Below are 57671 nucleotides of genomic sequence, written 5' to 3' on the forward strand. Positions count from 1 at the left end.
TTTTGTTGATATCATGGAAAAAGCCAGAGCTTTAGCTTTAGAATTACTTGGTTTAGAGGGTAAAGGCTACAAAGCTTTGTTTTTACAAGGCGGTGCGAGTACACAGTTTTTAATGGTTGCCCTAAATCTTTTAGAAAAAAGAGCTGGGTATTTAAATGCTGGTACTTGGGCGGCTAAAGCTATCAAAGAAGCAAAAATTTACGATGATATTTATGAAGTAGGCTCTTCAAAAGACGCCAACTATAATTATATTCCAAAAGGCTACGAAATCCCTTCAGAATATGATTATTTTCACTGTACATCAAATAATACGATTTTCGGAACACAAATGAAAGCATTTCCAAAATGTGACATTCCGTTAGTTTGTGATATGAGTAGCGATATTTTTTCTCGTTCACTGGATTTTACTCAATTCGATTTGATTTATGCGGGTGCTCAAAAAAATATGGGACCAGCAGGAACAACCCTGGTAGTTATCAAAGAGGATATCCTTGGAAAAGTATCTCGTAAAATTCCATCGATGATGGATTATAAAGTGCATATAAGCAAAGGCAGTATGTTTAATACACCTCCTGTTTTTGCAGTATATACTTCTATGTTGACCTTAGAGTGGTTAAAAGATCTTGGTGGTATTGCAGCCATTGAAAAAGAGAATGAGAAGAAAGCACGGTTAATGTATTCTGAGATTGATTTAAATCCATTATTTAAAGGGTTTGCAGTTAAAGAAGACCGTTCCGATATGAACGCTACGTTTACTCTGGAAAACGAAAACTTAAAAGAAACTTTTGAAACCATGCTTAAAGAAGCAGGAATTAATGGTTTAAATGGCCATAGAAGTGTTGGTGGGTATAGAGCATCTATGTACAACGCATTGCCTTTAGACAGTGTAAAAGCATTGGTTGAGGTTATGAGTGAATTAGAAAGTAAAGCTTAAAATATAGTTTGCAGTAATTAGTTGCAGTTTGCAGTTGCTTACTCGAACACATAAAAATAAATTTAATAAAAAAGTATAAAGTCTAAATTGTTAACTCTACTTTAAACTTTAAACTTTTCAACTTTAAACTTAAAGAATGAAAGTATTAGCAAACGATGGTATTTCTCAAAGCGGAATTGATGCCTTAGAAAAAGGTGGTTTTGAAGTTATCACTACAACAGTCGCACAAGAACAATTAATCAATTATATAAACGAAAAAGACATCACTGTTTTATTAGTACGTAGTGCTACTACGGTACGCAAAGACTTAATTGATGCTTGTCCAAACTTAAAAATCATTGGTCGTGGCGGTGTTGGTATGGATAATATCGATGTTGAATACGCCAGAGAACAAGGCCGTAGTGTTATCAACACACCTGCCGCATCTTCACACTCGGTTGCCGAGTTAGTATTTGGTCACTTATTTGGCTTAGCTCGTTTTTTACATAACTCAAATAGAGAGATGCCATTAGAAGGTGATTCTAACTTTAAAGGATTAAAGAAAGCTTATGCTAAGGGTACCGAGTTAAAAGGGAAAACTTTAGGTGTTTTAGGCTTTGGTCGTATTGGTCAAGCTACCGCAAAGGTTGCTATTGGAGCAGGTATGAAAGTGGTTGCTTTTGACCCTTTTATAGATGAAGCAAATTTGCAACTAGACTTTTTTGATGGTCAAAAATTGAATTTTAACATTAAAACTATTTCTAAAGAAGATGTTTTAAAGCAAGTGGATTTCTTAACACTTCATGTGCCTGCTCAAGACAAATACGTTATAGGTAAACCTGAATTGGATATCATGAAAGACGGTGCTATTCTTGTTAATGCTGCTCGTGGTGGTGTGGTTGATGAAGTGGCCCTTGTTGAAGCTATTTCTAGTGGAAAAATTGCTAGAGCAGCTTTAGATGTTTTTGAAAAAGAACCAAAACCAGAAATGCAATTGTTAATGAATCCTGCCTTATCATTAACGCCACATACTGGTGCGGCAACAAATGAAGCACAAGATAGAATTGGTACAGAATTAGCTGAACAAATTATCAGTATATTAAAATAATAATTTTAGGTTACACATGTGACCTAAACATAATAATGGAGTCCTAACTATATGTTAGGACTTTTTTTGTACATTGAACAATCAATTTCACTAACTAATTTTTTCAATTAAATAATAAAATAATATGGCAGGAATTTTAGACTTATTAAACAGCGACCTTGGCAAAACAATTATTAGTGGTGTAGCAGGTCAAACGGGGCAAGACGAGAATAAAACAGGAAGTGTACTTACTATGGCGCTGCCTGTATTAATGCAAGCTATGAAACGTAACTCAGCAACGCCTCAAGGAGCAGAGGGTTTACTTAGTGCATTAAACAACAATAAACACGATGGCAGCATTTTAGACAACTTAGGCGGTTTATTTGGAGGTGGCGTAGATTCTAATGTATTAGATGATGGTCAAAAAATATTAGGGCATGTTTTAGGTGGCAAGCAACAAAACGTTGAAAATGCTTTAAGTCAGAAATCTGGCATGGATGCTGGATCTGTGGCTCAAATATTAAAAGTTGCCGCCCCAATACTAATGGGTGTTTTGGGTAAACAAAGCAGACAACAAAATGTAAATAACTCAACTGGACTTGACGGACTATTAGGTGGGTTACTTGGAGGGAATTCTCAACAACAAGAACAAAGTTTTTTAGAATCTATTCTTGACGCAGATGGTGACGGAAGTGTTATTGATGACGTAGCAGGTATGGTACTAGGCGGTAACAAAAAGAAAAGTGGCTTAGGCGGGTTACTTGGTGGTCTTTTTGGAGGAAAATAAGTCTATAAAAAATATAAGTTACTAAGCGTCAAACAGTCATGTTTGGCGCTTTTTTGTTAAATTCATTAAAAAACACCTATTTTAAAGGATGATTTTTGTAAATTTAGTAGAACCAAAGCACTATTTAAAAAGCATACGTTGCTCAATGGGAACACGAGTTGACTCATTCTTGTTTTTATAACATGATGATGCCTCCTATTTTCGAAGAACAATTAAAAAATCCATCAACACTATGAAAAAAGTTATTTGTATATTATTATTCTCTGTATTTGTTTTCAATTGCAACACCTCAAAACCTATTGCGTCTGGTATCAACACATCCGAAAAGGAACTTGCACAAATAGACAATGATACGGTTATTATTGCTAATGAAGATTTGGAATACGAAATTATCATTATAGAACCTCGTTTTAATACCTGGCTACTGAGCATTGCTAAACCCGAAGGTTTCTATTCACAGAAATATCTTGAAAACAGAAACCTTATTTATGTAACAGAATGGAACCAGAGAGTGCTTCAACCGCAACGTTTCGACCCGAATTTATACGAATTGCAAATTGATTATCAGCCTGGCATAGATTATGGTTATGATGTTAATTATAAGCTCTTTAATTACTTTATCTTCTTTCAATTAACATATAACCAACGATTAGGCGGGTTTGTTCCTAGAATTTAAAGTCTTTTTATTTACTTTTGCACTTTAAATCGTATTTGTGGAAAAATTAAAAGCACGTTGGGGCATAGAACATAATTGGCAAATCATTATTATTTTGTGTGTATTTGCCATTACTGGGTCTACGGCTTCCTATATTGGCAAACCCATTTTAAACTATTTAAATATTACTACTGAAGTATTTGGGAGTTTTGGATACTGGACCATCCGAATTCTTTTATTATTTGTCATGTACCAATTTATGTTGGTTTTCTTTGGATGGCTTTTTGGACAGTACAAGTTTTTTTGGAATTTTGAAAAGAAAATGCTTCGTAGAATAGGATTAAAACGCTTTGTTGATTAGTGGAACAGATTAAACAGCATATCACATTTAAGATAACAACCCTATTACTGGTTGCTGTTTTACTTGTACCTACTGCTGTCAAATTTGCTCATATTTTATCGCATCATGAACACGAGCATGAAGTTTGTTTAGGAGAACAAACAACCCATCTGCATGAAATAGATTTAGATTGTGAATTTTATAAGTTCCAACTAAATAACCATTTTCTACTAGTTACAGATTATGATTCTTGCTTATATACGCTTCCTAATCATAAAGTATTACCTTTAACATACAAATTCCTTAATAATTATCGGCAATTATCTTTCTCTTTAAGGGGGCCACCTGTTTTAATTTAAAATTAAGTTACTCTCTTTTTATTAAAACTAAATTCAGAAATGAATGAAAGATTATCTGTTGCTATTATGCTATTGTGCAATAAATATCTCATTTGCACAAGAATGCGACCATAAATTTTTTGGTGAAGTTCATGATTTTCATGATGGATCACCTATTGTAAATGCTACTATTTATATAAAAAACATTAATAAATATGCCACTACAGATCTAAACGGTAAGTTTATTATGGAAAATATATGCCCTGGCGAAATTAACATTGTGGTTTCTCATGTAGGATGCAAAGACAAGGTTTTTAATGTTAAAATTAAGGGAGATACTTTCAAAATAATAAATTTAGAGCATCATTTTGAAGAACTGCATGTTGTTGAAGTAAAAGGCAATAACCCGAACAAGGTTACCCAAACCGCCCAAGAAACCATTTTAAAAACCAAAACGATTGAGCGTTACAATTCACTTAGCCTTGGAGATGCCTTAAAACAAGTAAGTGGAGTATCATCCATTAATACGGGTAATACCATAGTTAAGCCCATGATAAATGGTTTACACAGTAGCCGAATAGCTATTATAACAAATGGTGTCCGATTACAGGATCAAGAATGGGGAATTGAACATGCTCCAAACGTTGATTTGAGTTCGGTTGGAGACATTAGCGTGATAAAAGGTTCCAACGCTTTGGCACATGGAGGAGGCGCTATTGGAGGGGTTGTTGTTTTAAATCCATCAAGGGTTATCTTAAAGGATTCTCTTTATGGAAAATCTATAATAAGTGGACAAAGCAACGGTAGGGGTTTTAGTTTCAGCTCTACCTTAACAAAAACCTATACAAAAGGGTGGTATGTAAATGCAACAGCCTCTCTAAAAAACTTAGGAGATTTTGAGACACCCGATTATAATTTAACCAATACTGGATTGAACAGTAAGGGCTTCTCTGCAAGTACTGGATATAGAACTCTGGAAAAAGGATTTAATATTTTCTATAACTACCTGAATAATGAAATAGGTATTTTAAGAGCTTCTCATATAGGTAATATTGAAGATTTGGTAAACTCAATAAACGGATCTCAACCAGCTGTGATTGAACCGTTTGGCCGAAGCATCAATGCTCCCAAGCAAGAGATTACACATCAAGTGTTTATGGTTGATTTTTATAAGCGATTTAAAAAGCTGGGACGCTGGGAACTTCAATACGATTTTCAAAACAACCAGCGCTTTGAGTTTGACATACGCCTTGGAGATGATCGAGATAAGCCAGCTCTGGATTTAAACTTAAAGACGCATAATATCTCATCGAGCATTAAAGTTGATGCTTTTGAAAATGTTAAATATAACTTTGGTTTAAGCGGAACTTATCAAAATAATTTTGCGAATCCAGATACAGGTATTAGGCGATTAATACCTGATTACGACAAGTACGATTTTGGTATTTTTGCTATCTCTAATGTTAAGCTTGGAAGTAGTACAAATTTCGATCTGGGATTACGATATGATTTCACTCGTATTGATGCTCAGAAGTTTTATTTGAAAAGCAGATGGGAAGAACGAAATTATGACGTTATTTTTCCTAGTCTGGTTATTGAAGATTTTGGCACACAATTACTAACAAATCCCGTTTTCGATTATCATAATATCTCAGTTTCTGCTGGCGTATCTCATGATTTTAATGAAAAACATGCTGTTATATTTAATTACGGTTTGTCTCAAAGGCCTCCTAACCCTTCCGAACTGTTTAGCGATGGCTTACATCATTCTGCCGCAAGGATAGAATTAGGTGACTTACGGATTGGTAAAGAAACGTCAAATAGGGTTTCTGCGACTTATAAATATAAAGTAAATGATGTTTCATTAAACCTGGAAGGTTTTTATAATCACATTAATAATTTCATATATATAAGCCCTACAGGAACAGAACAAACCATAAGGGGAGCCTTTCCTGTTTGGAATTTTCAGCAAACCAATGCCAGGTTATTTGGATTGGATCTTTCTGCAAATTATTATTATAATGAACAATGGTCATTAATCAACAAATCTTCAATAATAAAGGCTAGAGATATAAGTGCCAAGCAAGCATTGATTGAAATACCTTCATTTAAAAGTGTTAACTCACTAAAATTTTCGAATAAGAAATGGTTGGATCTTAATACTGAATTACAAAGTGAATTGGTATTAAGACAAAACGAGTATCCAAATAACAATTTTGAAGCTTTTATTCCCACAACGGGAGACAATGTTTTAGTAGATATAAGTACCCCACCACCTGCTTATCATTTACTACACTTTCAAAGTGATATTACACTAGAAGTATTTAATAAAACCAAATTAAACATTAGTTTAAACATAAAAAATGTTTTTAACACCTCTTATAGAGAAAACCTTAACAGACTAAGATATTTTGCCGATGACTTAGGGAGGAATTTTATGTTACAATTAAAGTTGAATTATTAATCATTAAAAAATTTAAAATGAAAAATTTAAAAAGCATCTATGTTTTCCCATTATTAGCTCTATTATTTGTGGCTTGTTCTAACGACGACAATGCTCCAGTACCTGTTATTGAAGAAGAAGTAATCACAACTCTTACGGCTACTTTGGTACCGAATGGAAGTGGAACGACTATTACACTCCAATCTCGCGATTTAGATGGTAAGGATGGTCCAAATGCGCCCGTTATTGATGTTTCGGGTAATTTAGCAGCCAATACAACCTATACTGGTAGCTTTGAGATATTAAATGAAACGGAGTCTCCAGCAGAGGATATTACAGAAGAAATTAAGGAAAAAGATGAAGAACACCAGTTCTTTTTTCAAGCTACAAACACTATAGCTAGCTTTACATATTCTGATGCAGACGGCAATGGCAACCCAATAGGGTTAAGTTTTACACTTACAACAGGAAGTGCTGGTTCGGGTACAATTACCATTACCCTTAGGCATGAGCCAAACAAAACGGCTAATGGTGTAAAAGATGGAGATATCACCAATGCAGGAGGAGAAACCGATATCCAAGCGTCCTTCTCTGTAACAGTACAATAATTATATTTATACCATGTTAAAAAATCCCTTTCTCTCCAAAGGGATTTTTTATTAAAATCAAATTATATATTTAGCATAAAAAAACTATTAGTTTACGGATAATTTACTTTATATTGTAAAAAAAATCCTATATTTAGTCGCTATTTAATACACACATATTTTGAATAAATATTGTTTTTTTATAGCATGTCTTTTTATTTCCCTTGACTTAGGTGCACAAAACGATAGTTTTGATGTGATGTTGGATAGCATCCAAAAATTAAGAAAGCTGTCTAATAATAAAAACCTAGAGACTAGTAAGCATTTATCGTATGCTAAACAGATGAGTGAATTATCCTCTAAAGCAGAAGATAATAGCATTGCTGTCAAGTATTATATAAAACTCAAAGACAGCATTCAAAAAAATGAAAGAGCCTTACGAAACAAATATGCCAGAATACAATATGAAACAGATACTTATATTCAAGAAACCAAACGCCTAACAACCCAAAATGTATTGATTATTATCATTGGAGCCATCATGCTTTTAATTTTTGCGCTCATCCTTGTCATTAGAATCCAAATTACCAAAAACAAAATATTGCGTTTTGAAAGTGAACAACAAAAGGCTAATGAAGAAATTTATACGCTTATGCTTAGACAGCAAGCCAAAGTTGAAGAGGGGCGGCTTTTAGAGCGTCATCGCATTTCGGAAGAATTACATGATGGTATTTTAAACAGGCTTTTAGGTTCCCGATTGGGATTGGAGTTTTTATCTATGGATGAAAAAGAAGATCAAAGTAAAGACAATTACGGTTTCTATATTAATGAAATTAAATCTATTGAAAGAGAAATAAGAGACCTTTCCCATGAGTTAAAAAACACGCAATTAGATCCAGATAAGGACTTTATTACTATTCTGAAGGATTATGTTAATAAGCAAAGTAACCTTCATACATTTCAATATAGCATTAACCAAAAATGTAAAATATTCTGGGAAGATATCAATGATTATGTAAAGGTTAATCTATACAGAATTATTCAAGAAGCTATTCAAAACATCATTAAACATGCTAGAGCGAACAGCATTGCTATTAATTTCTCCTTAAATTCCAATACCTTGCATATAGACATTATAGATGATGGTATAGGCTTCAATTCAAACCAAAAAAATCATGGAATTGGTTTATCAAATATAGAATCCAGAGTATCCAAGCTTGAAGGTGAATTTAAAATTGCATCTAAAATTAAAAATGGGACGACTTTAGCTTTAAAAATACCCCTTTTTAAATCTCTATAACATCATCTTCTTTTTTAAACACGTAGGTATATAACCACATGAGTGTAAAGGTTGGAATCACATCTAAACCTGGTAAAGCCTCTTCTACAAAAGTTATTATCCCTGCAATTTTACCTGGTTTTCCTTTATATAGTCTAGTCATTAAATATCCTGCTAAAGGTGCCCAAATAACATCAGCAAACTCTCCGATGCCTGGAATTATAAAAGACACATAGCCAAGAGCATCAAATATAATGCTCAAAATTAGTTTTTTGTATTTATTCATTCAGTAATTTTATTACTATAAAATAAGCAAGAAACATACCAAAACTATTTCCCTATAAGCTTTAAAAACTCATTACGTGTTTCAATTTTCTCAAACTGTCCTCTAAACCCCGAAGTTGTGGTTATAGAATTTTGCTTTTGCACCCCACGCATCATCATACACATATGGGATGCCTCTATAACGACTGCCACGCCCTGCGGTTTTAAAGTGTCATTTATACAATCTAAAATTTGTTCTGTTAAGCGCTCCTGTACTTGTAAGCGTCTTGCAAAAACATCCACTATTCTTGGCAATTTGCTTAATCCGACAATATGCCCGTCAGGTATATAAGCAATATGTGCCTTTCCAAAAAAAGGTAAAATATGGTGTTCACAGAGCGAATACAACTCTATATCTTTTACAATAACCATTTCGTTGTAAGATTCCTTAAACATGGCTCCTTTAAGAATATCAACAGGGTCTTGGTGGTATCCCTGTGTTAAAAACTGCATAGCTTTAGCAGCACGTTCAGGAGTCTTTAACAAGCCGTCACGTCTTGTGTCCTCCCCTAAATCTTTAATAATATTTTCATATCTGTTTTTAACATCATCTGTTACTTGTATGTTATACTCTTCGAACTTCTTATATGGCATATCAGTTTTGTATATTTCTTATTTCAGCGAATATCTTTTTACTTAATTTCTAAAGTTAAGCAAATTTTAGCTTTTGTTTTTAATTAATAAAAATGCAAATAAATTTAAAGATATAATGGAATAACATCAGTGGAATTCATCATGAAAAACTTACATTTTCTCCTTATTTTGTTCATTTTATAGACTTCAATGACCTTAAAATACTCTAAAAGATAAAAAGTAATTACTAAATCGTTGCTAATAAATCTATAAAGTAGTATTTTCAGCGTTCCAATTATTCAAAATGATTCAAGCAAAAAATATTCATAAATATTACAATGATCTGCACGTATTAAAAGGTGTAGACATTAACATTAAAAAAAATGAAGTTGTTTCTATCGTTGGAGCTTCTGGAGCTGGCAAAACAACTTTATTACAAATTTTAGGTACTTTAGATTCCGCTTCTCCTAAAGACAAGTTTGAGCTAAGTATCAATAATACCAGTATCCACGCTCTTAATGATAAAAAACTAGCCAAGTTTAGAAATGAGCATATAGGTTTTATTTTTCAGTTTCATCAATTATTGCCAGAATTTACAGCTATAGAAAATGTATGCTTGCCCGCATTTATAAAAGGCACTAAAAAAGCAGATGCAGAAAAACGAGCCAAGGAACTTTTAGATTTTTTAGGTTTATCGCATCGCTATGACCATAAGCCAAATGAATTGTCTGGTGGCGAACAGCAACGCGTAGCCGTTGCCAGGGCTTTAATAAATAATCCTGATTTAATTTTTGCAGACGAACCCTCTGGTAATTTAGATAGTGAATCTGCAGAGATGTTACACAGCCTCTTTTTTAAATTACGTGATGAATACGGACAAACCTTTGTTATTGTTACACATAACAAAGAATTAGCCGATCTGGCTGATAGAAAATTAACGATGGTAGATGGAAGGATTGTTAGCTAGTCCTCTTACCTACTATTTAATGATTAGCTGCTATATTTTTTTGAATATATACCGACAGCCTTCAGTACATATTATAGTTTTGGGAACTAAAATCAATAAACCTGATTCAAAACTAGCACTATAGGAGATAACACCACCATAGTCTTGAACTTTATCACAATCATACATTAAATTTAATGTATTTGATTCAAATCTGAACTCGCCTTGTTTACAACCCAAAAAGTCGTTAGAAACAAAAGTTCCTTTATTGGAGAAAATGTATTCAGATCCATTCTCAACATCAACTTTATATTGAGGACCTCCAGAACTTATGTATTGTTCAACTAATTTCCATTTACCAAAAATAGAGTTATCCTCATATTGTTTTTGCTCATTATCGCTACATCCAAACAAGGAAATTAAAAGAATGAGCATCGCACCAAATTTAAAATAATTCATTTTTATAAGTTTTCTATTTAGATGATTATATGCGTGCATGGTTGCGTATAATATTTGATGAAATTTTAAATGCTAAACAAATCGGTACTTTAACAAGAATACTTATTTTTGAAAAAACTTATTTTTTGAACAAAAAAGACCTCAAAGATTTTCTAGATACTAAAGTCGTTCAATATAACAACCCCAAATTTATTGAAAGCGACCCTATTCAAGTGCCACATCAATTTAGCAAAAAGGAAGATATTGAAATTTCTGGTTTTTTAACGGCTACTATTGCCTGGGGAAACAGGAAAAGCATTATTAACAATGCAAAACGATTAATGGACCTACTCGACAACGCTCCTTTCGATTTTGTGTTAAACCACTCTGAAATTGATTTAGAAAAACTACTTCCGTTTGTTCATAGGACTTTTAATGGTAATGACAGCATCCAATTTATACGATCACTTAAACATATTTACAAAAATCATGATGGTTTAGAAGCTATTTTTTCAAAGTATCAAAATACTGAATCTCTACAAGTAGCTATCTCAAAATTTAAATCGGTATTCTTTGAAATCCAACATTTGCAAAGAACACAAAAACATATAAGTGATCCATTAAAAAACTCTGCAGCAAAACGTATCAATATGTTTTTACGTTGGATGGTTCGAAATGATCGTACTGGAGTTGATTTTGGTATATGGCAAAGCCTCTCTTCCAACCAATTATCTTGTCCTTTAGATGTACATTCTGGTAATGTGGCTAGAAAACTGGGACTACTACAACGCAAACAAAATGATGCCAAAGCATTGTTGGAATTGGATACTGCTTTAAGGGAACTAGATGTAAATGATCCCGTTAAATACGACTTTGCTTTATTTGGCTTGGGTGTTTTTGAGGGGTTTTAATATTTCCAAATTATTGGCTTCTCACATAAAGGTAAAAACCATAAAAAGTGCAATCATTAGGATTTCGGCATAAAAAAACGATTGATAAACTACTGTTTATCAATCGTTAGTATCATTTTAATAAATAGATTATCCTTTTAACCAAGCTTCACGCAATGCTTTCTGATCATCGGTAGCATTGGCTTTTTCTATAATAGCCTTACCTGTTGTATACGCTTGTGTTGTTGTCGTTTTTATCACAACCTCCTCACCGTTTCTATCTAATTTTACTTCAACATCTTTGCCTGGTTTCCACATAAAGACGTTTTGTAAAACCTGATTCGCGTTTTGCAATGTTAAAAGCTCGCCATCAACAGACTTAATGACATCATTTGCCTGAACGCCCTGTTCTACCCAAAAACTATTTTTTAATACCATATCCGTGAAAAATATGGTGCCTTTTTGTGGGTCACCGCTAACAATTGGTACACCATTCATTAATATATAATTAGCCTCTATTTTAGCCTCACCTATTTCTAAGCCAACCTTTTCGAAAAAGTCTCCATAATTTATAGGAATATCACCAATAACATGCGCATCGAAAAACGCACGTAGCGATGGGTAGGTCATAGCCACAATTTCATCAATTAGCTTGTCATCTTCAAATGGTTTGTTTTTTCCATATTTATTGGACAACTCTTTCATTAAAGATAAAATCCCTCTATGTCCCTTACTTTCTTCACGCATTAAAATGTCAATACACATGCCAATTAATGCGCCTTTTTGATACACGTTTAAGTATTGATCTTTATAAGGCGCCTTTAAAACATTTTCGCTCATTATAGTAAAACTCATGGCATCATTCATTTGCTTAGAGCGTTGAATTTTACTCATAACTTTATTATAAAACTCCGCTTCGTCAACAAGCCCCTGATCTACCTGAAACAATGTTGCAAAATATTCGGTTACCCCTTCATACATCCATAGGTGTTTAGAAAATGTAGGATTGTTATAATCAAAATAATGTACATCTTCAGAATGCACGCTTAAAGGTGTCACAATATGAAAAAACTCATGAGACACCACATCTATCATACTTTCAGCCAAGGCTTCCTTTTCCATCGATTCAGGTAACACAACTATGGTCGATGTATGGTGTTCTAGCGCTCCAAAACCTTTTGGTGATTCGTCCTTACCTTCAGACAGGTACAAATAAATATCATAGCGTGGGGTCGCATTGATGTCTCCTAAATACGTTTTTTGAGCCTGCATCATCTTAAATACGGTCTCTTTTAAAGATTTAGCAGAATGTACTTTATTAGGAGAATATACGCTTAATACAATTTTAATATCTCCAACCTCAAATTCTTCAACATCCAGATTGCCATACATCATTGGGTTATCGGTAATATCGAAATATCTGGCAGCAAAATAACTTGTCGTGATGTTTTTTCCATCTTCACTAGTCTTAGACCCTACATTTTGTAATGCTGAAGTGCGTACAAAATCTGCCGAAGCTGTAACATCTAGTTTATATTGATTGTTTTTTAAAGAGTCAAAGTACCCTATAAAACCATGTAAATTCAGCACATAATTATTCGCTTCAATATTGGTTCCAGAAGGTGAAAAAGGAGTATCTTTTCCTATCCCTCCATTAACTTCTATATCGTAAGTATCGTTAACCAAATAAGTAATTTTATCCAATTGCTTAGCATTGCTAATAGACCACGTGTTGGTATCTACCTTATTAACCTGCATTTCGTTACCTTGATAATCAATCGCTTTAAAATCATCGACATACTTTCCAAAGTCACTTACCGAATAAGTTCCTTGGATCACTTTAGGTAAGCGATATGTAACAGTTTCCACGGTAAAACGCCCAGGGTCAATGGTTACTGGAGCTTTATCATTATCAATATCTGTTAAGTTTATTGATGTTGCTATTGGTAAATTTGTTGCTAAATCATTTTTTGTATTCTTTGTAGAATTACAACCTGCCAGTAGAATGCCCGCAAATAATGCAGCCAATGTTTTAGTATTCATCTAATTGAGTTTAGTTTCTTAATTGACGTGCAAAATACCAATATGTTACGGGCTGTTTTCTTAAGGTTATGTTAAAAAGATAAATTATATTCGCTCAATGCAAACTCCCTTAGTAAGTATACTCATTCCTTTTAAAAATACTGAAGCTTATATAGAAGCTTGTCTGACTTCTGTATTACATCAAACATATATCCATTGGGAATTGATTATAATTGATGATTCCTCTACAGATTCCAGCTTTAGCATCGTTGAAGCATTTGCAAAAAATGATAGTAGAATAGTGCTTCTAAAAAATCAAGGAGCTGGTATTATTGATGCACTACGGTTAGCTTTTAAGCATAGTAAAGGTACCTATATCACTAGAATGGATAGTGATGATATCATGCATCCAACTAAATTAGGAGTACTCGTAAATAATTTATTGAAACATGGTAAACAGCATGTCGCTTTGGGATTAGTGAATTATTTTTCTGAAACGGGCATTAAAGAAGGTTATAAAAACTATGAAATTTGGTTGAATAACTTAACCAAAACGGGAAATAATTATTCCGAAATATATAAGGAATGTGTGATCCCTTCCCCTTGTTGGATGATTCATAGAGACGATTTAATAGCTTGCAATGCTTTTAACTCTGATAGATATCCTGAAGATTACGATTTAGCATTTCGATTTTATATGCACCATTATAAATGCATTCCTTGTAGTCATGTTATTCATGACTGGAGGGATTATAATTCACGAACATCCAGAACCCACGAGCATTATGCCGAAAATCATTTTATAGATATAAAACTGCACTATTTTTTAGAATTAGATTATAATCCTAAAAAGACACTTGTTGTCTGGGGAGCAGGAAACAAAGGGAAAACAGTTGCAAAAACTCTCATTAAAAAAGAAGTTCCTTTTGAATGGATTTGTGACAATCCCAACAAAATTGGAAGAGATATTTATGGTAACATTTTAAAACCTTTTAGTGCCTTAGAAACCATTAAGAATCCTCAAAGTATTATTACTGTCGCTAATAAAGAAGCGCAAATAGAGATTAAAAATTATATGAATAGTCTGGACATGAAGAATATTTATGATTACGTTTTCTTTTGTTAAGCCAAGTAAAACAAGGCGTCAGACAAAAAGTCGTTAAAATGTCGTAAATAAGCCGTTATAAAAACAAGGTTTCACAAGTAACTTTGGCAACAAATAAAACTGAATTAATGTATGAACGAATTAGGAGAAAAAATTAAAGCTTTAAGAAAAAGGAAAGGGTTATCTCAAGAAGAATTAGCAGATACTGCAAAAGTAAATTTAAGGACCATTCAACGTATTGAAAATAATCAAAACGAACCAAGAGGAAAAACACTTCACTTAATTTGTGAAGCTTTGAACTTGAATGCTGAGGATATCTTAGATTATGATAAACAAACAGACAAAAACTATTTAATTTATTTACACTTATCTGTTATATCATTTCTGGTTATTCCATTAGGCAACATCATTCTTCCTTTGATATTGTGGTTAACTAAAAAGAATAAAGTAATCGGTTTAAAGGAAGCTGGAATAAATCTTCTAAATTTTCAAATCTTTTGGACATTTATAACTTATGGACTCATAATTATTTTTGTCATTTTAAAATTTATGTATTTTAATTTAGGGGGACTGGGCTCTTTTAAGATACTCATTTTATTTTTATTAGCCTTTAATGCTGTAAATATTATTCTACCAATCCTTTTTTCTATAAAAATAAGTAGAGGCAAAACAAAAGGGTTTTATCCTAACATCATTAAACCAATCAAATAAGTAAATCTTTAGTATTTCATTTTAATCTTTTATCAAAAATATGTAGCTTTGACAAATCTAAAAATGAATGCAGTTTAAACACCCAGATCTTCTTTACGCTTTATTTTTACTACTTATCCCTATAATTGTTCACTTATTTCAATTACGAAAATTTCAAAAAGTTGCTTTTACTAATGTGGCATTCTTAAAAGAGGCGACATTACAAACCCGTAAAAGTTCACAAATAAAAAAGTGGTTAATTCTTTGTACAAGATTATTGCTTCTTGCTGCCATCGTTTTTGCATTTGCACAACCATTCACCTCTAAATCCCATCTGTTTAAAACTAAAAAGGAAACGGTTATTTATTTAGATAATTCGTTTAGCCTACAAGCAAAAGGAAATCAGGGAGCACTTTTAAAACGTGCCGTTCAGGATATTATTAGTAATGTACCCGAAAGTGAGAACATATCATTAATGACCAATGATAATATTTACAAGAATACAACCATAAAAGCCATTAAAAATGATTTATTGCAATTAGGTTATTCATCGAATAAACTAACTGCAGAAGCTGCTCTATTAAAAAGTAGCGCGGTATTTAATAAGCAAAAAAACACTTTAAGAAACTTAGTGTTCATTTCTGATTTTCAACAAGATGCATCTAGTTTCAATCCAAAAACAGATTCACTTACCAAGCTTCACTTAGTAAAGTTACAACCTATAAACACCAGCAACATAACTATTGACAGTGCATATATTTTTAAAAGAACGGCCTCAGCCATAGCGTTGAAAGTACTTATAAAAAATAGTGGAAGCCCTGTTGAAAACCTACCAGTTTCGTTACTAAGCGATAATAATTTAATTGCAAAAACATCTGTAGCTATTGAAGATTATGCCGAAACCACATTTTCGCTTCCCGTAAATGAAGTTATTAATGGCAAAATTTCTATTAACGATGTGAATTTGCACTTTGACAACAGTTTGTATTTCAATATCAATAACGGATCTAAGGCTCATGTGCTTTCCATAAATGCGACAAACGATTCTTTTTTAAAGCGTATTTATACCGATGACGAATTCAATTACACAGCTACTTCAGAAAATCAATTAGACTATAATATCATAGATCAACAACATCTTATCATTTTAAATGAGTTAGATGCCATTTCTGGCGCCCTGGCTGCATCATTAAAACAATTCACCAGACAAGGCGGAAAATTGATTGTAATCCCTTCAAAAAGTATAAACAGGCAATCTTATAATCAATTGCTAGCCAATCACGGTTCTAATTTTAACGGTTTATTTTCAACAGAAAAACGTATTACATCCATCAATTATGCACACCCATTGTATAACAATGGGGTATTTGAAAAACAAGTGAATAACTTTCAATACCCAAAAGTGAAAAGTTTTTATGGTGTTTCTTCAAACAGTGCTGCCATCTTGCAATTTGAAGATACCAAACCATTCTTATACGAAAACAAAAATGTATTCATATTTACAGCAGCTTTAAATAGTGAAAACTCAAATTTTATAAACTCTCCTTTAATCGTTCCAACACTTTATAACATAGGAAAACAAAGTCTTAAGGTACCTAGTCTGTACTATACGATTGGAGAAGAAAATACTTTTGATGTCGATGTGCAATTGCAGCAGGATGATATTTTATCATTAGTTAATAATGATGTCAACATCATTCCTAGGCAACAATACTTTAATAATAAGGTTGTAATAAACACCTCTAAAAATCCATCGGTAGCTAATACCTACACCATAAAGAATAAAAACAAAAGCGTTAAAAATGTAAGCTATAATTATAATAGAAATGAAAGTAATTTAATTTACAGAGACCTTTCTCCTTCAGAAAACATCACTGTTAGCAATTCTATTATCGAAATTTTTGACACTTTAAAAAGTGATACAAAAGTTAATGCCTTATGGAAATGGTTTGTTATTTTTGCACTAGCGCTATTGATTATTGAAATGGGCATCTTAAAATACTTTGAATGAACATACTTATAAAATCTGCCACTATAATAGATCCAAAAAGCGAGTTTCATAACACAACGCAAGATGTATTAATTGAAAATGGTACGATTTCAAAGATTGCTAACAGAATTAAAAATGAGAGCAATTATCGGGAAATCAGGTTAGAAAATCTACACGTTTCTCAAGGTTGGTTTGATAGCAGTGTTAGTTTTGGAGAACCTGGGTTTGAGGAGCGAGAAACTATAAAAAATGGACTTAAAACTGCTGCTTCTGCTGGTTTTACAGCTGTAGCCCTAAATGCCAATACGAATCCTATTATAGATTCTAATTCCGATATCACTTTTATTAACACAAAATCATATAATAATGCTGTTTCGCTAATACCAATTGGAGCCCTTACCATTGGTAGTAAAGGTTTAGATTTAGCAGAGCTTTACGATATGAATTCTGCGGGAGCAGTAGCATTCTACGATTATAAGAAACCCATTTCCAATCCTAATCTCATGAAAATAGCCTTGCAATATGCGAGTAGTTTCGACGGATTAGTCTGTTCATTTCCTCAGGAAAATAAAATCTCTGGACACGGTGTTATGAATGAAAACATAACAAGCACTACACTTGGTTTAAAAGGGAATCCATCTTTAGCCGAAGAACTGCAAGTAGCACGTGATTTATTCTTATTGGAGTATACAGGTGGAAAATTGCACATTCCAACGATCTCTACCGCGACTTCAGTAGCGCTCATAAGGGAAGCAAAAAAGAAAAAACTAGACGTTACTTGTAGTGTAACTATTCATAATTTATATTATACAGACGCTGCAATAACAGATTTTAATACAAACTTTAAAGTGTTACCACCGTTACGAACTCAAGAAGATGTTGATGCATTAATTCAAGGTGTAAAAGATGGCACTATAGATATGGTAACAAGCGACCATAACCCTATCGATATTGAACAAAAAAGGATAGAATTCGATCATGCTGCATATGGCTCTATAGGGTTAGAAACTGCCTTTGGAGCATTACAAACACTCTTTACAACCAAGAAAACTATAGATATTTTAACCAAAGGGAAAAACCGATTTAATTTGGTACAAACACCTATTAATATTGGTAACAAAGCAAATATCACTCTTTTTAATCCTGACACTAAATATATCGTTTCTAAAAATGATATTGTTTCAAAGTCAAAAAACACCATTTTTGAAGGTGAAGCTTTAAAAGGAAAAGTTTATGGAATTATCTCAAATAATAAAACTTTATTAAATCAATAATTATAATGACTGAGCAAGATGTTGAAAGAGGTCGTAAAAATGCCATAATAAGTTATATTACAATTTTTGGAGTCATAATTGCTTATTATTTAAACAATGAAAAGGATAAAAAAAGTCCTTTTGCAAGTTTTCATATTAGACAATCTTTAGGCTTATGGCTAACCTTAATTATTATAAATTTATCTATCGTATCTAAATTCGATATATTCACTTTAAGATTATCTGTTTATATTTTCTTTAGTGTTCTCTACATATATGGTCTTTCCAATGCTATTGCAGGAAAAGCTCAAAAAGTTCCCTTAGTTGGTAACTTATATCAAAAAATATTTGCAAACCTTGGTAAATAAATGATTAAAAATACACTCTCTTTACATCATATAATTCGTGAATCTTCATTAACAGATAACGCACCATTGCTAATTATGATGCATGGTTATGGAAGTGATGAAAATGACCTGTTTTCATTTGCCAGTGAATTACCCGAAGATCTTTTTATTATTTCTGTAAGAGCGCCTTATCCTATGCAACCTTACGGAAATGCATGGTATGCTATTAATTTTGATGCCGATAAAGGGAAATGGAATGATAGTGAACAAGCTAAAGAATCTCGCGATTTAATTTCAAAATTTATAGATGAAGCCGTAGAAGCTTACCCTGTTAATAAAGACAATGTATCCCTTTTAGGATTTAGCCAAGGAAGTATTTTAAGCTATGCCGTTGCTCTAACCTATCCAGAAAAAATTAAAAATGTCGTTGCTTTAAGCGGTTATGTATATGAAGATATTTTACCTCAGGATACAACCAAGGATTATTCTCATCTAAACTTTTATTGTTCCCATGGCAGTGTCGATCAAGTAATTCCTGTTGAATGGGCACGACAAACTGCTCCGTTTTTAAACAGCCTTAATATAAAACACCAATATTCGGAATTTCCTGTTGGACATGGCGTGGCTCCTCAAAACTTTTATGAGTTTAAAAATTGGCTGATAAACAATAATTAATATATTTCGTACCTTTTAGTCATTAAAAATGACAAAAATGAACCGATTATTAATTTGCTTTATATGCTTGATTATTTTGTCAGGCAATAAGACTATTGCTCAAAATATTGATGACCTAAAAGATATTAATGTCCAAATTTGGAGCAACTTCAAAAAATCTTTCGAAAGCCTAGACTATAAATTATTCGAAAGCCTGCATAGCAATGACTTAATCCGAGTCAATGGAGGTAACTACAAATCTATTAGAAATAAAGATGCTTATTTAGGAAACTATAAGGAACGTTGGAAAAATAATTCTTTAAAACAAACCATCTCTTTTAGGTTTTTAGAGCGCATTTCTAAAGATGGTATGGCATCTGAACGTGGATTTTACAAGTTTACCATAAACCCAGACAGTGAAAACCAAAAATCATATTATGGTAAATTCCATGTTATCTTAAGAAAAGAAGAAAGCCTTTGGAAAATACTAATTGATTACGATTCTACAGAAAATGAATCTATTGATGAGGTATCATACAATAATGCCTTTGCCATGAATGACTTTGAAAAATATTAAATAAAGTTACTTAATACTGGTTTAAAATCATCATAAATATATTTTAACAATATATTCTATTCTTAAAAATATTATTGAAGAAATGCTATATCTAAACACTTTTAACATATAGCATCAAAAAAACAGAAATGCTATCTTTAAGTTTCTGTTAAGAATTATAAATTAATTGAGAAATACATTAGATTTGTAAGAAAACACAATAGGCTATATGTATGCTAACGCATCTACTCATTAATCCATATTATTTAACAAAAAAATCATGAATGACAAAACCTACACTTCGTTAGAAAAAGCTTTAAAAGAAAAAGAAAAAGTATACCACTTAAAATTAGCAAACCAAAACTTGAATCAATTACCTGAATCTATTAGGCTCTTATCAAACATAGAATATCTTAACTTGAATGGCAATCAAATAGAAGTTCTTCCAGAATGGATAAGTGAATTAACCAATTTAGGCACGCTTTATGTAAGCAATAATAAGCTAAAAAAATTGCCAGCAAGTATAGGGACTTTAAAAGGGTTAGGCGTTTTGGATTTATCTAAAAACGAATTAGTTGAGCTACCAGAGTCCATAGGAAATCTTGAAGAGCTTTTCCACTTACACTTAAATAGAAATAAATTAACAGCCTTACCAGATAGTATGGGGCAACTTAGTAATCTGGAAAAAATGGATCTTTCAGAAAATCAAATAATGAGTATCCCTGAATCTTGGGAAAGTTTGGACCAACTATATGAATTAGATTTGTATAAGAATAATATTTCTGATGATGGTAAAGACAAAATTCAGAGTATACTTGAGTGTTGCGATGTTAATTTTGATGAAGTAAGAAACTTCCACGACTCAGATTTTAGTTTGTATGAAGAAGACCTGATCGATGAATGGGATTAGTATTTTAATTATCTACAGTAGATTATAAAAATAGATTCCAATAAAAAAATGATTAAGGTATTTTATGACGCATGCACTGAGGTTAACCATTATATTCTCTATTTTTATGCTTTTCTTTGGTGGAAAAAAACATCAAAAACAATCACCTATGTCCATAACCAGAGGACTCAAGCCTGCCATTGCAGCATTTACCAATCTAGAACAAAAACTTATTATAAAAGTTGCTAAAAAACTAGAAAATAATGGCTTCCCCATTGATCAATTAACAAGAATTCATCTTAAAAAAAGAATTATTAATGATAAAGATTATTATTCGTATAATGAAATTACATTCTTTATTAACCCTGCGATATACAAACAGAACGAATTTAACTGGGGCATTGAGAACATTGGTATCGCATGGGAAGATCCTTCTGTTATAAGAACACCAGATGGCGGTATTGAATTTGAAACTGGCTATAAAACAAAACCTGAAAATCTTGTCATGACTCTTTATCGTTTACAGGATTCTTATAACTACGCTCCCCTTTTAAAAAATCATAATCTAATATTAAACAAAATAAACGACGTACTAATAACAAATCCTTTAGAGGAAGCCAAAGATTTTACTTCTAAAGGACTATTTGAATTAATTAAAAATTATCTTGTTATATTAATCGCCGATAATGAAAATGCAGGTTTATATGAAATGACCATAAGAAGAATGGATCATGACTTAATAGATTTTAAGCATTACAATGGACTCATTGAACAATATTGTTTAAAAATAAACATAAACACTTCAAAGGTAGAAATATTAGATAAATTTGATCCAACATTTTTTCCAACACCCGTTGCCCCTATTCCATCCAAACCTTTTAATAAAAATTAGAAAACAAGCTAGTATAAATATGAGGTTAAACAAATCATATTAAAACCAACATCAGTTAATCAATGAAGACGTTTTTTTTAAAATTTTCTATACTTATTTTAATGAGTAGTATAAATAGCTATTCACAGCATTCAACATTAAAAGATTTACCAAGTAATAGGATTAAACCCCATGGTTGGGTCAAAGAGTTTTTAAAACGTCAGGAAAGTGGATTAACAGGAAACCCTGAGGAAAGTGGATTTCCTTTTAATACTGGGATGTGGACTGAAAATATGAATTATAAAGACAGAGAATTTAATGGAGGTAGCGGCTGGTGGCCTTACGAACAAACTGGATATTACCTTGATGGTGCCTTACGATGTGCTTACATGAACCAGTCACAAAAACTAAAACAAAAAGTACTAAATAACATTGATTATGTACTAGCAAATATAGATAAAGACGGTGTGCTACATGCTGGGAAAATTGACGATGACTGGTGGCCTTTAGTTGTCTTTATGCGTATGTTATTTGAACAATATGAAAATACTCAAGATTCTGAATTACTAAAGGCTTTAGAAAATCATTATCAAGCAACTTATAAGAAAGAAGAAAGTTATAATATCCCAAAAAGTGGAGGTTTTGAAGTTCGTTCTGTACTACACTTAGAGCATTTAATGTCTTTATACCAAGTAACTGGCAATGAATGGTATTTACAGGTAGCCAAAAGATTATACCATAAATTTGAAACGAATTTATTAGAATCTCCTAATGGTGCTGGCATGTTAACCGCAACGGGGATGGCAAAAGGCTTAAAACCGAGTGGTCATGCTGTTACATATCACGAATTCTTGAAGATTCCCGCTATTTTATACTATTACACTAAAGATGAGAAATACAAAGAAGCTTTGTACAAGGCATACAAACTACTTGAAAATCATCATGAACTTGCAGACGGGCTATCGAGTGGTATTGAGGAATTACATGGCAATAATACCGATATGGCGCACGAAGTTTGTAATGTAACCGATTATAACTGGACAAGTGGTTGGGCTTTGTTAGCTACTGGAGATGCCTACTTTGCGGACAAAATGGAAAAGGTAATCTATAATGCTGGTTTTAGCAGCATAACGAGCGATTTCAAAGCACATCAATATTATAGCACGCCAAACATGCCTATTTCTTCCGATGTCTCTAGTTTTTACAACGACAATACGAATTGGGGGTTTACTGGGAAAGGACGTTTATGCTATCGCCCAGGTCATGATACGGAATGCTGCACAGGAAACATCCACCGTATGTTTCCCACTTTTTTAAACAGGTCTTGTTTGGTTGGCAAAAAAGAGGCAAAAATTGTCTTTTACCTGCCTGGCACATTTACAATTCCCTTTGGTAAAGAATTCTTATCTATTACGCAAGACACCAACTACCCCTTCTCGCATTCGGTATCATTAAACATCAACACAGCACCAAAGAAAAATATAACCTTAGGGCTTAGAGTACCTGGATGGTGTGATAATTATACAATAATTTTAAATGGTAAGGAGATTAAAAATGGACATAGAAATAGTTTTTTCGAAACTGTTTCCAGAAAATTCAAAAAAGGAGATCAAATAGAAATTACATTTAGTACAAAGCCTAAAATTGAAAAGCGACATGGAATAGCTATAAATTATGGCCCATTGGTTTTTTCATATCCCATTGAGGCAAAAAAGAGAATTACTACAAATGATGAAGGGCAGAAATGCAGTCCTGAATTCCCTGCTTATCAGTTATTTCCTAAAGAACATCTTAATTGGGCCTATGCGATCCCTTCAGATATTACAAGCAACGATATAAAGGTTATAAAAGGCAACCAAGTCGGATACCCTTGGGGTATTAGAAATTCTCCCATAAAACTGCAAGTTAAAGCACGTGCTGTTTCCAATTGGAGTTTAAAATATCATACCTCAATATCGGAAATTCCTGATAAAGTCTTATTAAAAGATGAACCAGAACAAATATTAACACTTGAGCCCATAGGAACAACGTTGTTAAGAATCACAGAATTTCCTGTTTATTAAACAAAAAATCCAGCTAAAAGCTGGATTCAATATCACGATCACGATCAAAAGTATTTATCAAGTATTAACTACCAATCTAAAACCTTCTCCATGAATATTCAATATTTCTACTTTTTCATCCAGTTTTAAATATTTACGCAACTTAGCTATGTATACGTCCATACTACGGGATGTAAAATAATTATCATCACGCCATATTTTGGTAAGTGCCAATTCACGTGGCATTAAATCATTTTCGTGTAATGCCAATAAACGTAATAATTCATTTTCTTTAGGCGATAATTTTACTGGTTCGCCACCTTTAAAACGCAAGAAACGCAATTTAGAATTCAAATCGAAACTTCCTATTTTAAATTCAAATTGTTTGCTATCAGAAATTGTTTCTGTGGCTTTACGTTGAATAATGGCCTTAATTTTCATTAACAAGACTTCACTATCAAAAGGTTTGTTTAAATAATCGTCTGCTCCAACCTTATATCCTCTTAAAACATCTTCTTTCATGGTCTTAGCCGTCAAGAAAATAATTGGTACATCAGTATTCTTTTCTCTTATTTCTTTAGCTAAAGTAAATCCATCTTTATAAGGCATCATAACATCTAAAATGCATAAATCGAAATCATCTTTTTTGAATTTTTCAAATCCTTCCATTCCGTTTTTAGCATGCGTTACCTCATAATCATTCATCATTAAATAATCTTTAAGAACGGTTCCGAAATTAGGATCGTCTTCTACTAATAAAATTCTCTTTTTTTGATCTTCCATAATTTATGATATTAGCGGAAGCTTTATAGTGAATGTGCTTCCTTTGTCTTTTTCACTTTCTACAGAAACATGCCCTTGGTGATCATCTACAATACGTTTAACATAAGCCAAACCTAAGCCGTGACCTTTAACGTTATGAATATTTCCTGTATGTTCCCTATAAAATTTTTCGAACACTCTTTTAACAGCAGCTTTACTCATTCCACTGCCATGATCTTTTATCTTTAATAATATATTTGTGCCTACATTTTCAGTATACACTTCAATCTTTGGTGCATCTGGAGAATACTTTATGGCATTATCCAGAATATTAACAATAACATTGGTAAAATGAGTTTCATTCGCCAAAACAGAAGATTTTTCTGCCTCAAAAAACGTTTTAATATAGCCTTTTCTGTTTTCAACTATAAGTCTTACATGTGTAATGGCATCATGAACTAAATCATGTAACTTCACTCTGTCTTTACCAATATTAAGTTCGTTTTTTTCTAATTTAGATATTCTCAATACATTTTCAACCTGAGCGTGCATGCGTTTATTTTCTTCCTTTATCATAGTAAGGTAACGCACCACCCTATCTTTATCTTCTATTACTTTAGGGTTCTTGATAGCATCTAAAGCCAGATTTATGGTTGCTATAGGCGTTTTAAACTCATGCGTCATGTTGTTGATAAAATCTGTCTTTATTTCAGATATTTTACGCTGTTTTAAAAGTTGGTACAAGGCACTTGAATAGGCTATTATTATAATAGATGTAAAAACTATTGATAACAATATCATTCCTATGATCGATGATAAAATAAATTTTCTATCATCTGGAAAATTAATCAAAAGCCTATAAAGGCTTTGATTATTTTCATCATAAAAAATAGGCACACTAAAAGTAGATTTTTTGTCATACTCAAAACCATCACTACCTACTTTTGTTGCTAAATCATTATCATAAATAGCGAATTCAAAGCCTATATCAATGTCATCTTTTCTAAGTTTGTTTGATAATAACTCACGAATCTCTTCTTCGGAAACCCTTTGATGTACTGGTTTTCTTTTTGAAATTGCTTTGAAGCTTTTTTCAAAACTTAATCTTTGTGCATCGTCCAGACTTCCACTTCTTATAATTTTTGAAATTGGGCTTTGTAGAATATCTTTTTCAGACAAGTCAAAATTACTATAAACCTCAGTACTAGAATTGCCCATTATATTTTTAAGACCAATACTATCTATATTTAAACCAATGTCAAGGAGCGACGAAGATAATTTATAATTTTCTTCAAAAACATTACTTCTATAAATGAGCATTTCCTTCGTGTCGTCATTCTTTTGATAAATCAACAACTGAGAAACAGCTTCTTCATCTACTTTTTTATCTTTATCTAAACTTAAATATTGTGAAAAATATTTTTCCGATTCATTCTCCTCAATAGTTTTAGAAACATGACTAAGCGCACCTTTTACAGAAAACTTAAATCTTTCTTTTTCATTTTTTACAGAATCATTTATATAATAAGCTTGAATAGATATAATACCAATAAGCGATAAACTCATTAGTATTATTAATAGGATGAATATTCTTTTGCTCACCATTCAAAATTAATATTTTAACATTTATGACACTCTCCTTTTAACCTTACATTAACAAAAATGTTAAAATTGCTTCTTTTTCAGGCTCTTTTAAGAATATCTTTATGGATATCAACAACTTGATTTTTAACAACTTCCATATCTATATTATTAATAACGTAATGCGAGTGTTTTATTTTTTCTTCATCAGTCCATTGGTTCTTCATTATAGCCAAAATCTTATTTTCTGTTGTATTATCTCTCATTAAAAGACGTTTTATTCGTAAGTCCTTTGGAGCAGTGACAGTAATAATATAATTACATGCTGAATGTCCTCCATTTTCAAATAAAATAGCTACTTCTTTTATAATATAAGGCGCGTTTTGTTTTAATAACCATTTTTCAAAATGCCTAGCTACTCTAGGGTGAATAATGGCATTCATTTTTTGCAAAAAAGTTTTATCATTAAAGATAATATCTGCAATAAATTGTTTGTTTAATATATCGTTAACATATGCGTTTTCTCCAAATAACTGAATGAGTTTTCTTTTAATAATTTTGGATTTACACATAAGTTTTTTAGCCTCAACATCTGCGATATAAACAGGCACTCCCAATTTCTTAAACTGTTTAGCAACCGTTGTTTTTCCACTTCCAATACCTCCTGTAAGCCCTACGATAATCATTTTGTTATTATAAATTCTATGCGCTGTTGATTAATTTTAATGTTTTTAACTGTCTTTGGATATTTAACCAATTCTGGCACTAAAAGAGATTGATTTCCCATCGCTTTGGTATAATCGCAAACAACTTTAAAGTCTTTATTTGTGACTGAATTAAAATTACTCAAACTAATATAATAAGAGACGTTTATTTCTCTTGGAAAATATTTTAACTTCATTCCTTTTGGGACGTTAACAATATTAACTGGGATTTTTAATGTTCCTTCCGTAAATTTTTCCACATGAGCTTTTATAACCACACTATTTTCAGAAAATTTCAAATCGGAAGTGTTTTCAGGTAACTTAAGCTTAGCTGTTTCTTCCAGATTGGATTTCACGTCGTTAAAAACAGTTTCTTCTGTTTCTAAAAAGTCCATTTTAGAAACCAACAAATCGGGACCTATAACAACAATGGAATCGGGATCTGAAACTAGCTTATCAGAAACATCATATCCTGGTATAAAATTAACCGTAGCATTTAATTTAATCGGGATTTTTTTGACCAAATTAACACCATATTTAAACGTTAATCTATCTGGTGAGATATTAAGCAATTCTACTTGTTCGTCAAACTGCGTATTGTTTAAATATGCTTTAGACTTATTCCATAAAAAGACAGCTTGTTTTTTATCGACATCATTACTAAAATCTATCTTAATATTAGGTTTGGAAACATAATACTTAAGCCATTTAAATCCATGTGTTTTTAAAGTGATGTTTAGCATGATCGAATCATTTAAAATCACATATTCCTCAGGGACATTTATTTTTTCAATACCAAAAGTCATGGTATTAGTATATTCTTTTGACAGTTTGGTAAATATTAGAATTATAAATGCGAACAATAGAAACAAAATAAATACATTAATTCTTTTGTTCCTTATTGAAGTTAGTATTTCTGATTTTAATTTTTTTATCATTTCGATTTAAAAAATAATTCGGAAAAATACATTTCTGGATTTTTATTAAATATTGAAACAACTAATGTTGATTTTAAAAACCCATAACCATATCCAAAAAACTGGATGACTATAGCTAATAAAGAAAGCATAGAAACCACCACACTCTTTGTTGCTACTAAAGCCAATATAAATGCTATTACAAAATACAACATATACCCCACTAAACCCCAATTAAAATTTAAAAAAGTAAGTAGTATTGAAATGATTAGCCCAACGCAAAAGACGGCAGGAAACCAATATGTGATTTTTTTTGTAGTGGGATGCCACTTATTTAAAATAGGACGTACCAATCCAAATTTATGAACCTGCTTATAGAACTTGCTCCAAGAAATACGGCGCTTATGATAAACAAAAGCTTCTGGGATTAACTTTGTTTTATAGCCTAAATCCCAAAGTCTTATGGACAAATCGGGATCTTCTCCAGGATGAATCCTTCCAAACCCCTTTGAAGCGATAAAAGCTTCTTTTGAAAGTCCCATGTTAAAGCTTCGTGGCTGAAACGTATCTACACTTTTTTTATTGCCTCGAATACCTCCAGTAGTAATAAACGATGTCATTGAAAAGTTAATGGCCTTTTGTAAGCTTGTAAACGAATTATGCGCCGCATCAGGTCCGCCAAAGCAGTCTACATAGTTCTCTGCTAAACTCTTTTCAACTTCGATTAGGTAATTTTCTGGTAAAATACAATCGGAATCTAAAATGATAAAATAATTTCCTTTTGCATTTTGCATCCCAAAATTTCTTGAATCACCTGGTCCTGAGTTTTCCTTAAAAAAATAAGATATATCAAGTTTTTCCCTAAAGGCATCAACAATTTTTTCAGAGGATATTGTGGAGCCGTCTTCAACGATAACAATTTCAAAAGGTGTATTTCCCTGTAAAGTCTTAAAACTCTGTAAAAGCTCTTGTATTTCGTCAGGACGATTATAAACAGGAATGATAAAAGAGAACTGTAATTGCATAAAACAAATGTAACAAAAAAGCCACCGTTTCATAGGTGGCTCGTTTTCAATATTTAAAATATTTTTAGTCCTCTTTCATAAAAGTTTCCATAACAGCATCGCTAACTCCCATGTTACTAAAACCACCATCATTGTATAGGTTTTGAAGTGTTACACGTTTTGTTAAATCACTAAATAAGGAAACTGTATAATTCGCACAATCCAATGCTGTTGCATTACCTAAAGGCGACATTTTATCGGCATAAGCTATAAAACCATCAAAACCTTTAACCCCACTTCCTGCTGTTGTTGGTGTAGGTGATTGGGAAATGGTATTAACGCGTACATTTTTATCACGTCCGAAGAAATACCCAAAACTACGCGCAATACTCTCCAAATAGGCTTTATTATCGGCCATATCATTATAATCAGGAAAAACACGTTGTGCTGCCATGTAAGTTAAAGCCACAATACTTCCCCATTCATTCATAGCATCTGCTTTGTATAGTGTTTGCATGACTTTATGGAAAGACATCGCCGAAACATCTGTTCCCTTTTGTGTCCAAGCATAATTTTGGTCTGTATAATGCTTTCCTTTTCTAACATTTATAGACATGCCTATTGAATGCAGTACAAAATCTATTTTACCTCCCAGAATTTCCATAGATTTTTCAACCAAATTCTGCAAATCCTCTTCAGAAGTTGCATCGGCAGGAATAATTTGAGAGCCTGTTTTTTCTGCTAATTCATTTATTTGCCCCATACGCATGGCAACTGGTGCATTTGTCAGTACAAAGGTTCCGCCTTCTTCATGTACACGTTCTGCAGTTTTCCAAGCAATTGAATTAGAGTCTAATGCTCCAAAAATGATTCCTTTTTTTCCTTTTAATAAATTATATGACATACCTTTAGGTTTATATTTTTTTTAGTTATTCTATTTTTATTGGCGGACAAAGATACTAATTAATTAAGCAATTCTTTAGCATGAGCAATCGCAGAAGAAGACATTTCTACACCACCTAGCATTTGAGCTATTTCTACAATGCGCTCATCATGATTCAGTTTTACAAGATTGGTTTGGGTAATGTTATTGATATCTTCTTTATAGACTTTAAAATGTGCATGTCCTTTCGCTGCAATTTGTGGTAAATGTGTAATAGAAAACACCTGCATTGTTTTACTCATTTGCAACATTATATCTCCCATTTTGTTTGATATTTCTCCCGAAACTCCTGTATCTATCTCATCAAACATGATGGTAGGCAACTTTATGTATTTTGATAAAACCGATTTTATTGCCAGCATAATCCTGGACAACTCGCCTCCTGAAGCTGCTTTTTTAAGGGTATTAAAATGACCTCCTTTATTTGCTGAAAACAAAAAGGATAGTTCATCCTTCCCATTAGTGAAAAAAGTATCGCTATAAGTCGCCTCTATTTTAAATTGTGCATTCGGCATCCCTAAACTAGACAAAATACTTTCTAATTGTTCTTTTAGTTTCGGAATGACTTCTGTTCTCTTTTTATGGATGGTCTTAGAAATCGTATTTAATTCCGTGGTTTTAGATTCAATTTCCAATTGTTTTTTCTGAATAGTATCATCTAAATTTTCTGTTATCGATACTTTTTCTTCAAGAGTCTCCCTTATTTTGATTAGTTCTGAAACATCTGCAGCCACATGTTTTTGCATCAAATTATGGAGCATTTTTAATTTAGAATCTACCGCTTCCAACCTATTGGGGTCTATCTCTAAATGCTCTTGTAAAATGTTAACTTCACTAAACACATCATCCATGTCTATCAAACTACTGTTAATTCTACGGAAAAGATCTTCATATTTAGATGAAAACCCAGAGAGTTTTTGAAAGGTATTCTTTAATGTTGTTAATGTAGACAAAGCACCTACTTCTTCTTCGCTTAATAAATGATGCGCTTCATCTAAATTTTCTTTTATTCCTTCAATGTTATTAAGGGTCTCGTACTCCTCTTCTAAGGTCTCTAGTTCACCATCAACTAATTTAGCCTCAACTAATTCATTTAATAAAAACGAATTATAATCATGTTCTTTAATCGCTTCGGCTTGGAAAACCAAAAGTTCTTTTAATTCTTTTTGGAGTGTTTTATATTTTTTTAGTTCTTCTTTATAACTCTGTAAGACTTTGTCGTGGCTAGCAATGGCATCAATAACTTGAAATTGAAACTCATTACTAGTGAGTTCCAGTGTTTGATGTTGCGAATGAATATCTATTAAACGCTCACCTAACAATTGTAAACTACTAAGGTTAACTGGGGAATCATTTACAAAAGCCCTTGACTTTCCTGAAGGTAGGATCTCTCTTCGAATGATTGTTTGCGATTCGTAATCGAAGTCCTCGTCTTTAAAAAGCGATTTTAAATGATAATCCGAGATATCAAAAGCGGCTTCAACAATACACTTTTGGTCAGTATTCTTTAAGCTATTTAAATCGGCCCGTTTTCCTAGAATCAAAGATAGCCCTCCTAACAAAATTGATTTACCTGCTCCTGTTTCTCCTGTAATTATGGACAGGCCATCGTTAAAATCGACATGTAGCGTATCTATTAAAGCGTAATTTTTTATTGAAAGTGATGTTAACAATGCTATTTTCAGTATTTAATTTCTGGAAATAAATATAAGGAAAGCGTTTTAAATATTGAGCAACTTAAAACTTAATCTTTTGCCATTTTGTACTATGCATTGGCGCTATTTTTTGGAGTGTTTCTTTAACACTGGCTATATTTACATTAGGTCCATCACTAAAGATTTGCTCAATCTCATCGGCTTTAGCATCAAAAAAGGTACGTAGTATAAAAGAGTTGGGCCTACGTCTATTCATAGCTTGAAATAGCTTTAGAGAAGCTGCAACTTTTTCTTTACCTTCTTTTGTTTTTTCACTCATAACATCCAAACCTTCTCTATGGTATGTATACAAAACCTCTCTAAATTCTTTAAAAGTTGGGGACAGTACATTATCTATAAGGGCAAATCTACTTTGTAAACCGTCTTCTAATTTCCACCCTTTAAAATTGCCTTGTTGCGAATAATTTGTAATCACCTGTGCTTGCTTATAATATTCGTCACCTCCTTTTTTAGAAAAAGAATCGGCATCTAATGCTAAAATCATATAGACATGATATGCTAATACGGATATTAAATTAGATTCAAATTGGTTGGGGTTAAAGATTAGGTTTTGAAATTCTAAATATCTAAAATTAAAATCTTTATCATTAAAATTATAGATTGGTGTGCTAAACGAAGAACCAAAAACTGGGCGTGATGACTGCACTTGAATAGATGCCTGAAACGCTTCCCCACTATAATCTGTAACATTTATAATCATGCTACAATCTATACGCTCTTGTGCTTTAAATGTTTTACCTGTCCATTTAGTATTATTAACAAACTCGTTTAGTTGTTTTTCTAATGTTTTAAAAATGGGAAAATTTTCGTTACCTGTTTGTTGAGCATTAACAACAACATCACAATTTAGTTCTTGCGAAAACCCTTTAATTCCCAGACAAAATATTAAAACAACAAGAATATTACGCATGTGTTTGTTCTATAATTTTATTTAATAAATCTTTGGCTACTTCTGCTTTAGATTTTAACTGAAACTCCGTGATAATGTCTTTATCATCAATAAAAGTGACTTTATTGGTATCACCTTTAAAGCCAGCTCCTTTATCTTTTAACGAATTTAAAACAATTAAATTTAAATTCTTTCTTTTTAATTTTCCTTTTGCATTTTCAAGCTCATTATTAGTTTCTAATGCAAAGCCCACCAAATATTGATTTTTTTTAATTTCTCCTAAAGAGGCCAAAATATCTTTTGTTTTTTCTAACTCTAAAGTTAACGTTGGTTCTTTCTTTTTTATTTTTTGAGAAGCAACTTCTTTTGGTTTAAAATCTGCCACGGCTGCCGAAAGTATAGCAATATCTACATCTTTAAAATATGTATGCACAGATTCATACATTTCCTGTGCACTAGTAACGGAAACGACCTGTATTAATGCATGTGCTACTTTTTGATGCGTTGGTCCTGTAACCAAAATAACTTCAGCTCCTAAGTTTGCTGATGCTTTAGCTATTTCAAACCCCATTTTACCACTGGAATGATTTCCTATAAAGCGAACAGGGTCAATAGCCTCATAAGTTGGTCCCGCTGTAATAAGCACCTTTTTCCCCTTTAAAGGTAGTTTATCTAAAATATCATTCTCAATAAAAGCTACAATATCTTCAGGTTCAGCCATTCTGCCCTCACCTACCAAACCGCTTGCTAATTCACCACTGGTAGCTGGAATCATAATGTTTCCAAAATCTTTTAAGGTATTGAAAGAATGCATCGTACTTGGGTGTTTATACATATCTAAATCCATAGCTGGTGCAAAGTACACGGCACATTTTGCCGACAAATACGTTGCCAACAACAAATTATCACTAGTACCATTTGCCATTTTAGAAAGTGTATTAGCCGTAGCTGGTGCAATAACAAAAACATCAGCCCAGAGCCCTAAGTCTACATGGTTATTCCATACAGCATTATCATCTTCTTCGTTTATAAAAGATGAATGCACAGGGTGCTTTGAAAGTGTAGATAAGGTTAAAGGCGTTATGAAATCTTTAGAAGCGGGTGTCATAACTACTTTTACGTTAGCACCTACTTTTATAAATAACCTTACTAATGAAGCAGTTTTATAAGCGGCAATACCAGCACTGATGCCTAAAAGTATATTTTTGCCGCTTAGTATTGACATTTTAAAAATTTATTCCTGAGAATCTTCCTCAGTATTTCTAAAATAAATTTTATCGGTTAACCATTCTTGAACAGCTAATGCATGAGGTTTTGGTAACTTTTCGTAAAATTTAGAAACCTCTATTTGCTCTTTATTTTCAAAGATTTCTTCAAGACTATCATTATAAGTAGCAAATTCGTCTAGCTTATCGATAAGTTCCTTTTTAATCTCTGTGTTAATTTGCTCTGCACGTCTTGCGATTATAGAAATTGACTCGTAGATATTTTCTGTTGGCTCGTCAATTTGATTTCTGTCGTACGTTACAGTATTAACAGGAGCATTGGTTTTTTTTAAATCCATTGTCATTATTATTTAACTTTTAGTGCTATAACTTTTTAATTCTTCATCTAAGGTTGTTGCCATGTCATCTGCATCTTCTATATACTTTGAGTCAGCATATAATTTCTTAAATGAAGCATAATATTCTTTTGCTGTTTTAAGACGGTTCTTTTTTAAAGGTACAATACCATCTAGTGTCTTTTTGTACTCTCTACTATTAATAGCTAATTTGAAAGCAGAATCTAACCTATAAAACAAAGCTTCTTCACGTAATTCTGATCCAGGGAAATCGAAAACAAAATTATCGAACGATTTAATAGATGCTGGAAAATCTGAAATCTGATTGTATTGCTTTGCAATGCTAAAGGCTTTCTTTTCTAGTTTAAAATCTAACTCTTTAACTAATTTGTTTGCCTCAGAAAGATGTTCAGACTCAGGAAATAAATTTATAAATTCCTGAAGTTTCTCTATGGCTTCTTTTGTTTCCTTCTGGTCTTTACTATAAACAGGAGACAACATGTAATAACTCTTAGCACTCAAAAAAGAAGCTTCTTCTAGTTTCTCGCTTTTTGGGTAACTCGTTACAAAACGCTCAAATTGATAACCTGAAATATAATAATCTTTCATTTTATAAAATGAGTTAGAATACAAATACATCAATTTTTCAGCTTGTGGTTTCCCCCTATAATTTGGTACAATTTGAGCAAAAAGCCTATTGGCTTTAGAAAACTTTCCCTCATTGTAAAGTGTTTCCCCCAACTTGAACTTGTCAGCTATACTCTCAGATTTTAAGGCCTTTTGATATTCACTACAACTGCTAAAAACAGCAAAAATTATTAATATGTAAAAAAGCTTTTTCATTTGTTATTTTTCACTATTTAAAGGTATCTTATCAAATTTGCGTAGCTATATTTCGAACATCATCGACATTTTAGCCATGCTTATTTCATAGATTTTTAAACAGAATGCAAAATTAAGTTATTAATATGGATTTTAAAAATATTATTTTAAGGCTAAAATAATCGCTTAAACTCAGTAATCATAAGGTTTAAGTATTATTTAACAGTCCTAAAACTCATTTACAAAAGCTCTTATCTTTTCTTTTAACTCGTTAGATGCAGGAACCAGTGGTAATCTTACGCTATCCTGACATAAATTTAGTGCTTCAAAAACAGCTTTTATTCCTGCTGGATTATTCTCTTCAAAAATATAACCAATAATATCCATTAATTTAAAATGATATTTATAAGCTTCTTTAGCTTCTCCTTTTAAACCTAATCGTATCATCTCCGAAAACGCTTTAGGATATGCTTGACCTATAACAGAAATAACACCTGCCCCGCCTGCTAAAACAACTCCTAAAGCCAAATCATCATCGCCCGAAATAATTAAAAAATCTTCTGGTTTATTCTTTAATAACTCTAAATATTGAGATACATTGTTTCCTGCTTCTTTTATAGCTACAATGTTTTCAAAATCTTTAGCTAATCGTATGGTCGTTTTTGTTTCAACATTTTTGGAAGTCCTTCCTGGAACATTATATAAAATAATATCCACAGGCGATGCTTCAGAAATTGCTTTGAAATGCTGATAAATACCTTCTTGTGTTGGCTTGGTGTAATATGGCGACACTGACAAAAGAGCATCTATATTACTTAAATCTGTCGTTTTTATTTCCTCAATAACTGCAGCTGTATTGCTTCCGCCAATTCCCAAAACCATAGGTAAACGCCCCTTATTAGCACTAGAAATAGTTGCTATTACCTCCTGCTTCTCTTGTTTGGTAAGTGTTACGCTTTCTGCTGTTGTACCACAAATTACGAGGTAGTCGGTACCGTTGTCAATATTGAAATTTACAATATTGGCTAAAGCATCATGGTCAACACTTAAATCTGATTTAAAGGGTGTAACCAAAGCAACTCCAGTTCCTAAAAACTTACTGTTCATTCTAAATTTTATTTAATATGGTTAAATATTTAATTGCCTCTTCTTTAAATATGTTAAATTCTTTTAGTTTCGTTTTAATAATTAAATCATTGATACGCTCATCACTTTGTTCAATACCAACCTTAAATTGTGCTTTAGATTTCGCAGTAATCATCTTTAACTCCAAAACATCTTGGGTATAGTAACTTATCAAAGCATCATATTTAGTATCTAAAAATGTCTGTAATTCCACATTCTTGATAACGCCATTCCAACCAAAATCTTTAGGGCTAAAACAAACATCCCATGAGGTTAATGTACTTTTATCGTTTTCAGAAAAAGCAATGATCTTCAATTTATTATCACGAATTTTTAAAAAATCAGCAAACTTTCTAAATAGTTCAAAGTCATCAATTTCATCAATATTTAAGATAACACCCAAGCTCTCAATTTTTTTATCAGTAACATTTACTTGTCGTTCTGATAACAATTTGTTCAAGTGCTTTTTATTGGAATTTTCTTTAAAACCCTTTAAAATCATTTATCTTTATACTTTGCGCAAAGGTAGCAAAAGTACATTCAAAATATCTGTTTATATATGAGGTTAACACATTTTATTTTTTTGTTATATATTTTTACCCTTTTTAGTTGCAAACAGCCTAAATTATGGTTAACAAAAATTGAAGGAAAACAAATTCAAATTACAGACACACTGCCTCTTGATTCTGAAATAGAAGCCTATATAAAACCCTATAGAGACAATATTCAAAAAGATTTAGATAGTGTCTTGGCTTATTCAATTAGGACATATTCTAAATCTGACGGTAAGCTTAACACGGCTATTGGAAACTTTATGGCAGATGCTGTTTACAATGAAGCCAATCCTATTTTTAAAAACAGAACTGGCAAAGACATAGATATGGTATTGCTTAACCATGGCGGAATTCGGTCTATTTTATCAAAAGGTGATGTAACCAAAAGAACTGCTTACGAGTTAATGCCTTTTGAAAACAGTATTGTTGTATTAGAAATGAGAGGCAACCAAATAGATCGTTTGATAAGTTATTTAATTAAAAGAAAAAGGGCGCACCCTATATCTAAGCTCAAATTAACTATAAACGAGCATGATAAAATCGTTGAAGCCCAAATAAATGGTAAAGATATAAAACCCAACAAAGCATATTATGTGGCTACCAATGATTATTTATATAACGGTGGTGATGATATGACTTTTTTCAAAACAAATGATAGCCTTTATATTTTAAATTATAAAGTTAGAAATGCTTTGATTGATCATTTTAAAAAGATTGACACCATTAACCCTGTAATTGATGACAGGTTTATTCAAATAAAATAAAGAGTTAAATGAGACGCAGAGATTTTATACAACAGGCATCGGCAGGAACCGCATTAGTTACAATAGGCGGTATAGGCTTGCAATCTTTTACCAACGCAGCTACCACAAAAAAAATAACAATTCTCCATACTAACGATGTACATAGTCATATAGACGCTTTCGGACCTGAAGATGGTAGAAATGCAAATAAAGGAGGCGTAGCCAGAAGAGCTGGTTTAATTGAATCCATTAGAAATGAAAACCCACATACACTTTTGCTAGATGCGGGCGATATTTTTCAAGGTACCCCGTACTTTAATTATTATGGCGGTGAATTAGAGTTTAAATTAATGAGTAAATTGAAATACGATGCTGCCACTATAGGCAATCATGATTTTGACAATGGCATTGATGGTTTATATGCTCAATTAGAACATGCTGATTTCCAATTCATCTCAGCAAATTACGACTTCTCTAACACCATTATGGACACCCATACCAAGCCTTATAAAATATTTAAAAAAAACGGAATAAAAATAGGTGTTTTCGGACTTGGAATAGAACTGAATGGCTTAGTAGATCCAACCATGTATAAAGAGACCAAATACTTAGACCCTATTGAAGTTACTCAGGACATGACCAGAATTTTAAAAACAGAAGCACTCTGCGACTTAGTCATTTGCTTGTCACATTTAGGATATAATTATAAAAAAAATCCAAATAAAATAAGTGATCTAAAATTAGCTGCGGCTACAAAAGACATTGATTTAATTATTGGTGGCCACACGCATACATTTTTATCTAAACCCACAATTGTCAAAAATATTGAAGAAAAAAATATACTTGTTAACCAAGTTGGATGCTACGGCATTTATCTTGGTAAAATTGATTTTTACTTCGATTCAGATAAAAATATTTCAGCAAATGGCACTTCTATAATTGTTTAAGCCCAAATATTGCCCGAAGCAAATCTTTCTCTTATCTTATAAATAGTCTTTTTATATTTATTATCTGCTATAATATATCTAAAAATAAAGTAAAGCCCTACTCCATAAAGAGTTCTTTGAAGCATTTCAAAACTCCAATGATATAAATAATAAAGATTGATATAATTTAAGATCGTAGAAAAAATTATAAAAATGACTGCGATTAAAAATAATATGGATTGCTTCGATTGCGTATTTAGGTATACACCAAAAGAAACAAAGGCCAATACAATTAAAGACAAGCTTTTTAAACCAAATAAAAGCACTTCCATATTGTCAGGAATAATGACTTTTAATATACTGTATAAAGTGTACAGGAAGAACACATTTATGAGAAAAACACCGAGCAGATACACACCTATTAATTTATCCACTTTTAACAATTTAAATTTAGGGGCTGCTATAGCTATTAAATACAAATAGCTTAAAAAGTAAAGAATGCTGGAGACCTTAACAAAAGTTTCATTTGAAAAAAAAGTTAAGGAAATATCTCCAAGAAATGAAAAGAATAAAAAAGAAATAAAAATAACTCCTAAAGATTTATACTTAACAAGATAAACTATTAAAAAAACGGGAATGAATAAAGCCATTGTCGACTTTAACATTAATGAATCTTGAGAAAAAGTAACAAAAAAACTTATTGCTATTAATCCTAATAAAGCGCCAAGAAACATTTTATCAAAAGTAAGGTTAAGCCAATTTTTCATGATTTCGGGGTTAGTAGGTTATTCCAAATATAAAAATATAATTCAATTTCAACGATAAAAACATACTTTTTATCGATTTTTAATTAAAAAAAAGTCGTTTGTCTATAAAATTTAACGGAGCATTGATATGTAACCACAAAAATTGCGTCTAAATTTAAAGTTTATAAATTTCGTACAAAATGAAAAAATATTTCACACTAGCCCTAAGAATAATAGTTGCCGTTATTTTAATACAGACACTGCGCTTTAAATTTACTGCGCACCCTGATAGCGTTTATATTTTTAGTCAAATTGGCTTAGAACCCTATGGCCGAATTGGCATTGGGGTTATAGAACTTATTGCAGGCATTTTATTGCTTATACCAAAAACGATATGGATAGGTGCCACACTTACTTTAGGCGTTATTGGCGGGGCTATTTTTATGCATTTAGCACGACTTGGAATTGAAGTAAATAATGATGGAGGTGTTTTATTTATTACTGCAATTGTTACATTTATTCTTTCTGCAATAATTCTTTATATATACAAAAACGATCTGCCTTTTATTAAAAAAACATCTTAGAAGAATTATTTTATTCCATCACCATATATTTTTCCTCCTTATTCAATTCATTTAATAGTCTAGATTGCTGATAGAAAAAGTAAAAAGCAACCAGGGTTAATGTTGTAGAAATAAAATTAAGCAGACTTCTTTGTGCTATATGAAAGTATGCTACTTGCATAACTTCAGAAAACACGATACACAATGATCCTATAAATAAATATAAAGATTTCTTATTGTCTCTGTAAAAATAATTTAACAAGGCTGCAGACAACAGTAAGAGCATGACAATATTATATATCATTTCTAAATAATATTCACCATTTTCTACTTCTATTCCTATATCGGGCACCAGTATAATTTGTAAAACATATACTAGATATATATTCAAAATAGTTAAAACAACTAAATGAATCTTAAAATGTCTAAGCACATAGTATAAGCTAAGTGATTTACTAATTTTTATAACTAAAAACAAATATGCCAAAATAAACAACCCATTACCTACATAATAATCAATGTCATATAAATTAACTATTTCATTCTGTGGTAAATATTTAATGATTATTCCCATCAAGTCTGAGACTGAATAGCATAAAATAAATAGCGTGAAGAATATATTTTTTCTTTTGGCGAAAAACATATAAATTAGCGCTATTAATGGAGTGATTAAGTAGTCTAAATTAAATGCAAGAGATTCACTGCCATTAAATTCGAAAACGGTAAATAATACATATACTAATAAAACTAAACCTACCAAGACTTTCGACTTGTACATAATAGCTACTTTTGATTGTTGCACAAATATAGATAATTTTCAGTAATTAGACAGCAAAAAATTACTTTTTATCGATTAAAAAATGTATTTCATCGATTTTTTTGATGATTTATTGTATTTTTTGTAAAAATTCCCCTTCATTTAATATTATTACACCTAATTTGTCAGCTTTTTCCTTTTTACTAGGCCCCATATTGCTTCCCGCAACGATATAACTTGTTTTTGATGAGATAGAACTACTTAACTTGCCTCCATTATCTTCAATTAGTTTTTTAAGCTCATTTCTCGATACACTTTCAAAAACTCCAGATACTACAATAGTATCCCCTTCCAATATACTGGTTTGCCCCATTAATTGTTCGGCAGACAATTCTAGTTGCACCCCAAAATGACGTAATCTATTGATGATATTTAAGTTTGTTTCTGAGCTAAAAAACATATTTACACTTTCTGCAATCTTAACCCCAATCTCATCAACATTCACCAAATCTTCTTCCTTAGCAAGAGAAATGGCATCAATACTTTTATAATGCTTAGCCAATTTTTTAGCAACTGTTTCTCCTACAAATCGGATACCCAAAGCAAATAACACACGCTCAAAAGGAATCTTTTTGGAAAGCTCAATGCCTTGAATCAAATTATCGGCACTTTTTTCAGCCATGCGTTCTAAAGGAATGACTTCTTCTTTAGTTAATTCATATAAATCTGAATAATTAGTAATCAACCCCTCGTTCACTAAAAGCGCTACGGTTTCACCGCCAAGCCCTTCAATATCCATGGCTTTCCTTGATATAAAATGTTGAATCCTTCCTATTATTTGGGGTTTACAACCATTATAATTAGGACAATAATGCTGAGCTTCCCCTTCTTGCCTTATAAGTTCTGTACCACACTCAGGGCAGTGTGTCACATATTGCGTTTGCCTTAAAGAACTATCTCGTTTACTTAAATCTACCCCCAAAATTTTCGGGATAATCTCACCTCCCTTTTCAACATATACTTCATCTCCAACCCGAATGTCTAATTTTTCTATTTGATCTGCATTGTGCAATGACGCACGCTTTACAGTGGTTCCTGCTAATTCCACAGGCTCTAAATTAGCTACAGGTGTAATAGCCCCAGTACGGCCTACTTGATAGGTAATGCTATTTAGTTTTGTTGAAACTTGTTCTGCTTTAAACTTATAGGCCATTGCCCATCTTGGTGCCTTTGCTGTATACCCCAACTCTTCTTGTTGTTGCAAATTATTTACTTTTACAACAACACCATCAGTTTCATAAGGTAAATCATGACGTTTCTCATTCCAATAATCCACAAACTCTAATACTCCATCAATAGAGTTTACAAGCTTAGCTGCATCTGGTACTTTAAACCCCCATGCTCTAGCTTTTTCTAAGCTTTCTAATTGTGTTTCAATATTTAAATTTGACCCTGTTATATTATAAAGAAAACATTCTAACGGACGTTTAGCAACTTCAGCACTGTCTTGAAGTTTTAAACTTCCCGAAGCTGTATTTCTAGGATTCCTATAAGGCTCTTCCCCTATTTCAACACGCTCCTCATTCATTTTATTAAAACCATCAAAAGGCAATATAATTTCTCCCCTTATATCAAATTTAGCAGGAAAAGCACCTCCTTTTAACTGCAATGGTATCGATTTTATAGTCTTTATATTGGCTGTTATATCATCACCTTGAAATCCATCGCCTCTGGTAACGGCTCTTATAAGAGTACCATTTTCATAAGTCAAACTAATAGATGCGCCATCATATTTTAATTCACAAGTATATTGAATATCGCCATCCACTAATTTTTTAATCCGCGTTTCCCAATCTTGCAAATCTTCTTTGGAATAGGAATTATCGAGAGAGTACATACGATGTTCATGTACTATAGTTTCAAAATTCTTAGTGACCTCCCCTCCAACACGTTGTGTTGGAGAATTAGCATCAAAAAATTCAGGATGTTTTGCTTCAAGCTCTTGAAGCTCCTTAAGTTTTATATCGAAATCGTAATCTGATATTGTAGCATTATCTAAAACATAATAATTATAGTTATGTTCACGAAGCGCTTCTCTTAATGCGTTGATTTTATTTTGAATACTGCTCATTCGTTTTTTCTCCTTTTATCATTCTATCTTTTTTAAAGATATCTTGTTTTAATACTATTTTATTAAAGTTATTCTTTTTAAGTAATTGAATCATATCCTTGCTCAAATATTCATTGATTTCAAAATACAGCAGGCCTTCATCACGTAAATTTCCAAGAGCAAACCGTATTATAGCCTCGTAAAATTGCAATGGATTTTCATCTTTTACAAACAATGCCAAATGTGGTTCGTTATCTATAACATTAGGTTTCATAAACTTTTTTTCCTGCTCTCGGATATATGGTGGATTTGATACAATAATATCAAATTTTAAGTTTTCGTAGTCTGCTATGGAAGTTTTTATGTTAAGAATATTTGCTTCAATAAATTCAATTGCAACATTATTTAGTTTCGCATTTTGTTTAGCTATTTTAAGCGCCTCTCCACTAACATCCAAAGCATAAATTTTAGCATTTGGCAAACGCTTTGCCAAAGAAACAGCAATGCAACCACTACCAGTACCAACATCTAATATGGTATACCTATTTGTCGTAGACTGCTCATTTTTTAACGGCTTTAAAATCCAGTCTACAAGCTCTTCCGTTTCTGGTCTTGGAATCAACACATGATTATTAACCTTAAAAGGCAGCCCACAAAATTCTGTATTCCCTAAGATATATTGTATAGGCTGTTCGTCCTTTAATAGTTGTAAAGCATTTAAAATAGTATCTGGGTTATCAATTTCATAATCGGGATGTAAAGCCAATTGTATCCTTTTCGTTTCATAATAAGCTTCAATTAATATAAAAAAGAAGCTATCGGTTTCTTCTTTCCCATAAATAACATCTAATTCTTTATGAAACAAACCTTGAATATCTTTTAACTTCATAAGTCCTTTATCATCCATACACCACAAGAATAATGACCTGTACTTCCCAATGCTTCCTTTAAATGTTTAAAACCATAGCTTTCATACATGTGAATAGCAGCTTTTAACTGCGATGCAGATTCTATATAACACTTTTTATACCCTAGCTCTTTGGCAAATTGCAAACATTTTTCAAACATCAATTTACCATAACCTTTCCCTCTTACTTTTGGGGAGAAATACATTTTTTGAATTTCACAAACATCAACTTCAAAATCTTTTAAAGGCTTAACCCCTGCACCTCCCATAACCTCTCCGTCATTATCAATAACAAAATAAACATCATTACTGTTTTGATAAGATTCAAACATCCTTGGAGTTTCTTCATCGGTATACGCTGTCCCTTCTAAAGGTATTTTAAACTCATGAAAACAATCTCTAATAACTTGTTCTATTTGTTCATTATCTCCAGACCGAATTTCTCGAATAACTATAGTATCTTTACTCACTTTAAAAAGTATACATTTTATGCAAGTGAAGATACTTAAATCTAAAAATAATAGAATGAGGAAACTTATTATTTTATCAACAATGTTATTTGCTTTTTTAAGTTGCTCTGTTAGTGAAAAACCAGAGTTTTTATATATCGAAAATATTAAAGTAGAAGAATCAACCTCAAAGCATATAACTTTTACTGCCGATGCTTTTTTTAAAAATCCAAATGATATTGGCGGTGCATTAAAAACCGATGAGATAAAGGTTTTTGTTAACGACAATCAAATGGCTACTGTATCGACTAAAAACTTTAAGGTACCAGCAAAGGAAGCGTTCTCAATTCCTTTAAAAACCAAGATTCCAACCGATAGCATTTTTAGCAATAAAAATATAGGAGGGTTGATAGGAAGCTTGTTCAGTAAAAAAATTAAAGTGCAATATAAAGGCGATATTATATATAAAGCATTAGGCTTTTCGTTTACTTATAATATTGACAAAACCGAACACGTGAAGATTAAACTATAATACTTTGGCTACTCACGAAACATACATAAAACGTTGTATAGAAATTGCTAAAAACGGTTTAGGAACTGCTAGACCAAACCCTATGGTGGGTTGTGTTATCGTTCATGAAAATAAAATTATAGGAGAAGGATATACAAGTCCTTATGGAGGCAATCATGCAGAAGTTAATGCTATAAATGCAGTAAAAAACAAATCCTTATTAAAAGAAGCTACGATATATGTTACGCTAGAACCTTGCTCTCATTACGGAAAAACACCACCTTGTAGCGACCTTATTATTAGGTGTAAAATTCCTAACGTCGTTATTGGTTGCATAGATGATAACGTAAAAGTTTCTGGTATGGGGATTAAAAAACTCGCAGAAGCCAATTGCAATGTTACCGTTGGCGTTCTAGAAACAGCTTGTAAAGAACACCATAAACGCTTTTTTACATTTCACAATAAAAAGCGCCCTTATATTATTTTAAAATGGGCCGAAACTAAAGATGGCTTTATAGCACCAAAAAACAGAAAAGAACAGAAACCAGTTTGGATTACCAATAGACATTCAAGGCAATTAGTCCATAAATGGCGTGCTGAAGAACAAGCCATTTTAGTTGGTACAAATACGGTTTTTCAAGACAACCCCAGTCTAACGGTTAGAGATTGGCAAGGCAATAATCCCATTCGAATTGTTATAGATAAAGATTTAAAACTCTCCAATAAATTTTCAATTTTTAACAATAAAGCTGAAACAATTATAATAAACAAGAACAATATCGATTTCGGAAAGCCTATTTCTCAACAAATCAGCGACATTTTATATCAAAACGATATTACATCTGTGATCATTGAAGGCGGCCAAAAAACACTACAGAGCTTTATTGATGAAAATATATGGGATGAGGCAAGAATTTTCACAGGACCTACAGAATTCAAAGAGGGCGTACGCGCTCCTAAGTTTTTGGGCAAGTTAATTTCTGAAGAAGAAATCATGTCCAACACTCTTAAAATTTGTAAAAATGATTAAAACTATTATTTTCGATTTCGGAAATGTATTTATCAATTTAGACATAGAAGGTCACATACAAAATGCTCTTAAATCTTATGGAATTGAATCCTTTTCTGAAGAAATGACAGCCTTTAATTGCTTTTATGAACAGGGGCTTATCTCTACAGACGAATTCCTTGAGTTTTATGCCGAAAACTTCCCAAAACTTTCTAAAAATGAATTAATTGATATTTGGAACTTTATGCTTAAAGACTTTCCTAAATATCGCTTGGATTTTTTGGAAAAGCTTAAATCTGATTCAAAATACGAGCTCATATTATTAAGCAATACCAACGAGCTTCATATTAATTGGATAAAAAAGCATGTCCCTTTTTATGAAACGTTTAAAAGTCTTTTTCATGCTTTTTATTTATCGCACGAAATTCAATTAAGAAAACCGAATCAAGACATTTTCGAATTTGTATTGAGTACGCATAAAATACGCGCAAACGAATGCCTTTTTATTGATGATAGTGCCGATAACATTAATACTGCTAAAAGCCTAGGTATTAATGTTTGGAACATCATGCCAAAAACAGATGATATTACAGACCTATTCCTCATAAAAAAAGACTTGTTTTTATGAGGACTGGTCTTATAATATTATTTTTTCACATTATTAGTCAACAATAATCTTTTTAACAATTTTATTATTATCTATTTTAAATGTCACAAAGTAAACCCCTTGAGACCAATTACTAACATCAACAACAACTTCTTCAACTTCTGGTTTTTCTTCTGAATACACTAAATTCCCTAGAACATCTACTATAGACAGCGCCCCATTCATCTGATTTTTTATTTTGATATTTAAAATGGAATTTGTTGGATTAGGATATACTGAAAAAACATCTTCAAGATCATTATCGTCTACACTTAAAGCTCCAGTCTCCACATAAGTTAAAATTATCCTTGTAGCTACCCAGTTAGCATCGCTACCACCTCGATCTGAAAACTCTAATGAGAGTTTCCCATCAGCTACATCCACCTCAAATATTTCGTTAAAATATACTCCAGGAGTCGTATTTATGTTTTCTAACATATCGACACCTTCTGCCTTAACAAATATATTATCATGAGGATAAGAACGGTCTCCAAATGTAATAAGTACCTTCCACCTACCGTTACGCAATTTTGTTTCAAAAGTTGCTGGTTGAGAAGACTGGCACAAATCCCTATTGAGATCGTTAGTACCAGATGCACTTCCTCGATCCCTGTCACCAACAACAGAAGTGTCTGTCCAACCGTATAAACTATTGGATGTATCACCATGTAACCTATCATAATTAGGCCAAACCACTGATGTTCTTGTACCTAAGTCAAATCTAAATTCATCACTATTTTCATTAAACAAAGAAGTTTCTCGATACATATAAACAGCTCCAAAATCTGATCGTCCCGTTGTATCAAAAACAGTATAATGGAAAAAATCCTTTCCATTGAGCCCTGATGCTGGTGGTGTATATATAAGTTCATTTCTTCCTCCCGGACCTGTACCTGAAGAAAGACTAATAGTCCCACCTAAATTACTTACTTGATCTAAAACACTAACATCCAACACATCATTATTCACATCATAATCATTTGAGATCACATCAATGGTAACGGGGTCATTAGATTGCATTTCATATTCATCGAAAGCTCCAAAAGGTTTCATTTCGCCTGGATTTGCAACTGGATCTCCTGCAGAACGTTTTTGATTAAGTACTTGCCTCACAACTTGAGCTTCTGTGGTAGAAAACCTTCCTATATTATGGTTTCCCGATCCGTGCATCACACTAATATAGTAATCATTACCTCCCGATGTGGTTGAGCCTGAATTATTTCGTGGTCTATTTTCATAAAATATACCAGAGCTATTGGTATGTTTTAAGTTCCAAACGTGACCAACTTCATGCACTGCTGTTCCATTAGCCCAACTAGTTGCACCATTCCCTCCCATCGTAGCATACTTAAAAGGTGTATCTACTTTATTAACATAAGCTAAACCAGATGGTGCCGATTTTACATGGTATACTGCCACATCGTGTGTAGTACCAACTTCACTCGGGTTATTATTCCAATAATCTTTAAATGCCGCAAGACTGGCACTAGCATTAGGAGCTGCTCCAGTAGCTGTAACCAAATCTCTTAACGGGTCAGTACTAGCATTAGTCCTAATTATAACCGTACCTAGTCTAAATGCTACCCCTGAACCATGAAGAAATCGGCTATTAAGATTTCCAATTATAGATTGTGCCGAAGCCTGGGCTGTCGCCAAATTTCCATTGTAAGCAGAGCCGAAAAAAGATCTTGATCCAATTTCTACACCAATTTCATATTCAAGGACATCCATTACGGTTGTTGGCGGTAAACTTGCAGGCAATAAACTATTACTTTCTTTTTGTGTCAACTGATTATTTGAGGTTTTTGCAGAGGCTATAGGTCGTTTTATTCTCGTACTTGAATTTCTGTTTTCTAATGTAGAATGATCATGGCCTTTATCACCAACATCCAATGTACAGCCTTTTTCTAAGTATGAATGATTATCTTTAACAGCAAAAATTTCGTGAGTTCTTTTATCTTTTGACGAAGGCCTTATTTCAACCATTTCGCTATTAGGTTTAATTATCGTGGCTATTAACCCTTCTTCAGAGATAACTGCATTTACATAATACTCTGGATGTTCTTTAACATGACCTGTGTATGTACATTCCTTAGGTTTTTCTATTTCCACCACCTTACCTGTCCCATCATCAATTAAAAACCTCGTATTTTTACCAAAAACAAAACTTTTATCAAGTTCCAAGGTCATTGTTTCTCCTAAATAAGAAACAGGCATTGAAACGTTTGAAGGTAAATTTTCAGGAAGGGCTTCAATAATTAAAACCTCTTGTTGATGAGTTTTTGTCTCGGAATTTGCGTTATTTTGTGCACTTACCCTGAAACAATTCAGAAGAAGCAATAAAAAAAATATCTTTCGATAAGGTAGTTTTGAAATCATGATTTTTGTTTCGTTAGAGATTCATATAAAAATGTCTCTCAAATATTGTAATAAAATCACTACCCTAGCGGTTATAAATATTTCTTTTTAATAAACATTTTGTTCATTTTCTATCAGAAAGCAATAAAAACAAAAAAACCTTCACATGTAAAAATTCATAAGATGTTATTTGACGATTTTTAAATCTTATATACAAAGTTTGGCGTGAACATAAAAATTATAACTTATTATTGTAAAAATGAATTCTATAAGAGACACCTATAAAACAATTCTAAAAGCTACAGAAGAACAGCTTTACAAGGACAAAAACAGCAAGTTTTATGGTTATGCATTTTCTATTTTAACAGAAGATGATGCAAAAATTTATATAGAGACACTAAAAAAGAAACACCACGCTGCCAGACATTGGTGTTATGCCTATCAATTAGGAACAGAAACTACTATTTATCGCGCGAATGACGATGGAGAACCCAGTAATTCTGCAGGCATGCCTATTTACGGACAAATTCAATCTTTTGAGGTTACCAATATTTTAATTGTTGTTGTACGATACTTTGGAGGTGTTAAATTAGGTGTTGGGGGCTTAATTAATGCTTATAAAACCACAGCGCAGCTAGTATTAGAACATTCTAATATTATAGAAAAAACCATAAATACAGATTACCTTATTTCATTTGATTATAAAAACATGAATAAAGTGATGCGTATCATCAAAGAGAAAAAACTACATATTATCCATCAAGCATTGGAAATGGATTGTAAAATCACCATTTCTGTGAGAAAAAAGGAGGCTGAATCTACTTTCGATATTTTCAATCATCTCTTCGAAATTGATATTAAAAAAATTTAACTATTTATAAGATCCAAAAAATATTGTGGTGCTTTAGTTGGTCTGTTTGTTTTCATATCGACAAACACTAAAGTCGTACTTGCTGTTGTTAATATTTCGTCCTTTTCATTAGTAATCTCATATTCGAATTCAATCTTCGCTGTAGGGATTTTCTTTAGTTGAGTTTTTACATTAATTACATCATCATAACCTGCTGATTTTTTATAGTTTATACTCAAAGAAACTACGGGTAACATGATACCATTTTCTTCCATAGATTTATAAGAAATCCCTAATTTTCGCAACCATTCTATTCTCCCCATTTCAAGGTATAATGCGTAATTACCATGATAAACGACACCCATTTGGTCAGTTTCACCATATCTCACTCTTATTTGTATTTCATCGATTTTCATAGGGATTATTAAATATTTTTTCGTAGTTTCGGCATGAGCTTAAACATGGGGAAAAAATTCTAAAAATTCAATAGTAAATGATTTTTTTTTTAAGAATTTTGTTCACATATTTGCCACGAGTAAATGGGGACAGGGGGAATTAAGATCTCTCTCTTATATTATAACTAACTACAAAAATTACTAAACAAAACTAATGAGTATAACTGCGCAATCGGTATGGGATAATTGTCTTGAATTCATAAAGGATAACATTCAGCCGCAAGCATATAAAACTTGGTTTGAACCTATTATAGCAGTTAAACTTACAGATAATGCATTAAGTGTCCAAGTGCCTAGTAAATTCTTTTATGAATGGCTTGAAGAACACTACGTAAAAATCCTAAAAGTATCTCTTACAAAAGAACTAGGAGAAGGCGCCAAGCTTGTTTACATTATAAAAATGGAAAACACGTATGGCAACAAACAACCTTTTACTGAAAAGATACCAAGTTCGAATAGAACATCTGTAAAATCACAAGATGTTGATATTCCTTTAAACAATAAAAGTCCAGAATTAAGAAATCCTTTTGTTATTCCAGGCATTAGAAATGTCAAGATAGAATCTCAGTTAAATCCTAATTATAGTTTCGAAAACTTTTTGGAAGGAGATTCTAATCGCTTGGCCCGTAGTGCTGGTTTAGCTGTTTCAAATAAACCTGGAGGCACATCGTTTAATCCTCTTTTAATTTTTGGAGGTGTAGGCCTAGGAAAAACACATTTGGCCCATGCTATTGGAGTTGACATAAAAGACAAGTATCCGGAAAAAACTGTTTTGTATATTTCTGCTGAGAAATTTACACAACAATATATTGATGCCGTAAAGAAGAATAATAGAAATGATTTTATTCATTTTTATCAAATTATCGATGTATTGATTATTGATGATGTCCAATTCTTTTCTGGAAAAACTGGAACCCAAGATGTTTTCTTCCATATTTTCAACCATTTGCATCAAAATGGCAAACAGGTTATTTTAACCAGTGATAAAGCACCTGTTGATATGCAAGATATTGAGCAACGCTTATTATCTCGTTTTAAATGGGGACTTTCTGCCGAACTGCAAACACCAGACTTCGAAACCAGAGTTTCTATACTGAAAAACAAATTATATCGAGATGGCGTTGAAATGCCTGAAGATATTATAGAATATGTCGCTAAAAATATCAAAACGAATGTTAGGGAATTAGAAGGCGCCATCATTTCATTAATAGCACAATCTTCCTTCAACAAAAAAGAAATCACCATTGATTTAGCTAGAATAATCGTTGAGAAATTTGTTAAAAACACGAAACGTGAAGTTTCAATAGATTATATACAAAAAGTAGTATCCGATTATTTTCAAATGGATATTGATACTTTACAATCTAAAACGAGAAAACGTCACATCGTTCAGGCACGTCAGCTTGCCATGTTTTTTGCAAAAAAATTCACCAAAGCATCATTAGCAAGTATTGGTTCTCAAATAGGAAAACGAGATCACGCAACAGTATTACATGCTTGTAAAACGGTTGACAATTTATCTTCAACAGATAAACAATTTAGAAAATATGTTGAAGATATTACTAAAAAGCTTTCCATTTAAAATTCACTAAAATGACTAAAATTCTGATGGTATGTTTAGGAAACATTTGTCGTTCTCCTCTTGCCGAAGGTATTTTAAAATCTAAGCTTTCCAGCGATTTATTCCAAGTAGACTCTGCCGGTACTGCCAATTATCATACGGGAAACTCTCCCGACAAACGTTCTATAGCTGTTGCCAGAAAATACGGATTGGATATTTCCCATTTAAAGGGACGCCAATTTAAAACTTCTGATTTTGATTTATTCGACTTTATTTATGTTATGGATGAATCTAATTTTAGAAATGTGACTTCACTAGCCAGAAATGATGAAGACATTGCAAAAGTAAAATTCATTTTAAACGAAGTATACCCAAACCAAAATTACGATGTTCCAGATCCATATTATGGAGGTGATGAAGGTTTTGAAAATGTTTATAAAATGTTAGATGAAGCCTGCGATGTCATTGCAAAAAAATTAATTTAAATAAAAATGCCTATGAACACTGTTAAAGGCAAGCTATACTTAATTCCAACAACTTTAGGTGACAACAATACTTTGGAGGTTTTACCTATATCGGTGAAGCAAATCATTGAACAAACGGACACCTATATTGTTGAAAATGAAAAAACTGCCAGGCGTTTTATAAAAAAAATAACTCCCAATAAACCACAACCTTCTTTAAACCTATTTCATTTAAACAAATTTACTGATGCAAGTGAGTTGCCAAACTTCTTATCTCCTTGCTTGAATGGAACGAATATTGGACTCTTATCGGAAGCAGGTTGCCCTGGAGTTGCCGACCCTGGTGCAGATATTGTAAAATTAGCACATCAAAAAAATATTAAGGTCGTTCCTTTAGTTGGCCCATCCTCTATTTTAATGGCAATCATGAGTTCTGGAATGAACGGTCAAAACTTTACCTTCAATGGCTATTTGCCCATAGACAAAGGCGAGCGCAAAAGTGAAATCAAAAGACTGGAACGCTTATCTTTTGAACGTAATCAGTCTCAAATATTCATAGAAACACCTTATAGAAACAATAAAATGCTTGAAGACCTATGCCATACATTAGATAAAAACACCGACATAGCTGTGGCATGTGACATTACCTTAAATACAGAATTTATAAAAACACAAACGGCAAATGAATGGAAAAAAAATATTGTAGATCTGCATAAGAGACCTACAATATTTATTATTCATAAAAGCTAATTCTTATATAGCTTTTGCTTTTTTATTTGGTTTTACAAACGATGTATCATATCCCGAAAAACGTTTCATATAATCGTGCACCGTGGTACCATAACCATCGGCAAAATTATCTAAACCGTAGCTTCTTAAATATTTTTTCACATTACCAGGACCAGCTAAATGCGCAGCAGCTAAGATTCCAGACTCAGTTACTATAATACCATTAATTCGCTTTCCAACAAAATTCTTGATATCACGTCTTAAAATCCATTTATTACGTTCTGCATTTGCAATAAAAGCACGTTCCTGAAGCTTAGGATTTTTCAAAAACTTAGTTGGGTTTTTAATTCCAATCATTTTTAAAGTCTCCTTTCCAAATTGATACTTACCTAAATAGCCAAATGTATTCACAGAAAAGTAATCACCTCCAGATTCTTTAAAAGCCAAGGCTTCTTTAAATCCGACAAAAGACTTCCCTAAGTAAGGAGAGAATGGTTCATTAGATGCCAATAAATTACCATCTTTGCCTCCATCGCGTACTGTATAATTTAAGTCTAATCCTTTAGTGGAATATTTACTCAAATCCATAGTCTCTCTAGATGAAAGCGACACACTTAATATAAAACATATTGTAAGCGCGAGGGTCGTGTAACTTGCAATATTCTTTATCATAATTTTAAACTTTTTCAGCGTATTTTTCTAACAAAATACCCCTTGAAATTTGAGCGTGCAAAATTAGGCTTTTTTTTAATTATTTCAAAATTAATCGATTATGTGTATTTTTTAGTTGTAGAATAGATGAAATACACACTTATTTTTGTTGATTTCTAATGTAGGGAATGGTATTTTTACCATATTAAAAATGTCAAAAATCGACCTCAAAAACTTTGAATCTGTCCTAATAGCATTCAAATTTACATCAAAACTCAAATAGTATTGACGCACCCTCTGATTAGTTGTTAACATTTGATTGTCAATAACTTCCGACCCATAAAGCATACCATCTGCGCCATATCCAACAGCTATATTTAACCATTTGGGTATTTTACTTTCTTTAAAAAAAGAACGCAGATTAGCACTTAACCAATAAGTTTGTCCATTATAATCTTTCAATACTTGCTCTAAAAGGTTTTCTCCGAGCTTATCTGGGTTTAAATCTGCATACTTTGTTTGATGAAAAGAGTACTTTAAGGCAATTCTTTGCTCATTCCATAACAATTCTTGTCCAATATACAACCCTGTTCCTGCTGCATTAGCGGCAATATCTCCCCACGAAAAACCCCACTCTTGTGAATATCCGTCCAATACTTCTACAGCTGTTAAAAACCCAAAGCCCAAAGTAGCGCCATATATTAATTGCCCCTTTTTATCCACCCCACTCCAATTTAGGAGTTGTGCACCATGTTTTCCCATTTGATAAGATGTAAATGCATGACCTATCTTATCCATTTGAAGCCATTCACTATTATCATTAACCGTATGAAACTTTGAACGGTCGAAATCTGAATACCAAAGTTGGTTTAAGCCTATTAATGAAATACCTGCTAAAGATGCTTCACCTATAACCACTGCATTTCTTCTAGGCTTATTAAGTGTGTCACTGGGGGTTAAAAAATCATTTAGTCTTGATTGCGAATAAGAAAGCGTAGACAATAGGGCAAATAAAAGAATATGTTTTAAAGCAGGTTTCTTCACTATTTATTAATGCCTTGAGATGATAAATAACGATGGTAGGCCCTGGCATTTATATTATGCTGTGATAAAGTTTTTGCAAACTTATGATATCCCAAACGCTTGGCATCTGCCGCAAAATATATATAATTGTGCTCTTCATGATTTAAAACAGCATCAATTGCCGAAATATCCGGCATCGCAATTAAACCAGGTGGCAGTCCAGCATTTTTATATGTATTGTAAGGAGATTCAATCTCTTTATGAATATTCAAAACACGTTTTATAATGGTATTCTTGTATTGAGGCAATTTATAAGCTGCAAATTTAAGTGTGGGATCAGCCTGTAGTGGAATACCCCGTTTTAATCTATTAATATAAACTCCTGCTATTCTTGGCTGTTCACTGGTTTGTTTGGATTCTTCATAAACAATTGAAGCCAAGGCTATTACTTCATCTGGAGACATATCTATAGCTTTTGCTTTATTCTTCCGAGAATCATTCCAAAAACGATTGTACTCTTTCAGCATACGATTTCTAAACGCTTCTCCTGAAGTATTCCAGAAAAGTTCATAACTATTGGGCAGATACATCCCTAAAGCAGTAGCTTCTTTAAAGTTATTTTTATCTAAAAACGTTTGGTCTTTCATGGCTTTTAACAAAGAAATACTATCTGCTTCAATTTGGGTAGCTATGCGTCCTGCTAACTTTTCAAGGGTTTCTTGATTATTAAAAGATACTTTAATTGGTATATTCTTACTGCGAATAGAATTGATAATATCATTATTAGTCATGTCTTTTTTAATGGCAAACTTACCCGCTTTAACATGTGTTGTATATTTTTTTTGTTCGGCTAAGTCATCAAAAGAATCTATATCATTTAATAAAGGTATTAGTTGGTTTCTAACATCTTCATAAGTTGCTTTAGTAGGGATAAAAATATAAGCAGTATCATTATTAAATGCTGTATTAGGCTTTAACATGGCCTTATATACGAAATTTGCAAAAAATGCAGCAACTACCAATCCAATAATTACAATAGTTAGAAGTATCTTTTTTATATACATTTTAATTATTTATAAGCTGAAATAAATATTCATTTTTATAGGAACCATTACTACGGATCCAATCCTTTTTAAGCCCTATTTTTTTAAACCCCTGATTTGTAAAAAGCTTGATACTTGCTTCATTTTCTTCAGAGATATTACAATATAACTGGTGCAAACCTAAATAGGTAAAACTATAGTCTATTAATAGCTCAAGCGCCTCATAACCATAACCTTTCCTTCTATTGTTGGTCTCCTTAACCAAAACACCAACGCCTGCCCTGCTATTTTTAAAATCGAAATCGAACAAATCAATCATGCCTAATGCTTCTTCTTTATAACTCGAAATAACCAGTCGCAATTGTTTAACTTCGAAAATATCTTTATGAGCCTGTTCCAAATACTGTTTGATTAAATATTTTGAATAAGGTGTTATAGTATTGCTGATTTCCCAGACAGTCTCATCATTTTCAATAGTATGGATAAACTCTAGATCCTCAGGTTCTAAAGCACGCAAGTATATATTTTCACCCTTTAAAGTAATCATACAGCACCTTTAAACACAAGTTTTGCAGGTCCAATGAGCCAAACATTTTTATAGAGCCCATTTTCAACTTCAAAAGACACTTGTAACTTACCTCCTGGTACTCGGAGCGTTATAAGGTTTTCTTTCGTTTCGTTAATAGCATGCATGGCTAAAGCAACAGCAGTCGCTCCTGTACCACATGACAAAGTTTCATCTTCTACCCCACGCTCATAAGTCCTAACCGTAAAAATCTGATCACTTATTTTCTTAACAAAATTCACATTACTTCCTGCCTCATTATATGGTGTTCCATATCTAATTTTCGAACCTTCCGTTTTTATATCGAAAGATTCTATCTGATTTTCAAATTGTACATGATGTGGTGAACCTGTATCTAAAAAGACATGATTCTCATGTTTTTCTACCGTATCAACATCCACCATTTGAAGTTTTACAATATCGCCATCAATAGTAGCATGATGTAATCCATCTATAGCCTCGAAAGCTGCCTTATCTTTTATAACCCCTAGTTGCTTTGCAAATGCGACCAAACAACGCCCTCCATTACCACACATAGAACTTTCGTTCCCATCGGCGTTATAATACACCATCTTAAAATCTAAATCGTCATGATTCTCTAAAAGAATAAGTCCGTCAGCCCCTATGCCAAAACGTCTGTCGCATAATGAAGCTACATGTTTGGTATTATTTTTGTCGAAAGTTTGTTGACGATTATCAATCATCACAAAATCGTTTCCTGTTCCTTGATATTTATAAAAAGTCTGTTGCATAATAAAGCACAAAGATATAAATATTAAACGGTATTTTTGATTGTTAAATAGTCGTTAAAATGGACGTTAAAAATCGTTAAAACGAAATTGACCATTCAATAAATATTTAATTTTAATCGTTAGTAAATTGTAAAATAAATTTTAGAATTATGAAGAAGATTTTATCATTAATACTGGTTTCTGCATTAGGTGGTGTTTTAACGCTTGGTGCTTATAAACTCTTTTTAGAAAAAGAAAACAAAAACATCGTAGTAGCAGCAACAGATTCTATTCCTACTTTTTTACCAACAAATAATATTAATAGACCATTAAAAGCCTACGAGAATTCAGATTTCACAACAGCTGCCGAAAATACCGTTAATGCTGTGGTACACGTAAAAAATGTATCGCTCAGCCCTAGACAAATGACTTTTGAGGATTTGTTTTTTGGAAGAAGTTCTCAACGTCCGCAATTAGGTACAGGCTCGGGGGTAATAATCACACCAGATGGTTATATTATTACTAATAATCATGTTATAAACAACTCTCAAGAATTATCGGTGACTTTGAATAACAATAAAACTTATGAAGCAAAAATTATTGGATCCGATCCTAAAACCGACATCGCCTTGCTGAAAATTGAAGCAGATGAAGAGCTTCCTGTAGTAACTTTCGGGAATTCTGATGAAGCAAAAATTGGAGAATGGGTATTGGCCGTTGGAAACCCTTTTAATTTAACGTCAACAGTCACTGCTGGTATAATTAGTGCAAAATCCAGAGATTTATCTGGTGTAAGCTCACAATCGTTTATACAAACAGATGCTGCTGTAAACCCTGGTAATTCTGGTGGTGCATTAGTAAATACTAATGGTGAACTCATCGGAATAAACACTGCCATTTCTTCTCAAACAGGGTCTTACATTGGTTATTCGTTTGCTGTACCTAGTAATATTGCTCGCAAAGTTGTTGAAGACATTATGGAATATGGCAACGTACAAAATGGTGTTTTAGGCATTAAAGCTGGTACTTTTAACAGTAGAGTAGCCCAAGAAGAAGGTCTTAATTATACAGAAGGTGTCTATGTTTCTGAAGTTATTAAAAACTCTGGAGCCGAAAAGGCTGGTATCAAAAAAGGTGATATTATTAAAAAATTGGACAACATAGAAGTATCTAAATTTGAGGACTTAAGTGGTTATATAAAAACAAAACGTCCAAATGATATCATAAATGTTGAAATATACAGAAATGACAAAATTAAAACTGTAGACGTAAAACTCT

61 protein-coding genes (2 of these 61 cut by a window edge) are annotated in these 57671 nt (G+C 32.4%); 32 read left to right on the forward strand and 29 right to left on the reverse strand.

Features of this window, described 5'->3' with window-relative positions; translation table 11 throughout:
• The 9 genes from serC to HHX25_RS18050 form a co-directional block, all read left to right on the forward strand.
• On the forward strand, window positions 1-934 hold the 3' portion of the coding sequence (serC, locus tag HHX25_RS18010; RefSeq protein WP_169676380.1) for a 3-phosphoserine/phosphohydroxythreonine transaminase. It extends 131 nt beyond the left edge of the window; the window shows 934 of its 1065 coding nt (coding positions 132-1065); its start codon lies beyond the left edge, outside the window; it ends in the stop codon at window positions 932-934.
• A 136-nt stretch (window positions 935-1070) separates the two neighbouring features.
• Complete coding sequence (locus tag HHX25_RS18015) at window positions 1071-2021, forward strand: D-2-hydroxyacid dehydrogenase (protein ID WP_169676382.1); 951 nt, start codon at window positions 1071-1073, stop codon at window positions 2019-2021.
• Window positions 2022-2145: 124 nt separating this feature from the next.
• A complete protein-coding gene (locus HHX25_RS18020; protein ID WP_169676384.1) occupies window positions 2146-2787 on the forward strand; it encodes a DUF937 domain-containing protein in 642 nt (213 codons plus the stop codon).
• Window positions 2788-3019: 232 nt separating this feature from the next.
• The gene (locus HHX25_RS18025; protein WP_169676386.1) at window positions 3020-3463 is read left to right on the forward strand and encodes a DUF6146 family protein; all 444 of its coding nucleotides are present in this window, start codon (window positions 3020-3022) and stop codon (window positions 3461-3463) included.
• A gap of 37 nt (window positions 3464-3500) precedes the next feature.
• Complete coding sequence (locus HHX25_RS18030) at window positions 3501-3803, forward strand: DUF6787 family protein (protein ID WP_169676388.1); 303 nt, start codon at window positions 3501-3503, stop codon at window positions 3801-3803.
• Window positions 3803-4141, forward strand: coding sequence for a hypothetical protein (locus HHX25_RS18035; protein WP_169676390.1), 339 nt, complete (start codon window positions 3803-3805; stop codon window positions 4139-4141). The genes HHX25_RS18030 and HHX25_RS18035 overlap by 1 nt, the downstream gene beginning before the upstream one ends.
• 43 nt (window positions 4142-4184) lie before the next feature.
• The gene (locus tag HHX25_RS18040) at window positions 4185-6584 is read left to right on the forward strand and encodes a TonB-dependent receptor (protein WP_169676392.1); all 2400 of its coding nucleotides are present in this window, start codon (window positions 4185-4187) and stop codon (window positions 6582-6584) included.
• A 17-nt stretch (window positions 6585-6601) separates the two neighbouring features.
• Window positions 6602-7171: a type 1 periplasmic binding fold superfamily protein gene (locus HHX25_RS18045; protein WP_169676394.1), complete on the forward strand. Its 570-nt coding sequence runs from the start codon at window positions 6602-6604 to the stop codon at window positions 7169-7171.
• Between the two features lie 322 nt (window positions 7172-7493).
• On the forward strand, window positions 7494-8450 hold the full coding sequence (locus tag HHX25_RS18050) for a sensor histidine kinase (protein WP_169676395.1): 957 nt from the start codon (window positions 7494-7496) through the stop codon (window positions 8448-8450).
• Here the strand turns inward: HHX25_RS18050 and HHX25_RS18055 are convergent.
• Entirely contained in the window at window positions 8437-8715 is a 279-nt protein-coding gene (locus HHX25_RS18055; protein ID WP_169676397.1) for a hypothetical protein, read from the reverse strand. The genes HHX25_RS18050 and HHX25_RS18055 overlap by 14 nt on opposite strands.
• 44 nt (window positions 8716-8759) lie before the next feature.
• Window positions 8760-9347, reverse strand: coding sequence for a GTP cyclohydrolase I FolE (gene folE / locus HHX25_RS18060; RefSeq protein WP_169676399.1), 588 nt, complete (start codon window positions 9345-9347; stop codon window positions 8760-8762).
• Window positions 9348-9630: 283 nt separating this feature from the next.
• Here folE and HHX25_RS18065 point away from each other — a divergent pair, with 283 nt between their 5' ends.
• A complete protein-coding gene (locus HHX25_RS18065; protein WP_169676401.1) occupies window positions 9631-10293 on the forward strand; it encodes an ABC transporter ATP-binding protein in 663 nt (220 codons plus the stop codon).
• Window positions 10294-10323: 30 nt separating this feature from the next.
• Here the strand turns inward: HHX25_RS18065 and HHX25_RS18070 are convergent, their stop codons facing one another.
• On the reverse strand, window positions 10324-10731 hold the full coding sequence (locus HHX25_RS18070; protein ID WP_169676403.1) for a hypothetical protein: 408 nt from the start codon (window positions 10729-10731) through the stop codon (window positions 10324-10326).
• Between the two features lie 125 nt (window positions 10732-10856).
• On the opposite strand from HHX25_RS18070, the gene HHX25_RS18075 reads away from it, so the two are divergent.
• Window positions 10857-11621: a TIGR02757 family protein gene (locus tag HHX25_RS18075; RefSeq protein ID WP_169676405.1), complete on the forward strand. Its 765-nt coding sequence runs from the start codon at window positions 10857-10859 to the stop codon at window positions 11619-11621.
• Between the two features lie 129 nt (window positions 11622-11750).
• Here the strand turns inward: HHX25_RS18075 and HHX25_RS18080 are convergent, their stop codons facing one another.
• Window positions 11751-13643 (reverse strand): M61 family metallopeptidase, encoded by a 1893-nt coding sequence (locus HHX25_RS18080; RefSeq protein ID WP_169676407.1) that lies wholly within the window; start codon window positions 13641-13643, stop codon window positions 11751-11753.
• 97 nt (window positions 13644-13740) lie between these two features.
• Between HHX25_RS18080 and HHX25_RS18085 the strand changes: the two genes are divergently transcribed.
• The 10 genes from HHX25_RS18085 (at window position 13741) to HHX25_RS18130 (ending at window position 24040) form a co-directional block, all read left to right on the forward strand.
• Window positions 13741-14748 carry a glycosyltransferase family 2 protein gene (locus tag HHX25_RS18085; protein ID WP_169676408.1) on the forward strand — a complete coding sequence of 336 codons (1008 nt, stop codon included), beginning with the start codon at window positions 13741-13743 and terminating at the stop codon, window positions 14746-14748.
• 111 nt (window positions 14749-14859) lie between these two features.
• A complete protein-coding gene (locus tag HHX25_RS18090) occupies window positions 14860-15438 on the forward strand; it encodes a helix-turn-helix domain-containing protein (protein WP_169676410.1) in 579 nt (192 codons plus the stop codon).
• A 67-nt stretch (window positions 15439-15505) separates the two neighbouring features.
• Entirely contained in the window at window positions 15506-17428 is a 1923-nt protein-coding gene (locus tag HHX25_RS18095; protein WP_169676412.1) for a BatA domain-containing protein, read from the forward strand.
• Window positions 17425-18681 (forward strand): dihydroorotase, encoded by a 1257-nt coding sequence (locus HHX25_RS18100; RefSeq protein ID WP_169676414.1) that lies wholly within the window; start codon window positions 17425-17427, stop codon window positions 18679-18681. Before HHX25_RS18095 ends, HHX25_RS18100 begins: the two co-directional genes overlap by 4 nt.
• Before the next feature lie 5 nt (window positions 18682-18686).
• Entirely contained in the window at window positions 18687-19028 is a 342-nt protein-coding gene (locus tag HHX25_RS18105) for a hypothetical protein (protein ID WP_169676416.1), read from the forward strand.
• Complete coding sequence (locus HHX25_RS18110; RefSeq protein WP_169676418.1) at window positions 19029-19682, forward strand: alpha/beta hydrolase; 654 nt, start codon at window positions 19029-19031, stop codon at window positions 19680-19682. It begins immediately after the preceding gene.
• 37 nt (window positions 19683-19719) lie between these two features.
• Window positions 19720-20238 (forward strand): DUF4440 domain-containing protein, encoded by a 519-nt coding sequence (locus HHX25_RS18115; protein WP_169676420.1) that lies wholly within the window; start codon window positions 19720-19722, stop codon window positions 20236-20238.
• A 259-nt stretch (window positions 20239-20497) separates the two neighbouring features.
• Window positions 20498-21127: a leucine-rich repeat domain-containing protein gene (locus HHX25_RS18120; RefSeq protein WP_169676422.1), complete on the forward strand. Its 630-nt coding sequence runs from the start codon at window positions 20498-20500 to the stop codon at window positions 21125-21127.
• A gap of 64 nt (window positions 21128-21191) precedes the next feature.
• Window positions 21192-21998, forward strand: a complete 807-nt coding sequence (locus tag HHX25_RS18125) for a hypothetical protein (RefSeq protein ID WP_169676425.1) — start codon at window positions 21192-21194, stop codon at window positions 21996-21998.
• Between the two features lie 101 nt (window positions 21999-22099).
• The gene (locus tag HHX25_RS18130) at window positions 22100-24040 is read left to right on the forward strand and encodes a beta-L-arabinofuranosidase domain-containing protein (protein WP_169676427.1); all 1941 of its coding nucleotides are present in this window, start codon (window positions 22100-22102) and stop codon (window positions 24038-24040) included.
• Between the two features lie 57 nt (window positions 24041-24097).
• On the opposite strand, the gene HHX25_RS18135 is transcribed toward HHX25_RS18130, so the two are convergent.
• The 13 genes from HHX25_RS18135 to HHX25_RS18195 all read right to left on the reverse strand — a co-directional run bounded on the left by HHX25_RS18135 (window position 24098) and on the right by HHX25_RS18195 (window position 36544).
• A complete protein-coding gene (locus tag HHX25_RS18135) occupies window positions 24098-24802 on the reverse strand; it encodes a response regulator transcription factor (protein WP_169676429.1) in 705 nt (234 codons plus the stop codon).
• 3 nt (window positions 24803-24805) lie between these two features.
• Window positions 24806-26347, reverse strand: coding sequence for a sensor histidine kinase (locus tag HHX25_RS18140; RefSeq protein ID WP_169676431.1), 1542 nt, complete (start codon window positions 26345-26347; stop codon window positions 24806-24808).
• A 116-nt stretch (window positions 26348-26463) separates the two neighbouring features.
• On the reverse strand, window positions 26464-27048 hold the full coding sequence (gene coaE / locus HHX25_RS18145; protein ID WP_169676433.1) for a dephospho-CoA kinase: 585 nt from the start codon (window positions 27046-27048) through the stop codon (window positions 26464-26466).
• A complete protein-coding gene (locus HHX25_RS18150; protein ID WP_205958067.1) occupies window positions 27045-28004 on the reverse strand; it encodes a YbbR-like domain-containing protein in 960 nt (319 codons plus the stop codon). Before HHX25_RS18150 ends, coaE begins: the two co-directional genes overlap by 4 nt.
• A complete protein-coding gene (locus tag HHX25_RS18155; protein WP_169676436.1) occupies window positions 28001-29008 on the reverse strand; it encodes a glycosyltransferase in 1008 nt (335 codons plus the stop codon). The genes HHX25_RS18150 and HHX25_RS18155 overlap by 4 nt, the downstream gene beginning before the upstream one ends.
• Before the next feature lie 64 nt (window positions 29009-29072).
• Window positions 29073-29891 carry an enoyl-ACP reductase FabI gene (locus tag HHX25_RS18160; protein ID WP_169676438.1) on the reverse strand — a complete coding sequence of 273 codons (819 nt, stop codon included), beginning with the start codon at window positions 29889-29891 and terminating at the stop codon, window positions 29073-29075.
• Between the two features lie 59 nt (window positions 29892-29950).
• Window positions 29951-31603, reverse strand: coding sequence for a DNA repair protein RecN (recN, locus tag HHX25_RS18165; RefSeq protein ID WP_169676440.1), 1653 nt, complete (start codon window positions 31601-31603; stop codon window positions 29951-29953).
• Window positions 31604-31667: 64 nt separating this feature from the next.
• Window positions 31668-32555: a type IX secretion system protein PorD gene (gene porD, locus HHX25_RS18170; RefSeq protein ID WP_169676442.1), complete on the reverse strand. Its 888-nt coding sequence runs from the start codon at window positions 32553-32555 to the stop codon at window positions 31668-31670.
• Window positions 32548-33759, reverse strand: a complete 1212-nt coding sequence (gene coaBC, locus HHX25_RS18175; protein ID WP_169676444.1) for a bifunctional phosphopantothenoylcysteine decarboxylase/phosphopantothenate--cysteine ligase CoaBC — start codon at window positions 33757-33759, stop codon at window positions 32548-32550. The genes porD and coaBC overlap by 8 nt, the downstream gene beginning before the upstream one ends.
• A 9-nt stretch (window positions 33760-33768) precedes the next feature.
• Window positions 33769-34098: a DNA-directed RNA polymerase subunit omega gene (locus tag HHX25_RS18180; RefSeq protein ID WP_169676446.1), complete on the reverse strand. Its 330-nt coding sequence runs from the start codon at window positions 34096-34098 to the stop codon at window positions 33769-33771.
• Between the two features lie 12 nt (window positions 34099-34110).
• Window positions 34111-34938 (reverse strand): outer membrane protein assembly factor BamD, encoded by an 828-nt coding sequence (locus HHX25_RS18185; protein ID WP_169676448.1) that lies wholly within the window; start codon window positions 34936-34938, stop codon window positions 34111-34113.
• 207 nt (window positions 34939-35145) lie between these two features.
• On the reverse strand, window positions 35146-36024 hold the full coding sequence (gene dapA / locus HHX25_RS18190) for a 4-hydroxy-tetrahydrodipicolinate synthase (RefSeq protein WP_169676450.1): 879 nt from the start codon (window positions 36022-36024) through the stop codon (window positions 35146-35148).
• A 1-nt stretch (window position 36025) separates the two neighbouring features.
• A complete protein-coding gene (locus HHX25_RS18195) occupies window positions 36026-36544 on the reverse strand; it encodes a DUF6913 domain-containing protein (RefSeq protein ID WP_169676452.1) in 519 nt (172 codons plus the stop codon).
• Window positions 36545-36601: 57 nt separating this feature from the next.
• Here HHX25_RS18195 and HHX25_RS18200 point away from each other — a divergent pair, with 57 nt between their 5' ends.
• A complete protein-coding gene (locus HHX25_RS18200) occupies window positions 36602-37360 on the forward strand; it encodes a 5'-nucleotidase C-terminal domain-containing protein (protein WP_169676454.1) in 759 nt (252 codons plus the stop codon).
• Between the two features lie 8 nt (window positions 37361-37368).
• The gene (locus tag HHX25_RS18205; protein WP_169676456.1) at window positions 37369-38286 is read left to right on the forward strand and encodes a bifunctional metallophosphatase/5'-nucleotidase; all 918 of its coding nucleotides are present in this window, start codon (window positions 37369-37371) and stop codon (window positions 38284-38286) included.
• On the opposite strand, the gene HHX25_RS18210 is transcribed toward HHX25_RS18205, so the two are convergent.
• Window positions 38283-39032, reverse strand: coding sequence for a hypothetical protein (locus HHX25_RS18210; RefSeq protein ID WP_169676458.1), 750 nt, complete (start codon window positions 39030-39032; stop codon window positions 38283-38285). The genes HHX25_RS18205 and HHX25_RS18210 overlap by 4 nt on opposite strands.
• Before the next feature lie 179 nt (window positions 39033-39211).
• Between HHX25_RS18210 and HHX25_RS18215 the strand changes: the two genes are divergently transcribed.
• Window positions 39212-39595 (forward strand): DoxX family protein, encoded by a 384-nt coding sequence (locus tag HHX25_RS18215; RefSeq protein WP_169676460.1) that lies wholly within the window; start codon window positions 39212-39214, stop codon window positions 39593-39595.
• Window positions 39596-39605: 10 nt separating this feature from the next.
• On the opposite strand, the gene HHX25_RS18220 is transcribed toward HHX25_RS18215, so the two are convergent.
• The 4 genes from HHX25_RS18220 to HHX25_RS18235 form a co-directional block, all read right to left on the reverse strand.
• The gene (locus HHX25_RS18220; RefSeq protein WP_169676462.1) at window positions 39606-40352 is read right to left on the reverse strand and encodes a hypothetical protein; all 747 of its coding nucleotides are present in this window, start codon (window positions 40350-40352) and stop codon (window positions 39606-39608) included.
• Between the two features lie 109 nt (window positions 40353-40461).
• A complete protein-coding gene (ligA, locus tag HHX25_RS18225) occupies window positions 40462-42462 on the reverse strand; it encodes an NAD-dependent DNA ligase LigA (protein WP_169676464.1) in 2001 nt (666 codons plus the stop codon).
• A complete protein-coding gene (gene prmC / locus HHX25_RS18230) occupies window positions 42443-43348 on the reverse strand; it encodes a peptide chain release factor N(5)-glutamine methyltransferase (protein WP_240964571.1) in 906 nt (301 codons plus the stop codon). The genes ligA and prmC overlap by 20 nt, the downstream gene beginning before the upstream one ends.
• Complete coding sequence (locus tag HHX25_RS18235) at window positions 43327-43818, reverse strand: GNAT family N-acetyltransferase (RefSeq protein ID WP_169676466.1); 492 nt, start codon at window positions 43816-43818, stop codon at window positions 43327-43329. The genes prmC and HHX25_RS18235 overlap by 22 nt, the downstream gene beginning before the upstream one ends.
• A 55-nt stretch (window positions 43819-43873) precedes the next feature.
• Here HHX25_RS18235 and HHX25_RS18240 point away from each other — a divergent pair, with 55 nt between their 5' ends.
• From HHX25_RS18240 to HHX25_RS18250, 3 genes are read left to right on the forward strand one after another with little or no spacing between them, the layout of a single operon-like run.
• Window positions 43874-44329: a hypothetical protein gene (locus HHX25_RS18240; RefSeq protein WP_169676468.1), complete on the forward strand. Its 456-nt coding sequence runs from the start codon at window positions 43874-43876 to the stop codon at window positions 44327-44329.
• Between the two features lie 4 nt (window positions 44330-44333).
• Complete coding sequence (gene ribD, locus HHX25_RS18245; RefSeq protein WP_169676470.1) at window positions 44334-45338, forward strand: bifunctional diaminohydroxyphosphoribosylaminopyrimidine deaminase/5-amino-6-(5-phosphoribosylamino)uracil reductase RibD; 1005 nt, start codon at window positions 44334-44336, stop codon at window positions 45336-45338.
• Window positions 45331-45945 carry an HAD family hydrolase gene (locus HHX25_RS18250; protein WP_169676472.1) on the forward strand — a complete coding sequence of 205 codons (615 nt, stop codon included), beginning with the start codon at window positions 45331-45333 and terminating at the stop codon, window positions 45943-45945. Before ribD ends, HHX25_RS18250 begins: the two co-directional genes overlap by 8 nt.
• Window positions 45946-45978: 33 nt before the next feature.
• Here HHX25_RS18250 and HHX25_RS18255 read toward each other — a convergent pair whose 3' ends face one another.
• Complete coding sequence (locus tag HHX25_RS18255; RefSeq protein ID WP_169676474.1) at window positions 45979-48342, reverse strand: T9SS type A sorting domain-containing protein; 2364 nt, start codon at window positions 48340-48342, stop codon at window positions 45979-45981.
• 238 nt (window positions 48343-48580) lie between these two features.
• Between HHX25_RS18255 and HHX25_RS18260 the strand changes: the two genes are divergently transcribed.
• The gene (locus HHX25_RS18260; protein ID WP_169676476.1) at window positions 48581-49192 is read left to right on the forward strand and encodes an IMPACT family protein; all 612 of its coding nucleotides are present in this window, start codon (window positions 48581-48583) and stop codon (window positions 49190-49192) included.
• Here HHX25_RS18260 and HHX25_RS18265 read toward each other — a convergent pair.
• Complete coding sequence (locus HHX25_RS18265) at window positions 49189-49587, reverse strand: acyl-CoA thioesterase (protein WP_169676478.1); 399 nt, start codon at window positions 49585-49587, stop codon at window positions 49189-49191. The two genes, HHX25_RS18260 and HHX25_RS18265, sit on opposite strands and share 4 nt — an antisense overlap.
• Window positions 49588-49780: 193 nt before the next feature.
• Between HHX25_RS18265 and dnaA the strand changes: the two genes are divergently transcribed.
• The 3 genes from dnaA to HHX25_RS18280 are packed head-to-tail and all read left to right on the forward strand — an operon-like array spanning window position 49781 to window position 52401.
• The gene (gene dnaA / locus HHX25_RS18270; RefSeq protein WP_169676480.1) at window positions 49781-51208 is read left to right on the forward strand and encodes a chromosomal replication initiator protein DnaA; all 1428 of its coding nucleotides are present in this window, start codon (window positions 49781-49783) and stop codon (window positions 51206-51208) included.
• An 11-nt stretch (window positions 51209-51219) separates the two neighbouring features.
• Window positions 51220-51672, forward strand: a complete 453-nt coding sequence (locus HHX25_RS18275) for a low molecular weight protein-tyrosine-phosphatase (protein WP_169676482.1) — start codon at window positions 51220-51222, stop codon at window positions 51670-51672.
• 12 nt (window positions 51673-51684) lie between these two features.
• Window positions 51685-52401 (forward strand): SAM-dependent methyltransferase, encoded by a 717-nt coding sequence (locus HHX25_RS18280; protein ID WP_169676484.1) that lies wholly within the window; start codon window positions 51685-51687, stop codon window positions 52399-52401.
• A 3-nt stretch (window positions 52402-52404) separates the two neighbouring features.
• Here the strand turns inward: HHX25_RS18280 and HHX25_RS18285 are convergent, their stop codons facing one another.
• The 5 genes from HHX25_RS18285 to dapF form a co-directional block, all read right to left on the reverse strand.
• Window positions 52405-53052, reverse strand: a complete 648-nt coding sequence (locus HHX25_RS18285; RefSeq protein WP_169676486.1) for a peptidoglycan-binding protein LysM — start codon at window positions 53050-53052, stop codon at window positions 52405-52407.
• A gap of 111 nt (window positions 53053-53163) precedes the next feature.
• Entirely contained in the window at window positions 53164-54075 is a 912-nt protein-coding gene (locus tag HHX25_RS18290) for a DUF2279 domain-containing protein (protein WP_317169110.1), read from the reverse strand.
• Entirely contained in the window at window positions 54075-55118 is a 1044-nt protein-coding gene (mltG, locus tag HHX25_RS18295) for an endolytic transglycosylase MltG (RefSeq protein ID WP_169676488.1), read from the reverse strand. The genes HHX25_RS18290 and mltG overlap by 1 nt, the downstream gene beginning before the upstream one ends.
• 1 nt (window position 55119) lies before the next feature.
• Complete coding sequence (locus HHX25_RS18300; RefSeq protein ID WP_169676490.1) at window positions 55120-55644, reverse strand: GNAT family N-acetyltransferase; 525 nt, start codon at window positions 55642-55644, stop codon at window positions 55120-55122.
• Complete coding sequence (gene dapF, locus HHX25_RS18305; protein ID WP_169676492.1) at window positions 55641-56414, reverse strand: diaminopimelate epimerase; 774 nt, start codon at window positions 56412-56414, stop codon at window positions 55641-55643. The genes HHX25_RS18300 and dapF overlap by 4 nt, the downstream gene beginning before the upstream one ends.
• A 149-nt stretch (window positions 56415-56563) precedes the next feature.
• Here dapF and HHX25_RS18310 point away from each other — a divergent pair, with 149 nt between their 5' ends.
• Window positions 56564-57671, forward strand: the 5' portion of a protein-coding gene (locus tag HHX25_RS18310) for a trypsin-like peptidase domain-containing protein (protein ID WP_169676494.1). 305 nt of this gene lie beyond the right edge of the window; 1108 of the gene's 1413 nt are visible here — the first part of the coding sequence; its start codon is at window positions 56564-56566; its stop codon lies off the right edge, out of view.

This window comes from Flavivirga algicola (genome assembly GCF_012910715.1).
GTDB lineage: Bacteria > Bacteroidota > Bacteroidia > Flavobacteriales > Flavobacteriaceae > Flavivirga > Flavivirga algicola.

Coding starts and splice junctions, on each gene's coding strand:
- HHX25_RS18260 (WP_169676476.1), top strand. CDS start 48,581: ATGAATTCTATAAGAGACACCTATAAAACAATTCTAAAAGCTACAGAA.
- HHX25_RS18050 (WP_169676395.1), top strand. CDS start 7,494: ATGAGTGAATTATCCTCTAAAGCAGAAGATAATAGCATTGCTGTCAAG.
- HHX25_RS18130 (WP_169676427.1), top strand. CDS start 22,100: ATGAGTAGTATAAATAGCTATTCACAGCATTCAACATTAAAAGATTTA.
- HHX25_RS18065 (WP_169676401.1), top strand. CDS start 9,631: ATGATTCAAGCAAAAAATATTCATAAATATTACAATGATCTGCACGTA.
- HHX25_RS18020 (WP_169676384.1), top strand. CDS start 2,146: ATGGCAGGAATTTTAGACTTATTAAACAGCGACCTTGGCAAAACAATT.
- HHX25_RS18100 (WP_169676414.1), top strand. CDS start 17,425: ATGAACATACTTATAAAATCTGCCACTATAATAGATCCAAAAAGCGAG.
- HHX25_RS18220 (WP_169676462.1), bottom strand. CDS start 40,352: ATGTACAAGTCGAAAGTCTTGGTAGGTTTAGTTTTATTAGTATATGTA.
- HHX25_RS18080 (WP_169676407.1), bottom strand. CDS start 13,643: ATGAATACTAAAACATTGGCTGCATTATTTGCGGGCATTCTACTGGCA.
- HHX25_RS18160 (WP_169676438.1), bottom strand. CDS start 29,891: ATGTCATATAATTTATTAAAAGGAAAAAAAGGAATCATTTTTGGAGCA.
- HHX25_RS18055 (WP_169676397.1), bottom strand. CDS start 8,715: ATGAATAAATACAAAAAACTAATTTTGAGCATTATATTTGATGCTCTT.
- HHX25_RS18185 (WP_169676448.1), bottom strand. CDS start 34,938: ATGAAAAAGCTTTTTTACATATTAATAATTTTTGCTGTTTTTAGCAGT.
- HHX25_RS18070 (WP_169676403.1), bottom strand. CDS start 10,731: ATGAATTATTTTAAATTTGGTGCGATGCTCATTCTTTTAATTTCCTTG.
- HHX25_RS18280 (WP_169676484.1), top strand. CDS start 51,685: ATGAACACTGTTAAAGGCAAGCTATACTTAATTCCAACAACTTTAGGT.
- HHX25_RS18025 (WP_169676386.1), top strand. CDS start 3,020: ATGAAAAAAGTTATTTGTATATTATTATTCTCTGTATTTGTTTTCAAT.
- HHX25_RS18155 (WP_169676436.1), bottom strand. CDS start 29,008: ATGCAATTACAGTTCTCTTTTATCATTCCTGTTTATAATCGTCCTGAC.
- prmC (WP_240964571.1), bottom strand. CDS start 43,348: ATGGATGATAAAGGACTTATGAAGTTAAAAGATATTCAAGGTTTGTTT.
- HHX25_RS18200 (WP_169676454.1), top strand. CDS start 36,602: ATGAGGTTAACACATTTTATTTTTTTGTTATATATTTTTACCCTTTTT.
- coaE (WP_169676433.1), bottom strand. CDS start 27,048: ATGATTATCGTAGGGCTTACAGGAGGTATTGGAAGTGGAAAAACAACG.
- mltG (WP_169676488.1), bottom strand. CDS start 55,118: ATGTATATAAAAAAGATACTTCTAACTATTGTAATTATTGGATTGGTA.
- HHX25_RS18040 (WP_169676392.1), top strand. CDS start 4,185: ATGAAAGATTATCTGTTGCTATTATGCTATTGTGCAATAAATATCTCA.
- HHX25_RS18210 (WP_169676458.1), bottom strand. CDS start 39,032: ATGAAAAATTGGCTTAACCTTACTTTTGATAAAATGTTTCTTGGCGCT.
- HHX25_RS18015 (WP_169676382.1), top strand. CDS start 1,071: ATGAAAGTATTAGCAAACGATGGTATTTCTCAAAGCGGAATTGATGCC.
- HHX25_RS18115 (WP_169676420.1), top strand. CDS start 19,720: ATGAACCGATTATTAATTTGCTTTATATGCTTGATTATTTTGTCAGGC.
- HHX25_RS18125 (WP_169676425.1), top strand. CDS start 21,192: ATGACGCATGCACTGAGGTTAACCATTATATTCTCTATTTTTATGCTT.
- HHX25_RS18240 (WP_169676468.1), top strand. CDS start 43,874: ATGAGGAAACTTATTATTTTATCAACAATGTTATTTGCTTTTTTAAGT.
- HHX25_RS18265 (WP_169676478.1), bottom strand. CDS start 49,587: ATGAAAATCGATGAAATACAAATAAGAGTGAGATATGGTGAAACTGAC.
- folE (WP_169676399.1), bottom strand. CDS start 9,347: ATGCCATATAAGAAGTTCGAAGAGTATAACATACAAGTAACAGATGAT.
- HHX25_RS18195 (WP_169676452.1), bottom strand. CDS start 36,544: ATGATTTTAAAGGGTTTTAAAGAAAATTCCAATAAAAAGCACTTGAAC.
- porD (WP_169676442.1), bottom strand. CDS start 32,555: ATGCGTAATATTCTTGTTGTTTTAATATTTTGTCTGGGAATTAAAGGG.
- HHX25_RS18285 (WP_169676486.1), bottom strand. CDS start 53,052: ATGATAAAGAATATTGCAAGTTACACGACCCTCGCGCTTACAATATGT.
- HHX25_RS18110 (WP_169676418.1), top strand. CDS start 19,029: ATGATTAAAAATACACTCTCTTTACATCATATAATTCGTGAATCTTCA.
- HHX25_RS18105 (WP_169676416.1), top strand. CDS start 18,687: ATGACTGAGCAAGATGTTGAAAGAGGTCGTAAAAATGCCATAATAAGT.
- HHX25_RS18275 (WP_169676482.1), top strand. CDS start 51,220: ATGACTAAAATTCTGATGGTATGTTTAGGAAACATTTGTCGTTCTCCT.
- dnaA (WP_169676480.1), top strand. CDS start 49,781: ATGAGTATAACTGCGCAATCGGTATGGGATAATTGTCTTGAATTCATA.
- HHX25_RS18150 (WP_205958067.1), bottom strand. CDS start 28,004: ATGATAAAAAAATTAAAATCAGAAATACTAACTTCAATAAGGAACAAA.
- coaBC (WP_169676444.1), bottom strand. CDS start 33,759: ATGTCAATACTAAGCGGCAAAAATATACTTTTAGGCATCAGTGCTGGT.
- HHX25_RS18255 (WP_169676474.1), bottom strand. CDS start 48,342: ATGATTTCAAAACTACCTTATCGAAAGATATTTTTTTTATTGCTTCTT.
- HHX25_RS18140 (WP_169676431.1), bottom strand. CDS start 26,347: ATGAGTTTATCGCTTATTGGTATTATATCTATTCAAGCTTATTATATA.
- HHX25_RS18085 (WP_169676408.1), top strand. CDS start 13,741: ATGCAAACTCCCTTAGTAAGTATACTCATTCCTTTTAAAAATACTGAA.
- HHX25_RS18300 (WP_169676490.1), bottom strand. CDS start 55,644: ATGATTACTTTAAAGGGTGAAAATATATACTTGCGTGCTTTAGAACCT.
- HHX25_RS18045 (WP_169676394.1), top strand. CDS start 6,602: ATGAAAAATTTAAAAAGCATCTATGTTTTCCCATTATTAGCTCTATTA.
- dapF (WP_169676492.1), bottom strand. CDS start 56,414: ATGCAACAGACTTTTTATAAATATCAAGGAACAGGAAACGATTTTGTG.
- HHX25_RS18090 (WP_169676410.1), top strand. CDS start 14,860: ATGAACGAATTAGGAGAAAAAATTAAAGCTTTAAGAAAAAGGAAAGGG.
- HHX25_RS18250 (WP_169676472.1), top strand. CDS start 45,331: ATGATTAAAACTATTATTTTCGATTTCGGAAATGTATTTATCAATTTA.
- HHX25_RS18135 (WP_169676429.1), bottom strand. CDS start 24,802: ATGGAAGATCAAAAAAAGAGAATTTTATTAGTAGAAGACGATCCTAAT.
- HHX25_RS18215 (WP_169676460.1), top strand. CDS start 39,212: ATGAAAAAATATTTCACACTAGCCCTAAGAATAATAGTTGCCGTTATT.
- HHX25_RS18205 (WP_169676456.1), top strand. CDS start 37,369: ATGAGACGCAGAGATTTTATACAACAGGCATCGGCAGGAACCGCATTA.
- dapA (WP_169676450.1), bottom strand. CDS start 36,024: ATGAACAGTAAGTTTTTAGGAACTGGAGTTGCTTTGGTTACACCCTTT.
- HHX25_RS18120 (WP_169676422.1), top strand. CDS start 20,498: ATGAATGACAAAACCTACACTTCGTTAGAAAAAGCTTTAAAAGAAAAA.
- HHX25_RS18095 (WP_169676412.1), top strand. CDS start 15,506: ATGCAGTTTAAACACCCAGATCTTCTTTACGCTTTATTTTTACTACTT.
- HHX25_RS18180 (WP_169676446.1), bottom strand. CDS start 34,098: ATGGATTTAAAAAAAACCAATGCTCCTGTTAATACTGTAACGTACGAC.
- ligA (WP_169676464.1), bottom strand. CDS start 42,462: ATGAGCAGTATTCAAAATAAAATCAACGCATTAAGAGAAGCGCTTCGT.